Here is a 57671-nt window from a genome sequence, read left to right on the forward strand (position 1 = left end):
CGCGGACAAACGCTGGGCCGCTGTGCGGCCCAGCTGTTCCAGGTTCAGGTCGACGGTGGTCAGCGGCGGGCGGGCGTTCGCCGCCAGCACGTGCCAGTTGTCGAAGCCGATCACCGCGACCTGGGACGGGACGTCGATGCGTTTCTCGTGCAGGACGTCCAGCACGCCGCGGGCGATCTCGTCGGAGCCGGCGAAGATGGCGTCGACGTCGGGACAGCGGTCGAGCAGCATACGGGTGGCGCCTCGGCCCCACGCCTCGGACCACATGCCGAACCAGACCTCGCCGCCCGCCAGGGCGAGGCCCTCCTCGGCGAGGCGGTCCAGGGCGCCGCGGGCACGGCCCTGGGCGGCGCCGTACCCCGGGTCGCCGGTGATGTGCGCGATCGTGCGGCGGCCGCAGCGGATCAGGTGGTCGACGGCGAGCCGGCCGCCGCCGATGTTGTCGGTGACCAGGGAGAGGTCGGCCGGGTCGTCCGAGGGGGCGTACGCGTAGATCACCGGAACCGGCAGCTCGCCCACCGACGGCCGGGTGTCGGGGCGCGCGCCCACCACGATGAGGCCGTCGACGCGGCGGGACAGCAGGGCGCGCAGATGGTGCTTTTCGCGGATCGCGTCACCACGGGCGTCGCACAGGAAGACCGATGTCTGGCCGGAGCCGAACGCGTCCTCGGCGCCCATCAGGATCGGTATCGAGAAACGACCCTCCAGGTCGGACGTCAGCAGGCCGACCGTGCCGCTGCGCTGGGTGATCAGCCCCTGGGCCAGGGTGTTCGGTGAGAACGACAGCTGGTCGGCGGCCTTGACCACGCGCGCGCGTGTCTCCGCGCGGACCTGCGGCTGACCGTTCAGCGCCTTCGACGCCGTGGCGACCGAGACCCCGGCGAGCCGGGCGACGTCGCGCAGCGTGACGGCACGGTTGGCCGCCGCCCCCGTGGTCTCCAAGCCTCGCCTCCGATCCGGACGATTGTCAGCCGGTGCATCGCCCACTGTCGAACCTCTTGACAAGGAAAACTACCCAGGATTACGTTTTCGAAAACCTTTTCGGCGATTCAGCCAGACTGCCGCACGTCCGCTTCACCTGCTGATCTACCGCGTATAGCCGCGTTCAGCGTAGCCACTTGCCGCAGCGACTCCGAAACATATGTCCGAAACGCGGTTTCGAGGAGGAAACATAGTGAGGACACGCGGAGCACGCGGCTACCGCCGGGCGGTCGCCACCGTCGCGGCCCTGGGCCTGGTCGCCACGATGGCGGCCTGCGGATCGAGTGACGACGACACGAACAGCGCCTCGGCGGCGGTCACGGCCGAGGGCACCGACGACGGAGTGGGGCCACGAGCTCTACTGTTACGGCCATCTGATCCAGGCCGCTGTCGCCCGGGCTCGCACGGCCGGCCACGACCAGCTCGCCGACGTGGCGATCCGGGACGCCGCGGTGCTGCGCGGGCACGCGGTCCGGGCTGTCTACCTGGCCTCCGGCGCGGTCGATGTGGCGGTGGAGACCGGCGACGACGAGCTGCTCGACGCGGTGGCCCGGCAGTGGCGGAACACGGTGGCCCGGCGTACCTATCTGACCGGCGGCTTCGGTTCCCGCCACCAGGACGAGGCTTTCGGTGACGACTTCGTGCTGCCGCCGGATCGGGCGTACTCCGAGACGTGCGCGGGATCGGCTCGGTGATGCCGGCCTGGCGGCTCCTGCTCGCCCAGGGCGATCCGGCTCACGCCGATCTGATCGAGCGGACCCCTTCAACGTGATCGCGCCGTCGGACGACGGGACGCGCTTCTTCTACACGAACACACTGCACCAGCGGGTTCTCGGCACCGAACCGCCCGCCGATCAGATCGTGCCGCGGGCGGCGTCGACCCTGCGGACGCCCTGGTTCTCGGTGTCCTGCTGCCCGACGAACCTGGCCCGCACCTTCGCGGCTTTGTCAGCATATATCGCAACCAACAGCGATGAAGGATTGCAAATCCACCAGTCTGCCCGCTGCGTCGATTCGCACCGGTGGCATAACGCTCGATATCGACATCGACCATCCGTCAGTCGGCCGCGTCACGATCCAGATCGCCGATTCCCCCGCCGACCCGTAGACCCCTCACGCTGCGCATCCCGCACTGGGCCACCGAAGCGACACTGGACGGCGAACCGGTGCCTGCCGGCCTCGCGCATCCGCACCGGCGTTTCACGCCGGGCGACACCGTCACCCTCGATCTGGCGGTCCGCCCCCGGCTCACCGCGCCCGATGCCCGGATCGATGCCGTACGCGGATGCGCCGCCATCGAACGAGGCCCTGTCGTCTACTGCCTGGAGTCCGTCGAACTCCCCCCTGGGCTCGGCCCCGACACCTTGCGGCTGGACGCCGGGGCCGCCCCGGCTGACCGAGACGGCGGGGTGGGCATCACCTGCCGCGTCGTCCCGGCAGAGGACACGGCCTGGCCCTATGCGCCGAGGCCGGCCACCGATCCAGCGGGCGACCCGATCACGGTGACGCTGCGCCCGTACCATGACTGGGCCTCCCGAGGCCCATCCACGATGCGCGTCTGGATCCCCCTGGCCGACTGATCCCAGGAGGGCGTGCATCAAAGTTCCAAGCTCTCCTCCTTCTTTACTGGTGCCTGCTCAAGCTGGCATTTCGCCCAGCGAAAAGCGCCACCCGGCAGATGCCGGGTGGCGCTTCATTGTTAGTTCGTGGTGCGGGTTTCAGCCTCGGTGGTGCGGGTCCAGCCTCGGTGGTGCGGGTTTCAGCCTCGGTGGTGCGGGTTTCAGCCGATCTTGACGTTGAAGACCGGGCTGGCGGCCAGCTTCTTGAACGCGGCGAGGCTGGCCGGGGTGCTGTCGATGCTGATGTCGCGGTCGCCCTGGTCGTCCTTCTTCGTGTCGAAGTGGACGATCGCCTTGATGGCCGGACGCTTGGCGAGCTCGAGCAGGACGTCGTTGTAGACGGCGTTCTTGTCGGCGTACTTACCGACGCGGTGGTAACCGCCCCACTCGGCGACCATGAACGGCTTGCCCGGCGCCTTGGCGACGGCCCAGTCGTAGAAGCCCAGGCCACCGTTCTTCGGCTTGCGGTCCAGCAGGTCACCGAAGTCACCGAAGTGGTAGTAGCCCTTCTCGACCGAGACGTAGGAGTCCAGGCCCATCCAGTCCACGACGTCGTTGCCCGGGTAGAGGTCGGCCCACCAGGACTGCGCCATCCACTTCTCGTTACCCATGTACGCCATCACGTTGATCGAGTTGGTCACGCCCTTGGCGCGCAGACGCTCGATGGTGTGGCGGTACATCGCGGCGAAGTCCTTCGCCTCCCAGCCGGAGCCGGCCTTCGCGATGACGTCGTTCTCCGGCTCGTGGTTCAGCACGAGGAAGAACTTCTTGTTGAACGCCTTGGCGCGGGCGGCGAACGCGTCGATCCGCTTGTCCTGCTCACCCTTGGCGACCTTCGCCCAGTCCGAGCCGTACGCGATCTTCCAGTTGAGCAGCAGGACCCGCGGGTTGGCCGGGTCGTTCGTCATGGCGATCTCGGCCTTGGTCGGGAAGACCTCGTCACCCTTGTGGTACTGGTGGAAGATCGACGCGGTACGGCCGCTGAGCTTCTCCCAGTCCTTCAGCGCGATGTCACGCGGCGTGTTGGTGAAACCGCCGGCCGCGCCGCCCCAGAGCACGCCACAGGACGGGACGAGCTTGGCGTCGGTCTTGCAGTTGGTGCCGGTCTTTACGTCGGCCGGGCTGGCCGGGGTCACGACGGGGCTGGTCGCCACGGCAACCGTCGTCGTGAAGGTCAGCTCCGGGCCGCCCTTCGCGGCGTTCTCGGCCGACTGGAAACGGACCGTCTCGGTCGCGGACACGGCGAACGAGTAGGTACCCGCGCCGTAGACCTCGGAGCTCAGGTCGAAGCCGACCCGGGTGTCGGTGGACTTCGGGGACACGCTCGCGATGGCGAGACCCAGCTTCGGCGCGTTGCCGGAGGTCAGCTTGCCCTCGATCCACGAGTTGTCGAGGACGCGGTTGACGCTGATCTTGCCGGACGGCTTGCCCAGCGGGCTCAGGAACAGCTTCGCGGCGGTCACATCGGTGCCGGCCGGGATCGTGAACTTCAGGAACGACGTCTTCAGGTCGGTGCCGATCTTGCCGGCGACCAGCTTGTCCTCGACACCGAAGTTCGCCGACTTGCGGGTCGACGAGGTGTAGGCGTCGTCGCCGGCCTGGACCGACATCTCCTTGGTGCCCTTGGTGTTCGTCTTGACGACAACCGCCTGAGCGGCGGACATCGGCATCAACGCGGCGGTGGCGCCCGCGAAAACGGCGGTCAGAGCTGTCAGTGACTTAGGCAGCTTGGCACGTCGCATTCGAATCTCCCCCGTTTTGTCCGGCGGATGTCCGCCGGGCATGTAGAGAAGATTGCGGGTCGTGGGTTGCGGGTCGAGTACCCGCAAAGGTGCGGAGAGGTTGCGGAGATTCCGGCTCCGTATTTCCCGCGTTTTCTCATGTCGGGGCGCACGGAGCCGACCCTTCTGACCGCTGCCGCACGGTTTCCCCGGCCGGGCGGCGGCAGCGGTCCCGCCGGCTCTCCCCCGTGCCGGCGGGACCCTGGCTCTCCGTTGTTGCTCCCCGGCCCACCGTGTGCCGTTGTCCCGCCTAGCTGTCAGCCCACCGTGCGCTCCCATCCCGCCCAGCCGCACGCCCACCGTGCGCTCCCATCCCGCCCAGCTGTCAGCCCACCGTGTGCTCGCGTTGCGGGCACCCCTTGTTTGCGATCCTGGCAAGTTCCGCCCGGATTTCGACCGAAGCTTGCCGAGATCGCCAGTAGTCCGGTAGCCAGGAAGAATGACGCTGATCATCGACGGCCACAACGACCTGCCGATGCGGTTGCGCGGCTTGCACGGTTCGAGCGTGGCCGGGCTCGACCAGCCGCGCCCGCCGCTGCACACCGACCTGCCACGGCTGCGCGCCGGCGGGGTGGGTGGCCAGTTCTGGTCCGTCTACGTGCCGTCCGACCTCCCCGAGCCGGTCGCCCTCGCGGCCACGCTGGAGCAGATCGACCTGGTGCACCGGATGGTCGCCGCCTATCCGGACGAGCTGGAGATCGCGTACACCGCCGCCGACACGGAACGGATCATGGCGGCCGGCCGGATCGCCTCGCTGATCGGCGTGGAGGGCGGCCACTGCCTCGCCGGGTCGACGGCGGTGCTGCGTTCGCTCGCGCGATTGGGCGTACGGTATGTGACTTTGACCCATAACCACCACACCGCGTGGGCGGATTCCGCAGCGCAGGCGCCGGCGGTGGGCGGCCTGACGGCCGAAGGGCGAGCGATCGTACGCGAGATGCAGCGCATCGGCGTCCTCGTGGACCTGTCGCACGTGGCGCCGGTGACCATGCACGCCGCCCTGGACGTGGCCACCGCGCCGGTGATCTTCTCGCACTCGGGCGCCCGCGCGGTCACCGACCACGTCCGCAACGTCCCCGACGACGTGCTGACCCGGCTTTCCGCCAACGGCGGGGTGGTGCAGCTGACCTTCGTCTCGTACTTCGTCTCCTCCGCCGCCCGAGACTGGGCCGCCGAGGCCGACGCGGAGTGGGAACGCCTCGGCCTGCCCCCGATGGCCTCAGCCGAGGAGTGGCCCCGCTCGCCGCGCCCGGGCGAGGAAGCAGCGTCCGTCCCACCGACGCCCGCCTTCGATCCCTCCGCCGAACCCGCCTTCCGCACCTGGCTGGCCGCCCACCCGAAGCCGGTGGCAACGATCGCCCAGGTCGCCGACCACGTGGACCACGCCCGAGCGGTAGCCGGCGTAGAACACGTAGGCCTGGGCGGCGATTTCGACGGAACACCCGAGGTGCCAGAGGGTTTGTCGGATGTGTCGGGATATCCGAGGCTGCTGGACGAACTCCGGGGCCGAGGCTGGTCTGAAACCGATCTGGTGAAGCTCGGCTCGGCCAACGTGGTGCGGGTAATGCGCGAGGCCGAGCAATCAGCGACGGAGCCGCTCTGGCCCGACCCCCGCTGAGCGCAACGACACAGGCGGCCGGGGCCTCGCAAGCACAACGCGCAGGCAGGTGGGGCCTGTCCAAGCGCAACCGCGCAGGCAGGTGGGGCCTGTCCGATCGCAATCGCGCAGACAGCCGAGCGGCGCCAAGCGCAACCGCGCAGACAGCCGAGCGGCGCCAAGCGCAACCGCGCAGACAGCCGGGCCTCTACAAGCTGGCTCGCCGGCGGGCCGATGGCATCCGGGTTCGGAGGCCCGGCCCGCCGGCGAGTCGGCCGGCACTCACCGCTGCGCCTGTTGGGTCATGCGGAAACGCCGGTGCACCAGCGAATGTGGCCGCCAGCGGGAAAGATCGTAAGGTTTCTCGAAATCCGAGACCTGGCACTCCCGCAGACATCGATCATCTGTCCGTGGCTAGTCCTCCTGCCGCTCGGCGTCCGCAGCATCCGGGGCCTCCGGACGCCGCCCGCGCGGTGAACGCTGCCGCGGCGTCCCGGTGGACGTCCCCGTGGAATTCGGCCGAGGCGCTTCGGCCGCTGCCGCATCCTCCGCAGGTGTCCCGGGTGTCCCGGGTGTCCCGGGCGTCGGCTCTGCGGGCTGCTCAGCAACCGGGGTTCCTGCCTCGGTCGGCTCGACTAGGCTTCCCGCCCCGGCGGGCTCACCCGAGCCACCCGTGGTGGCGGGCTCACCCGGACCACCCGGTGCAGCAAGCTCGCCCGGACCACCCGGTGCAGCGGGCTCGGCCGGACCACCCGGTGCAGCGGGCTCGGCCGAAGCTCCCTCCAGGGATGCGGATCCCGAAGCGGCCGTTGATGACGTGGTCGCGGCGGTTCCCTCTTCCGGCGCGCGCCGCGCCCGCGGAACCCGCCGCTGGGGTGCGCTGCGCCCAGGAGCAGCCGAGGCGCCGTTCACCGAAGGTGTCTCCGCGGACTCAGCGAGCAGCCGCGAATCGTCCGTAGTTTCAGCAGGCCGCGCGGGGGTCCGGCTCGCTGCCGTCCGCTTACGAGGACTGGGCACCCGCGGAGCTGTGGGAGCCGGGTCACCAGCAGCCGCCGAGTTCACCACATCAGCAGGCGCCGTGGTGTCCGCCTGATCAACCGCGGGAGCTGTCGCAACGGTCGAGGCAGCATCCGGCTCAGCAGAAGAGGCAGTAGCCGAGCCAGCATCCGGTTCGGCAGTCGCGGCAGGATCTGGCGTGGCGCCCGAGGCCGGCACCCGACGGCTCGGCGCTGGCTCGGCCGGCGGCACCTGCCCTGGCGCGGTTTCGCTGGCTGACCCGATGGTCCCGCCTGCAGAGGGACCAGTGCTCGTACCGTCCTCCCGGTCATTGCCTCCGCGCCCGGCATCGAGCACGCCTTCCGAAGTCGTGAAGCTCTCCGAAGCCGTGGAGCCCTCCAAAGCCGTAGAGCCCTCCGTGGTCTCCGTGCTCTCCCACTGCTCCGCCTCGTCCGCGGGCGGGTCGGCCTCGGCCCCGCCCGCGACCGGCGCGGACGGCGGCTGTCCGGTGCCGATCACCGCGTACACCTCGGGGCGCTCGCGCCGCAGCTTCCTCCCCCAGCGCACGCCCCCGATGAAGAGCAGCAGGAACGCGAGCGGCGGCGACCACACCTTCAGCACATTGTCCGAATCGAGCAGAATGCCGAACGACACCACCGTGAGCAAGAGAATGATGCCGAGGAAGATCGCGGCCACCCACGGCGCGATGGAGCGGCGCCAGCGGGTCTCGCCATGATCACCGCGCCGGAAGTACCGGACCACGGCGATCGACGCGATCAACATCAGCACCAGGACGCCGAGGCCACCGGAGACCGTGCCGAAGAAGAACAGGTCGGTGGTCGGGTTCAAGGTCAAGAGCGCGAACAGCAACAGTACGGCGAGAGCCAGGCTGGACTGGGCGAACGAGGCGGTGACCGGCACATCGTTGCGGGTACGGGCCAGCGACGGCGGCAGGACACCCTCACGGGCGACGGTCAATGCGTACCGGGCGACGGTGTGGTGGAAGGCCAGCATCGCGGCGAACAGGCTGGTCGCGAAGAAGATCCGGCCCAGGTCGATGATCACGGCCGGCAGGTAGGGCTCGGGCAGGAAGAAGAACAGGTCGTCGAGGTGATCGGCGGCGACCGCGACGATCTGGTCGGGCCCGGCGACGACCGACATCACCCAGGCGGTGCCGCCGTAAAGGACCGCGGCGACCAGCAGGGTGAGTGCGATCGCCCGGGAAACGGTCCGGCGCGGGTCGCGGGCCTCCGCGGCGTACACCAGCGGGGCCTCGAAACCGACCATGCCGGCCACCGCGGCCACCAGCAGCGCCACTCCTCCGGCGCTGGCGATCAACGCGGGGTTGAGGGTGTCGAAAGAGACCGTGCCGCCCGCCGGATTGCGGAGCATGGCGGCATCGAAGATCAGCACGATCAGCACTTCAGCGCAGACCAGGACGGTCAGGATACGAGCATTCAAATCGATGTTCAACCGACCCAGAACGGCGACCAGCGCCCACCCTAGCAACGCCCAGATCACCCAGGTGATCTCGATTCCGAAGATCGCCATCGCGTTGTGCGCGGCCACACCGAAGGCGCCGTACAGGCCGATCTGCATGGCGTTGTAGGCGAGAAGCGCGACAAATGCCGTGCCCACACCGGCCGGCCGGGACAGCCCCGCCGCGGCGTACGCATAGAACGCACCCCTGTTCGGGACGTGCCGGGCCATCGCGGCAAGCCCGACCGCGAAGACGCCCAGCACCGCCGCGACCAGGATGTACGCGACCGGGATGCCTTTCTCCTCCACCTGCCCGTACCCGAGCGGCAGTGCCCCGGCGACGACGGTGAGTGGTGTCATGGCGGAGACCGCGATGACGAAGATCGGCCACGTGCCGAGACGGCGCTCGGCGACCGGCTGTGGCATGGCGCCTCCTAATCAACGGTATGACCGCCTCCCATCATCGCGTCCACAACGGATCAGCGATATAGAAAGTTCTCGATCATGAAGGGTCAAGTTTCGGCAATTCCACCGATGGGTAGGGTGCGGCCATGCCGATCGGACCGCAGCCCAAGGGACGTCGCGGCACCGTCGAGGAGCCGTACAGCCCGTTGAATCTGCGCCTGGCCCTGGCCGCGTTCGGCCTGGTCGTCTGCGCTGTTCTGTCGATCCTGTTGTTCCGCGCCGGCTGGACCCTCCCCGGTTGGCTGCTGGCCGCCTGGGCCGTGTTCGCCGTGATCGACATCGTGGTGGTGCAGATGCGCCGCCAAGCCCGCAAGCGCGCCGACGGCGACCGCGACCACTCGCTCTTCGAGTGACCCGCCTCGTGAGCGACCGACCATTCGAGTGACCCGCCCACTCGGGCGGGCTACGCCAGACCGGCGTCGTGCACCAGAAGCGCCACCTGCACCCGGTTGTTCAGATCGAGTTTCGTGAGCACCCGGGACACGTGTGCTTTCACCGTCGCGACCGACATGTGCAGCTCGACGGAGATCTCGGCATTCGATTTGCCCTGCGCCACCAGCAGGGCCACCTCTCTTTCCCGGGCGCTCAGGCGCCCGAGTCGCTCATCCGCCCCATTGCGGTCCGGCCGGGAATCGGCTGCCACATGGGCGATCAGCTGCCGGGTGACGCTCGGCGACAGCGTGGCCTCGCCCTGTGCCACCCGGAGAACGGCCGCCTTGATCTGACCCGGCGGCGTGTCCTTGAGCAGGAACCCGCTCGCCCCGGCCCGCAGCGCGCCCAGCACGAACTCGTCCGCGTCGAACGTGGTCAGCACCAGCACCTCAGGCGCCTCCGGCCTGCGTCGCAACAGCTCGGTCGCGGTCAACCCATCGACACCGGGCATCCGGATGTCCATGAGCACCACGTCGGGCCGATGCTCGGCGACCGCCGCCGGCACCTCGCCGCCGTCGGACGCCTGGCCGACGATCTGTACCTCGGCATCGCCCGACAGGATCATCGACAGACCTGCGCGCACCAGCGGGTCGTCGTCGACGATCAGAACGCGGACCGGGTTCACGGCGCCCACGGCAGCCACGCGGAGAGGACGAACTCGTTGCCGTGACGGCCGTGCGCCAGCCTGCCACCGGCGAGCGTGGCCCGCTCGGCGAGACCGATCAGGCCCATCCCGGTGCCAGGAACCGCACCGCCGGGCAACAACCCGCCGGCACCCGAACCGCCGGAGCCCGAACCACCACGTCCCCATTCGCCGAGGCTCGAACCGCCGGAGCCCGGTCTGCCCGGGCTTGAACCGCCGGAACCCGATCCGCCAGGGCTCGAAGCACCAGTGATGGCAGCGCCGGGATTGGCACTGCCAGGGATGGTGGCGCCGGGCAGGACCGTCGGCATCGGGTTGCGAACCTCGACGGTCAGACCTTCGGCCGCCGCTCCGCGGACGGCCACCGACACCGCAACCCCGGGGGCATGCTTGCGTGCGTTCGTCAGACCTTCTTGAATGATCCGGTACGCGGCTCGCCCTGTCGCCACCGGCACCGCATCGGGCTCGGCCGTCACGTTAAGCCGTACCTTGACTCCCGCCGACCGGGACTCGTCGGCAAGGGCGGGCAGGGCGCTCAGCGTGGGTTGCGGCCGTTCCGGGGCTTGATCGTCGGCGCTGTTCGTCGTCCGCAACACCCCGATCACCGCACGCAGGTCCTGCATCGCCTGGTTGGCGCTGGCCCGGACCACCGCGGCGGCTCCGGCGATCTCGTCGGGGGGCGCGTCCGGGCGGAACTCGAGCGCGCCGGCATGCAGGCTGAGCAGCGAGATCCGGTGAGCGAGGACGTCATGCATCTCGCGGGCGATCCGGGTGCGCTCCAGAACACGCGCTTGCGCCACCCGCAGCTGCTGCTCCGCCTCGGCGCGCTCGGCCCGCTCACGCCAGGAGACGATCAGCTGACGCCGGGACCGGACCAGCATGCCCCAGAGCGCCACGATCACCAGGCCGGCTGTGCCCCACCCGAACGTCTCCCAGAACCCGGCGCCGACCTCCGGCCGCAGCGTCGCGAAGATGGCGTTGGTGCCGATCGTCGCGGCGACATAGGTCGCCAGGATCACGAACCGCTGGTGCACCGCGACGGTGAACACGACGATCGACAGGCTGAACCCGCTCGCGAGCGAGAACGGCGAGATCGCCAGCGCGAAAAGGGCCAGCGGCAGGAGGAAACGGCGGCGCCACCAGAGCCCGATCGCGGCGACGGCGCTCAGCACGCCGTCGAGCACCACCACCCAGGACGGCACCGATGACCAGCCGGCCAACAAGGCCGGCTTGGACTGGAGCAGATCGCTGGTGACCAGCGCGGCGAAGCCGAAACCGATCACGAAACAGAGGGTGTCGACCACCCAGTCCCTGGTCGAGCGCCGGCCCACGACAGGGCCGGCCGGGTCCGCGGCCAGCGCGGACGGCCACAACCAGCGGTACTCGGTCAACGATGCCCCCACAGGATCGACTGTACGGGCGGGCGCCAGGCGCCGATACCGACCAAAGTTGTAACCAAAGTATCGACAAAGGTTCGCGACCATCGACCGTTGGCCGACGCGGCGGACCGGCCACGGACAGCACGCTGGTCGCATGATTACGGTCGAGAACCTCACCAGGACGTACGGTGCACATCGCGCCGTGGACGACGTGTCGTTCACCTGCGAGCCGGGCACCGTGACCGGATTCCTCGGTCCGAACGGCGCCGGCAAGTCCACCACGCTGCGGATGATCTGCGGCCTCACCCCGCCCACCAGCGGCCGGTCCACCGTCTGCGGCGTGCCGTACCGGCAACTCGGCAACCCCGGGCGGCGTGTGGGCGTGCTCCTCGACGCCTCCGCGCAGCACGCCGGCCGCACCGGCCGGGAGACCCTGGCCCTCGCGGCGATGACCATGGGGTTGGACACCAGCCGGGTGCCCGATCGGCTCGCCCACGTCGGGCTGGACAAGACCGCGGCCAAGCGGCGGGTCCGGGCGTATTCACTTGGCATGCGGCAGCGGCTGGGCCTGGCGTACGCGATGCTCGGCGACCCGGCCGTGCTGATCCTCGACGAGCCGGCGAACGGGCTCGACCCGGAGGGCATCTTCTGGATGCGTGGCCTGCTCCGCGAGTTCGCCGACCGGGGCGGCACCGTGCTGCTCTCCTCGCACCTGTTGCGGGAGGTGGAAGCGGTCGCCGACCAGCTCGTCGTGATCGGGCAGGGCCGGATTCTGGCCCAGGGCGACAAGGACGAACTGCTCAGCACCGCCGGCACCGTGGCACGCGCCACCGACCCGGCCGCGCTGGAGGCGCTGCTCGACCGGATGGGCGTGACATCGTCACGTTCCGCCGACGGCAGCTTCCTGGTGCCCACCGACGCGCAGACCCTCGCCCAGGCGGCAGCCGCTGCGGGCGTGGTGCTGCTGGAGCTGCGCCCGGCCGGCGCCGGTGGCCTCGAAGAGATGTTCCTGCGACTCACCGCCAACTCAGGCCTCGAGGAGATCAGCCGATGACCGCCGTCGCCACCCCCGTCCCGGCACGCACCGACACCCTGCCCATGCCCCGGCTCATCGCGGTCGAGCTGCGCAAGCTGGCCGACACCCGAGCCGGTCTCTGGCTGCTGATCGTCATCGGGCTGGTCACGGCGGGCACCTCCGCGATCCAGCTCGGCTGGGCGGACGACGAAAGCCAGACGTTCACCGCGTTCTACACCTTCGGGCTGTTGCCGTCGGCGGTGCTGCTGCCGGTGCTCGGCATCCTCTCGGTAACCAGCGAGTGGTCGCAGCGGACCGCGCTGTCCACCTTCACCCTGGTCCCGGCTCGGGGCCGGGTGCTGATGGCTAAACTCGCCGCCGGTACCCTGATCGCGATCGCCGCCACGGCCGCGACCGCCGTGCTTGCCGCCGTCGCCAATCTGATCGCCGGCCCGCTCGGCGGCGACGCGTCGTGGTCCCTGGACAGCAGCCTCATCTGGCAGAGCCTCCTTCTCCAGGTGATCTTCGTGCTGATGGGGATCGGGTTCGGCGCGCTTCTGCTGAGTACACCGCTGGCGATCGTCATCTACTTCGCCCTGCCGACGGTCTGGACGGTGCTCGGCGAGGCCATCAGCGGCCTGCGTACTGCCTCGGAGTGGCTCGACCTCAATGTGACCTCGCAGGCCATGACCGAGCCGGACATGACCGGTGGCGAATGGGCCCGGCTCGCGGTCTCGGCAGCGGTCTGGGTCGCGCTTCCCCTGCTCCTCGGGGCGATTCGTGTGCTCCGTCGGGAGGTTTCCTGATCCACAACGCCGGGTGTTGGCGTCACGATCTCGCGATCGCGGGTAGCGTCGCGAGACGTGACGCGTACCCTTTTTGCGAGCTTCGCGACTATTGCCGTTACTATCCCAATCTTTGCTGCTCCAGTCTTCCCGATCGAGGCGTCCGCCGCGCCACCACCGTCGCCCCTGTCCACCGCTCCCTTCGTGGACTCCCGGGAACTGACGCCGCCCACCCGGTTGACCTTGGACGGCGAGCCGCTGCCGCCGGCCACCTACCAGCCGGCGCCGTCGGCCCGGCGCGCCGCAGCCGACACACCGCCGGTCGGCACCGTGCGCAAGTGGGCAGGGCTGAACGAGGTCGAGGGCGACGTGTACCGCAAGGATTACGTGCTGCGAGCCACCGGCAAGAACATCGAGGTATGGGTGGCGAAGGATCTCGCCTTCCCCGCCGGCGACTGCCGTGGCGCGCAGGCCACCGAGATCACCGACGCCCAGGTCGCCGATCTGGTGCGCGAGTTCGACGACAACATCTATCCCAAGGAGACGGCCGCTTTCAGCACGCCGCCGGACCGCAGCGGGATGAACCCGGGCATCGACGGCGACTTCACCGGCGCCGGAAACCGCACCGTCACGCTGATCGACAATGTCCGCGACGACAACTACTTCAGTTACCCGGAACGGCCCACGTACATCTCGGGGTTCTTCTCCGAGCAGCTCAACGAGCTCTTCGACCGCAACGTGATGACCATCGACGCCTTCGACTGGGCGCACCGGACGGGCGCGAGCCCGGCGAACGAGCCGACCAGCGACCTGTGCAGCAGCCGCCCCGCACGACCCTGGATGTACGAGTCGACGTTCGCCCACGAGTGGCACCACCTGCTCAGCTATTACACCGACCCGGACGAGGAGACCTGGGTCGACGAGGGTCTCAGCGATTACGCGCAGACCCTGGCCGGTTACGTCGACTCCCGCCTCGGCGTGTACCACCGCGGCTTCGACAACCACCTTGCCTGTTACCAGGGATTCGGCGGGGTGAAGACCGCGTTCAACCCGAACCCGCGCGACTGTGACGGGCCGGCGAACTCGCTGAACCTGTGGGGCGAGGGCAGCGCCGACGCGATCCTCGCCGATTACGGCGTCACCTATCAGCTCATGCTGTACCTGCACGACCGGTTCGGCCCGGAGGTCCTCTCCGGACTGCACCGGGACTCGGCGCACCACGGCCTTGAGGCCCTTGCCGAGGTGCTGCCGAAGAAGACGCCGCTTTACGACGTCCTGCACGATTTCCAGACGATGACGCTGGTGGACAAGTCGGCCGACGAGCCGGGCAGCGTGATCAAGGGCGCGAGCAGGGAACGAGTCTCCGCGCGCAGCCTGCGTTCCACCGTCAACCTCAGCAGCCCAGGCTCTCACGGCAGCCCGGGAGCGCCGCCGAACGGTGCCGATTACGTCCGGTTGCCGACCGAGCTGCGATCGGTCAGTTTCCAGGGTGCCGCGTCGCTGCCGCCGATCCCGCTGACGTGGACGATCGACGACGCGAAGCTCTTCTCCGGCAACGCCCCCGACACCGATGCCGCCGCGGTGCGGCCGGTCGACGTCCCGGCAACGGACCCGGTGCTGCGTTTCACCACGTCGTACGAATTGGAGCAGGACTTCGACTACGGGTACGTGACCGTCTCCGCGGACGGCGGGCGCACGTACCAGATGGTCGCCGGCGATCAGACGGTCACCGGGCCGCTCGGCGCGGCGATCACTGGTCAGGCCACCGACGTCACCTTGAAGTTCGACCTCTCCGCGTACGCCGGCAAGCGTGTCTTCCTCGGTTTCCGATACGTCAGTGACAGCGCCGTCAATCTGGGCGGCTGGCACGTCGGCGACCTCTCGATCGGCGCGCAGAAGATCGACAACACGTCGCTGGGCAGCTGGAAGTCGCCCACCCAGGTCCGTCCGACGCCCGTGCACAACTGGCACGTGACGCTGGTCGGGCTGGGGCGGGCTCGCGCCAAGATCGTGCCCATCGAGGATTTCGACCGGCTCAACGATTACCCCAAGGTCGCCGCGATCGTCGCTTATGACGAACCGACCGGCACGGTCAAGCAATACGCCCCGTACACCCTCGTCGTGAACGGCCGGCCCCTGCCCGTGCCCGTGCAGGATTAGCCGTAGATCGGATCCGCCCGACCCTGCCCCGTCCGTCATTTCTGCCCGCTGCGGCGCACGTGAGTGCCCGCGGCGGGCACCTTTCTTACTGGCCCTGCTTTCCGCCTTCATCTCGCCACCACCGTTCCCCCGGTCCGGCCGCCCTTCTGCGCCTCAGATGTTGACAGTGTCATGGTGGCAGTGTCAAACTTTCTGGCATGTGGACGATGGAGCAGTTGGTCGAGCGGGCTCACGCGGCTCTCGCCGCGGAGTACCCCGGCGCACCCAACGGACGCGTCCGCGACCTGCCCGACCGCAGGTCGATCAGGTGGTATGCGACGATCGGCCTGGTCGACCGGCCACTCGGCACCCGCGGGCGCACGGCCCTCTACGGGCCGCGCCACCTCATGCAACTGGTCGCGATCAAGCGGCGCCAAGCGGCCGGGCAGACTCTTTCCGAGATCCAGGCGGAGCTGGCCGGCGCCTCCGACGAGACCCTGGCGGCCGCTTCTCGCGTACCCGATGGGCTCCTGACCACCGATGAGCCGTCGGCGGAGGACGCAGCCCGGCCACCGTTCTGGAAACACGCGCCGGCGGCGAGCGGCACGTCGGCCGCCGGCGAAGCCGGGGCGGACGCCGGATCGCCCGTGCTCCGCACGGCGCTGCCATCGATCGACTGGCAAAAAGCACCGCCGGGTTTCGCCAGTTACGACCGCGACATGACGCCTGGGGCGCATCAGGCCTCCGACGATCCCCTGATCACCGGTTTCCCGCTCGGCGGCGGCGTGATTCTGCTGGTCCCCGATCCACCAGCAGGGCTCAGCCGTGACGAGATCGCGGCGGCCGCCCGTCCTCTGCTTGACCTGCTCGCGTCCCGTGGGCTGACCAATGGGAGAAACGAATGACCATTTCCGTCAATCCGATGGGTCCGGCAGAGCTGGAGCGGCTCCGGGAGCAGCCCGGCGCTGGCCTCGGCAGTCTCCACACCGATCGCGGCAACCTGCCGCTGGACGTTCTCGACGTGCAGGCGTCGATCAGCGGCCTGCACGTGCGCACCGAGCTGACCACCGAGTTCGTCAACACGCACGCCATCGCGCTCGAGGCGACCTATGTCTTCCCTCTGCCGGACCGCGCGGCCGTCACCGGCATGACGATGACCGCCGCCGACCGGACCGTCGTGGCTGAGCTGCACGAGCGCGGCGAGGCGCGCGAGGAATACGACCGAGCGATCGCCGCAGGTCAGCGCGCATCCATCGCCGAGGAGGAACGGCCCGACGTCTTCACCATGCGGGTCGGCAACATCCTGCCGGGCGAGCGCGTGGCGGTCCGCCTGCGGCTGGTCGGCCCACTTCCGTACGAGGACGGCGCGGCCACCTTCCGGTTCCCGCTGGTGGTGGCGCCGCGTTACGTACCGGGCAGCCCGGTACCAGGGCCATCCGCGGGCGACGGCCAGCAGCAGGACACCGACGCCGTCCCCGATGCGTCGCGCATTTCCCCGCCGGTGCTGCTGCCGGGCTTCCCCAACCCGTTGAAATTGTCGATCGGCGTCGACCTCGACCCGGCCGGGCTGGATCTCGGCGAGGTCCGATCCAGTCTGCACACCGTCACCGAGCAGGACGGCACCCTGCGCATCGCACCGGGCGAGCGGGCGGACCGTGACTTCGTGCTCCGGCTGGCCTACGCGCCCAGCAGCGAGTCCGCCGTCGCCGTTCCCGACAGTGACAGCAACGCTGACAGTGACATCACCAGCGACGCTGAGCGCCCAGGCGACAGTGAAAGCGAAGGTAAGAGGAGCCCGGGTGAAGCCGGCACCTACCAGCTCGTCGTCCTTCCGCCCGAAACCACGACGCCACCCCGGCCGAAAGACGTGGTGCTCCTGCTCGACCGTTCCGGCAGCATGGGTGGCTGGAAGATGGTGGCCGCCCGGCGAGCCGCCGCGCGGGTCATCGACACGCTGACCAGCGCCGACAGGTTCGCCGTTCTCACCTTCGATCATCACGTCGAGCGCCCGGCCGGGCTTGACGACGGGTTGTCCGAGGCCTCCGATCGCAACCGCTACCGTGCGGTCGAGCATCTGGCCCGCGCCGACGCCCGCGGCGGCACCGAGCTGCTGTCGCCGTTGAGCACCGGGCTGGCCCTGCTGTCCGACAGCGCCGGGCGTGACCGCGTGCTGGTGCTGGTCACCGACGGCCAGGTGGGCAACGAGGACCAGATCGTGCGGGAGGTTCGGCCGCTCATCGGCTCCACACGCGTGCACACCGTCGGCATCGACCGGGCGGTCAACGCCGGGTTCCTGGGCCGGCTCGCTGCACTCGGCGCGGGGCGATCCGAGCTGGTCGAGAGCGAGGACCGTCTCGACGACGCGATGGAACACATTCACCGCCGGATCGGCGCGCCTGTCGTGACCGGACTGACGATCACCGGTGACGGCATCACCATGTCCGAGGGGAGCCGCAGTCCCGCACGGCTGCCCGGCCTCTACCCGGGTGTCCCGCTGGTGGTGACCGGGCGTTACTCCGGCGCGCCTGGCGGCACTCTCACGATCACCGGGCGCACCCGCGACGACCAGGACTTCCGGACCGATGTCGCGGTCCAGCAACGCTCCGAGCCCGCGGTCACCTCCGTCTGGGCGCGGGCCCGGCTCCGGGACCTCGAGGATGCGTACGCGGCCGGCGACCACGATCTCGAGCAGGAGATCGTGCGGACTTCGCTGCGGTTCGGCGTGCTGTGCCGCTTCACCGCTTACGTGGCAGTGGACCAGCGGGTGGTGAACGAGGGCGGCCAGGGCAAACGGGTGACTCAGCCGGTCGAGTTGCCTTCCGGCTGGGATGTTCCGGCTCCCGCGCCCGCGGTGCCGAGGTTCCTCGGCGTGTCGGCATCCCCGTTCGGAGCGCCTGACGCCATGTCGTCGATGCCTCTCGCCGCTTCCCCGGCGCCTCCTGCTCCGGCACCGAGCCGGCCAGGGTTCAGCCCGGTGCACGCGAAAAGCGGCGGCGTCCAGGGCCGCAGGGGCGGAGCCCAGGGCGGCGGTTTGCTCGGCGTACCCGCCGGGGCTCCTCCGCGCGGCTTCCTTGCTCCTGCCGCCGCACGGGCCCAGCGAAACGGCGCGTTGCCGATCGACAACGTCGAAACGACCATCGCCGAGATCCGGGAACTCGCCGCAGTGGAGGCCGATCGTCTTCGTGACGGCGCCGACCTGCCAGTAGCGGATCGCCGCGACCGGCTCGACGACCTCGCCAGCCGTTTGGAGGTACTGATCAGTTCCGTCGTCAGCAGCGAATTGGAGCAGCTTCGGACCCTCATCACGCTCCTACGCGGTGACACCCCGCTCGACGAGAAGTGGTCGGCGGCCCTGCGAGTCCTCAGCGACTTCGGCTCTGCCAAACCAGACGGCTCTGCCAAACCAGACGGCTCCGCTATACCAGACGGCTCCGCTATACCAGGCGGCTCCAGCAGCGAAACCACCGAGCCGACAGCGACCCCGAAGCCAAGCCCGAAGCAGAACAAGCCGTTCTGGAAACGCTGACCCGCCTGGCTACGGACAAATCGATCCGAAGCATCACCGCGGACGGGGATCGACCGAACGGTCCCCCACGCCTACTTGCCAGGCCCGGTAAGTTGGTTCATCGATGTGCCTGACCGGGGGGTGGCGTAGGTAGTGGGTTCAACAGGCGAGGACGGCAACGACGCCAGGGAACCACTCCTGGTTCGTCCGTTCGTGCTCCAGGACGACGACCCGCAGGAGACCTCCACAGAGACCTGGCCGGCCGATCCGACGCGGGAAATTCCGACCCAGCTGATTCCGACGGTGCCCAGCCCTGCGCCGGGTGGCCCCAAGCCACCCGGCCGCCGCCGGCGCCGCCCATTGCTGCTGGTCGGAGCGGGCGCGGCGGCGGTTCTCGCCATCGCCGGTTACGCCGTGCTGCGCCCGGTCAACCAGCCCGCGGTGCCGACGTCCCTGCCCGGCCAGGGCCTGCCGGTGGTGACCGGTCCGGCGCCGTCCACCGAGGCAGCCACGGATTCCAACGCCGGCGGCATCGGCGACGGCACAGCGGCCGGGAACGGCACGGCGGGAAACGGAACAGCAAGAAACGGCACGGCGGGAAACGGCCAGGGCGACGGCGATCAAACCGACCAGAGCGGCGCCACCGGCACGACCGGCCCCGGCGGAACCCGGACCACCTCACCGCTCTCCACCACTCAACCGGCCGCACCCACCGCCACCACTACGGCGACGACCACCGCACCGGCCGCGACGATCACCACGGTCCCGCCGGCCGACCTGGTCCCGCCGGATCCGCTGCTGACCGCGCAGGGCGCGCTGACCAGCCGCAACGGGCTTTGCCTCGACCTGCGCGGCGGCGACGCGGCGGAGGGCCGCGAAGTGCACGTCGACGACTGCAACGGCACCAGCCCGCAACGCTGGCAACTGAGGGCGGACAAGACCCTCGAAGTGCTGGACATGTGCGCCTACCTGGTCGGCGACGGCACCGTCGAGCTGACCGGCTGTGACACCCGGACCACAGCCCAGTGGACGCTCGACGAAAACGGCCGGCTCACCAACGCGGCGAACGGACAGTGCCTCACCGACCCGTACTTCGGCGCCCGCCCCGGCAATCAGGTCATCGTCACCAGATGCACCGGCGCCAACAATCAGCAATGGTCCTTCCGCTGACCGAGATCCGCGCGGCAGGCGAAACGACCTCGAACACCGGAAAACCACCCGAACACCAGAAAACACGAACAGCGCCGACCAGCGAAAGCCGGTCGGCGCTGCCCTGAACCTACAGCGAACCAAACGCTACAAACAAACCAAACGCTACAAAAGAACCACTCGCTCCAGCGAACATCCAGCGCACCTCCAGCAAGCCCGCAACGAACCCCACACCACGGAGGAACTACTTCGCGCGGCGCTTGTTCATGATGTCGAAGGCCACCGCCGCGATCAGCACCAGGCCCTTGAGCGACTGCTGCCAGGCCGCGTCCACGGCCATGATCGAGAGGCCAATGTTCAGCACGCCCATGATGAGCGCACCGATGATCGCGCCGGTCACCTTGCCGACGCCGCCGTTGACGGCGGTGCCGCCGATGAAGGCGGCCGCGATCGCGTCCAGCTCGAAGTTGGTGCCGGCCGCCGCGACGGCGGAACCGGCCCGCGAGGTGGTGATGACCGCGGCGACACCGGCGAGCATGCCCATGTTCACGAAGAGCATGAAGTTGACCCGCTGAGTCTTCACACCGCTGAGCATCGCGGCGGGCAGGTTGCCGCCCATCGCGTAGATGTGCCGGCCGAAGACCGTGTTGTTCATGACGAACGTGTAGATCAGGACCAGCGCGCCCACGATGATCAGGACGATCGGCGTGCCGCCGGCGCTCGACGCCAGCAGGTAGGTGATGTAGCCGATCGCCAGGGCGTAGACCACCATCTTGCCGATGAACGCGGCGAACGGTTCGACGCGCAACTCGTTCTTGACCAGCTCGCGGCGGGCCCGGAGCTGGGTGACCGCGATACCGGCGAAGGCGAAGACACCGATCAGCACGGTGAGGCCGTCGAGGTTGCCGAGGTAGCCGAGGGCCGCCGGCAGCGAGCCGCCGCTGATGTCGTTGAACCCCTGCGGCAGACCGGCGACAGTGGTGCCGACCAGGACGATCGCCAGACCGCGGAAGATCAGCATGCCGCCGAGCGTCACGATGAACGCGGGGATGCCGACGTACGCGACCCAGAAGCCCTGCCACGCGCCGACGACACCGCCGAGCACGACCGCGAGGACCACCGCGAGCAGCCACGGAATGTCATGATCTGTGATCATGAGAGCGGTGACGCCGCCGACGAAGGCGACCACCGAACCGACCGACAGATCGATGTGGCCGGCCACGATGATCATCACCATGCCGATGGTGAGGATGAATACGTAGGCGTTCTGCTGGATCAGCGAGGCGACGTTGTTCGGCAGCAGCATCTTGCCGTCGGTGAGGACCTGGAACATCACCACGATGACGATCAGGGCGCCGAACATGCTGTACTGCCGCAGGTTCTGACCGAGGTAGCTCTTCAAGGAGCCGCTGTCGTTCTTCTTGCTGGGTTCCGGCGCTGCCGACGGCTGCGCCAGAGTGGTGGAAGCGCTCACCGCGTTGCTCCGCTCTTCTCCTGGGTCATGTAGCGCATGAGGCTCTCCTGGCTGGCCTCAGCGCGATCGATCTGGCCGGTGACTCGCCCCTGGCTCATCGCGTAGATCCGGTCGCAGATGCCGAGCAGCTCGGGCAGCTCGGAAGAGATCACGATGACCGCTTTGCCGGAATCGGCAAGCTTGTTGATGATCTCGTAGATCTCGTACTTGGCGCCGACGTCGATACCTCGCGTCGGCTCGTCGAGGATCAGCACCTCGGGCTCGGTGAAGAGCCACTTGCTGAGGACGACCTTCTGCTGATTGCCGCCGGACAGCTTGCCGACGACGGCGTCGACGCTGTTCGCCTTGGTCTTCATGTCCTTGCGGAACCGCTCGGCCCAGGTGACCTCCTGCGCGCCGCTGACGACGCCCAGCTTGGAGATCCGCTTGAGGTTGGCCGAGGTGGTGTTGCGCTTGATGTCCTCGATCAGGTTCAAGCCGAAGTGCTTGCGGTCCTCGGTCGCGTACGCGAGACCGTGCTTGATGGCCGCGTCGACAGTCTTGAGCGAGACTTCCTTGCCGTGCAGGAAGACCTTGCCGGAGATGTTCGTGCCGTAGCTGCGACCGAAGACGCTCATCGCGAGCTCGGTCCGGCCGGCGCCCATCAGTCCGGCGATGCCGACGATCTCGCCGCCGCGCACGTTGATGCTGGCGTGGTCGACGACGACCCGGGACGGGTCGTTCGGGTGGTGCACGGTCCAGTCCTCGATCCGCAGCACCTCCTCACCGATCTTCGGAGTGTGGTCCGGGTACCGGTGGGCCAGGTCGCGGCCGACCATGCCCCGGATGATGCGGTCCTCGGTGATCGGCTCCGCGCCGTGCATGTCGAGGGTCTCGATGCTCTGACCGTCACGAATGATCGTGGTGTTGTCGGAGATCGCCGCGATCTCGTTCAGCTTGTGCGAGATGATGATGGACGTGATGCCCTGATCCCGCAGGTGCCGCAGCAGGTCCAGCAGGTGCGCGCTGTCCTCGTCGTTGAGAGCCGCGGTGGGCTCGTCGAGGATGAGCAGCTTGACCTTCTTGGAGAGCGCCTTGGCGATCTCCACGAGCTGCTGCTTGCCGACACCGATGTCCATGATCTTGGTGTCCGGGGCCTCGCTGAGGCCGACCCGGGCGAGCAGCTCGGACGCCTGCCGGTTGGTCTGCGCCCAGTTGATGACGCCACCCTTGGCCCGCTCGTTGCCGAGGAAGATGTTCTCGGCGATCGAGAGGTACGGGCTGAGCGCCAGCTCCTGGTGGATGATGACGATGCCGAGCTCCTCGGAGTCACGCACCGTCTTGAAACGGCTGACCTCACCCTCGAAGACGATGTCGCCGTCGTAGGTGCCGTACGGGTAGACGCCGCTGAGCACCTTCATCAGGGTCGACTTACCCGCGCCGTTCTCGCCACAAATGGCGTGGACCTCCCCGCGGCGCACGCTCAGCGTGACGTCCGAGAGCGCCTTGACGCCCGGGAAGGTCTTGGTGATACCCCGCATTTCCAAAATCGGGGTGTTGTCGTTGGCCATCACAACTCGCTTGCTGTAGGGGGTCGGACCGGGGCCTTGGCCGGCCGGATTTTCCAAGATCAAAGCCGAGAACAGCCACGATCGAAGAAAACCCAGCCGGCCGGTCCCAGCAAGAGCTGAGGGGCGTTACAGACCGAGCTTGTCGGCGGTGTAGAAGCCGGAGTCGACGAGCTTCGTCTTCACGTCGTCCTTGGTGACGACGACCGGCGGGAGGAGGTACGACGGGACGACCTTGACACCGTTGTTGTAGGTGCTGGTGTCGTTCGTCTCGACGGTCTCGCCCTTGATGATCTGGTCGACCATCTTGGAGACCTGCTCACCCAGGGTGCGGGTGTCCTTCCAGACCGTCATCGACTGCTTGTCGGCCAGGATGTTCTTGACGTTCGCCAGGTCGGCGTCCTGACCGGTGATGATCGGCCAGTCGGTGCCCGGCTTGTAGCCCTGCGACTCGAGCGACTGCTCGATGCCCAGCGCCAGCGAGTCGTTCGGGGAGAGAACGACGTCGACCTTCTTGCCGCCGGTGTAGAACGAGTTCAGGCGGTTGTCCATCTCGGACTGGGCCTTCTGCGAGGTCCAGCCGTCGATCGCGACGTTCTTCCAGTCGTCGTTCGACGCCAGCTTCTTGCCGGACGGGATGACCAGCTTGCCGCTGTCCACGTACGGCTTGAGGACGTCCCACGCGCCGGAGAAGAAGAACTTGGCGTTGTTGTCGTCCGACGAGCCGGCGAAGGGCTCGAGGTTGAACGGGCCCTTGCCGTCCGCCAGGCCGAGCTTCTCGACGATGAACTCGCCCTGAAGCTTGCCGACCTGGTAGTTGTCGAAGGTCGCGTAGTAGTCGACGTTCGCGGTCGAGTTGATCAGGCGGTCGTACGCGATGACCTTGATCTTCTGCGCCGCGGCCTTCTCGAGGACCGGGCCGAGCGCGGTGCCGTCGATGGAGGCGACAACCAGAACCTTCGGGTTCAGGTTGATCATGTTCTGCAGCTGGGTGATCTGCTGGTCGACCTTGTTGTCGGCGTACTGGAGCGAGGTCTCGTAGCCGGCCTTCTTCAGCAGCGCGTCAAGGTTGGCGCCGTCGTTGTTCCAGCGCTCGAGGCTCTTGGTGGGCATCGCGATGCCGACCAGGTTGGAGCTGCTCGAGCTGGAACTGTCGTCGCTATCGCGGCTGCTGCTGCAACCCGACGCCGCGGCCAGAGTCGCGGCCAGGGTGACCGCCGCGAGAACCCGGAAGTTCTTGGACACCTCGACGTCTCCTTTCCCTATCGGGCCCGCAGCTCTGCGGGCCGACTTCAAGACCGGCAACCGATCGCTGCCGGAGTCTATTTGTTGGTGGACACAACATACGCCTCTGCGAGTGTTGCGCACGCGATGATCCGTAACGGCTCCGTAACACTGCCTGTGAGCGGATCACCAACTCTAGATCCGTGATCAAGGTACTGAACTGCCTGAATAATCACTCCGGCAGCACGGTGACGAACACGGCCCGTGACGTGGTGCGGGCCATAGTATTTGTTGCCTACTCCGACTAATGCGCCGAGGGGTGGCCACGCACCGACCGCTATCGTGGCGACACGAAGCGCGAGAGGAGCTGCGATGCCACCCGTAGCCACCAGAGCGGCCAAACCGGAGAAGCGCGGTGTCAATCCGCGAGCCGCCCACCTCGCCCTGGCCCTGCGTAACGTCGCCGAGAACGACGGCGAGATCTCCCGGGCCGGCATCTCCACCGCCACCGGCCTGAACCGTTCGACCGCCTGCTCGCTCATCGAGGAACTGATGGCCGGCGGCCTCGTCCGGGAAGTCAAGGAAGCCCGGAGGAACACCAGGGCCGGCCGCCCCGGAACCGCCCTCGGCCTGCGCTCCGACGGCCCGGCCGGTCTCGGCATCGACGTCAACGTCGACTACACCGCGGTCTGCGTCGTCGACCTCACCGGCGCGGTCCGCTACAAGCACGTCGTCGCCGAGGACCAGCGCGGGCAGAACTCCCGCGAGGTTCTCGACCGGATCGCCCGGCTCGCCCGCGGCGCGCAGAACGCCGCCGAGTCCTTCGGGCTCACCCTCTGCGGCAGCGCGGTCGCGGTCCCCGGCATCGTCGATCGCCGCGGCGCGACCGTCACCCTCGCGCCGAACCTCGGCTGGCACGACCTCGACGTGGCCGAGGTCCTCCCGGCCGACGTGCACGGGGAGCGCGCCACGCTCGACAACGAGGCGAACTTCGCGGCGCTCTCCGAGGAAGACCTGCTCCGCTCGGGCGCCAGCTATCTGTACGTCAGCGGCCAGATCGGCGTCGGCGCCGGCATCGTGCTCGACGGCACGCTGTACCGCGGGTCGCACGGCTGGAGCGGCGAGATCGGCCATCTCACGATCGATCGCGACGGTCCGGAATGTCCCTGCGGCCGGCGCGGCTGCCTCGAACGTTACGCCGGGCACGAGGCGATCCTCCGAGCCACCACCATCATGACCAGCGCCGGCACCACGCCGGGCGCCGGAACAACTCTGGGCGTCAGCCCGACCGCCGACCTCATCGCCGATCGCGCCCGCTCCGGCGACGCACCCACCCTCGCCGCGCTCGCGACCGCCGGGCGCACGCTCGGTTTCGCGCTCGCCGGCTGCCTCAACCTGCTCGACGTCGGCACGATCGTCCTCGGCGGCATCTACCGCGACCTCGCCCCGTGGATCGGGCCCGAGGTCGAGCGCGAGATTCAGGCTCAATTCGTCGGCGCAGGCTGGGCGCGCCCCGAGGTCCGCCCCGCGGCCTACGGCGCCGAGGCGCCCGCTCTCGGAGCAGCACGCTCGGTCGTCCGCGACGTCATCAACGACCCGATCCGCTGGCTTGTCCGATAGTGATCCCAGCCCACAGTGATGTCCCGGCCCACCTGGGGGCCGGGACAACCACGAAGCCGAGACAACCGTCACAGATGGCTTATCGGCACCTAACCGGCAAATCAGAGGTTTTACACCCGGCGCTTCGCTGCCGGCTCCCTGCCCGGTCCTTCTCGATTGCGTGGGTACGCCGAGAGCACCCGGCTATCGGTGCATAGTCGCCCCTTTGAGCACCTTGTCGACGGCCACCCGCGGCCCGTGAATCGCCAAGCCCACCAGATCCAGGTCCCCGGTCGGCACCGCTCGCACGGCGGCCCGGTTGTCCGCGTCGTTCCCGGTCGCGAAGAGATCGGCCGTGAAGATCGACAGCTGCACGTCCCGGCCGAGCGCCCGCCCGTGCGCGGCGGTCAGCGTCTCCTTGCCGCCCTCGAACACCAGCACCGGCTGGCGGAACATCGGCAGGTAACTCACGTCGCCGCCGTCCACGTACGGCTCACCGATCACCTCGGGCACGGCCGAACCGAGCCCGCTGACCAGGAACGCGGTCACGTTGAGCCGTTGCCAGACCGCCAGGTCGTCGCGGAGCAGCACAGCAATCTTGGTAGCGAAACGCAGCGGAGTGTTCATGCCCGCCATCGTCGTCCGGCCGTACCCACCAGGTCTTGTACGATTTTGACGTGCCCGCTGCTTCGCTGATTCCCGGGCCGCAGATCGACGCGTGGCGGCCGCCGCTGGACGGTGTCGTCGAGGTGCTGCACGCCCGTTTCGGCGAGCACGGTTATCCGATGCACGCCCACGACGCCTGGACGGTGCTGCTCGTCGACGACGGCGCGGTCCGTTACGACCTGGACCGGCACGAGCGCGGCGCGTACGGCGGCCTGGTCACCCTGCTGCCTCCGAAGGTCCCGCACAACGGCACCGCGGCCGGGCCGCGCGGTTTCCGCAAACGGGTCCTCTACCTGGAGCCGCACCTGCTCCCCCAGCGCCTGATCGGCGCTTCGGTGGACACTCCGGCGATCACCGACCGGACGCTGCATCGGCTGGTCTCGTCGGTGCACCGCGTTCTGCGTACCCAAGAAGAAGCCGCAGCCGAAGCGCTCATGATCATGGCGCTGGAGAGGCTGCGCACGCACCTGGGCGACGCCGCGGCACCGAGCGCGCCCACCCGCCACGCCGCGCATGGCCTGCGTGACCTGCTCGAAGAGCACATCGTCGAGGGTCTGCCGCTGAGCGCGGCCGCAGCTCAGCTGCACTTCGACCCGGCCCACCTGGTCCGCTCGTTCCGGCGCGAGTTCGGCATGAGCCCACACCAGTACCTGATCTCCCGCCGCGTCGACCTGGCCCGCCGCATGATCGTCACCGGCCGGCCACTGCGGGTGGCGGCGGCGGACGCCGGCTTCTACGACCAGCCCCACCTGACCCGCCACTTCAAACGAATCCTGGGCGTCCCCCCAAGCCACTTCACCCACCCCACCCGGGCATAGCCACCCACCCGGCAGCGCAGATCCACCGCCCCCAAGACCGCGCAGGCCCCCGCCACACCGCCGCTGGGGTCGCCATGCAGCCCGGCCTCGCGGGTCCCCCGAGGTCGCCCCTGCCGCCCCGAGTTGAGATCTTGTGCGTTTCGGCCGTCCGATCGACCGCACACTCACAAGTTCCGGAAGGCCGCCGTCCTGGCGTGTCGGTTTCGGGTCAGTCGCGCGCACATGTTCAGCTCTGCGGACGACGTTCGAGTCATCGCCGCTTGCTGATGCCTACCAAGGGTCTCACCTGCCGATCTTGCTGAACTGCGTCACGCCGGCACCCCGGAACTCACCAAGATCGACGGCGGACGGGTGTGCGGCACCGCGCCGAGAGCGGGCGGGCACCGCACCGAAAGCGGGCGGCATCGCGCCGACCGTCGAGCGCCGCTCCTGCCGGGTCAGTGGTGGCTGACTTTCCTCGATCATGGAGAGTTCCCCGGACACGGTGCCGCTCAAGTCACCTAGATCGACGAGGACCTCCCGATCTTGTTGACTTCGCCGCAAACGGTTCGGAGAAGTCCACAAGATCTGTGAGTGGGAGGGAAAGCGAGGACCCGCGAAGACGTGCGGCTGGCGGCTGGCGGCTGGCGGCTGGCGGCTGGCGGCTGGCGGCTGGCGGCTGGCGGCTGGCGGCTGGCGGCTGGCGGCTGGACCACGATCGCTCAGATCTGGTGAATCCGCCAGTGGCGGCAAACTCACCAGATCTGTGCGACACGACGAGAGGCAGCCGATCTTGTGATCTTTCGGCCGGCGTCGCGGCACAAACTCACAAGATCGGCGGGCGGCGCGGGGCGCACAAGATCGGCAGAGCGGAGCCGCGAAGACGGCAGCCGCTGAGCGGCGGGGCGGGCGAGCGGGCGAACGAACGGACGGGCGAACGAACTAGCGGGCGAACGAACGGACGAACGGACGGACGGACGGACGAACGGGCGGACGAACGGACGGGCTGTCTGTTGGGGGCCGGGCGGTCAGTGGGTTACTGCTCGGCCTCGGCCTTGGTTCTTGGCGTGGTAGAGGTTGCGGTCTGCTCCGGCGAGCAGGCCCGGCAGCTCCGCGCCGCCGCCGTGGTGGACGCCGATGCTGACCGATACTGACAGCCCGGCAGCCAGGTCGCGCCACGGGAAGGCGCGGACCGCGTCGACGATCTGCTGGGCGCGCTGGATCGGGATGCCGTCCGGCATGTCGGCGAGGATCACTACGAACTCGTCGCCGCCGAGGCGGGCCGCCAGGTCGCCCGGGCGGACGTGGTCGCCGAGGATTGCCGCGATCCGGGCCAGCACCAGGTCGCCGACGTCGTGGCCGAAGCCGTCGTTCACGCCCTTGAAGTGATCGACGTCGACCATCAGCACCGCGTAGCCGCCCGCGTCCCGGGCGTGGTCGTCGACGTACGCGTGGTAGCCCCGTCTGTTCGCCAGCCCGGTCAGTTCGTCGGTGAGCAGATCCAGCCGTAGCTGGTCATGTTCGCGCCGGCGCCGTTCCACCGCGATCGCCGAGCGGACGTTCGCCACCCGGTGCAGGCGGTCGTTCCAGCGCAGCGTCGCCTGTTCGTCGGCGTACCGCAGGGCGATCTCCGGAGCGCCGGCGCGCTCCGCGGCCAGGCGCATGGCGAGCATGCGGGCATGCGGCGGCACACCTGTCACTTTCTCGGGTACGAGTGACTCAGGGTCGTCGACCCGCACCGTCCCCCGGATCACCGCAGCCAGCAGGAGGGTGAACTCCCCGATCCGGCCGGTCACGGCCGGCGCCTCGATCCCGGCGAGGGCAGCGAGGAGGTGAAGGTGCCCGCGATACTGCTCGGCCCAGCTCGGCGGCCACTCGTCGGTGCGCAGCTCGGCGCCCTCCCCAGACGCCGGCCCCGCGACAGCAGGGGAGCCCGGTTCCACGACAGCAAGGGCGCCCGGCCCCACGACAGCAAGGGAGCCCGGCCCCACGACGGCAAGGGCGCCCGGCTCCGCGACAGCAACGGCGCCAGGCCCCGCGCTGGCGGGGAATGCGGTCACTGCCCGGGCGGCTGCGGCGTCCCAGTCGCCGATCATCGCGTGGGCGCAGGCCCAGTCCGCCACCAGCTCGATCCGGTTGATCGCCAGCACGATGCGCTGGCGCTGCGACGTCCGGTCCGGACGGCCCCGCAATGCCGGCGGGGGCGGTTCCGCCAGGGCCTGGTCGGCCTGGTCGTAATACTCGATCGCCAGTTCCCACAGGCCGAGCGTGTGCGAGACGCAGCCGAGCTCGATGAACGCCGACGCACGGTGGGCTTTCGGCCCGCCCGCGTGGTCCAGCAGGCCAACCGCCCGGACCAGCGGGCTCGCCGCGGACCCGGCCAGGTCCAGGGGGTGTTTCGAGGCGGCCAGGCGGCCGGCGCTCGCGGCCAGGGCCAGGGCGGTCAGCGCCGGCTCGTCCAGTTCGGCGGCCTGCTCGATCATGGCGCGGATGTGGTCGCTGTCGTCGCCGCCGGCCTCCATCACGGCCAGCGAGCGGGCGAAGCTCAGCAGCAACCGGACGTCGCCCCAGGCCGGCCGGGCCAGCCGGACCGCCGCCGCGTCGATCTCGGCCAGGCCGATCTCGCCCTGGGCCGCCTCGATCAGCGCGTAGGCCTCCTCGATCGCGGCCGCGTGCACCTCGTCCTCCACGCCTGTCCATCGGCAGCCCGCACGCACAGCTCAGCGAACCATCAAGCTCAAACGCGATCAAGAGCAAACGCGCTCACGGAACCATCCAGCCGAGCACCGGCGTGCCCTGCAGAGTCACCAGGACACACATGAACAGCAGCAGCACCAGGCTCCAGCCGACCACCCGGCGGAAGAGGTCGCCCTCCTTGCCGGCCATGCCCACCGCCGAGGCGGCGATCGCCAGGTTCTGCGGGCTGATCATCTTGCCGAGCACCCCACCGGACGAGTTGGCGGCGGCCAGCAGCAGCGGATCCAGGCCGGCTTTCGCGGCGGTCTGCACCTGCAGCGCGCCGAACAGGGCGTTCGACGAGGTGTCCGAGCCGGTCACGGCCACGCCGATCCAGCCGAGGATCGACGAGAGGAAGAGGAACACCCCACCGGCCGCCGCGAACAGCTCACCCAGGGTGTTGGTCTGGCCGGACTGGTTCAGGACGTACGCCAGCGCCAGGACCGCCATCACCGTCACGATGGCGTGCCTGAGTTCGGCGTACGTTCGGGCGTACGCTCGAAGGGCCGCAAGCGGGCCGATGCGAAGGACCACCGCGGTGAGGATCCCGGCGAGGATCATCAGAGTGCCGGCGGCGGGAAGCCAGCCGAAGGTGAAGTTGGTCGAGGCCAGAGGCTTGCCGTCGGCACCGATGATGTCGAGGCCGGGCCATCCGAAGACGACCGTCCAGGGTTCGGTGGCCAGGGCTTCCTTGATCGGGCCGAGGTTCGCGATCGAGAAGATGGCGATGATGATCAGGTAGGGAGCGTAGGCGCGGGCGACCTCAGCGGGTGCGTCACGACGCACGGCCTGCTTGGTGGTCCCCGGAGAAGCCGGCGACGACGGATCGGGGCCGATGACGGCCGGCTGGGATTCTGAAGGCGAGGCGTGCAGGTCCGGGGACTCGGCGGGGTGCCAGATGCGCAGGAGCAGGACCACCGCCGCGGCCGACACCAGCGACGCGACGATGTCGGTGAGCGGAACCGAGATGTAGTTCGACGCGACGAACTGGGCAAGCCCGAAGACCAGACCGGCGACGACCGCGGCCGGCCAGGTCTGGCGGACGCCACGGCGGCCGTCAACGACCGCCACCAGGACCAGCGGGACGATCACGGCGAGGATCGGGGTCTGCCGGCCGACCATCGCGCCGAGCGTGTCGGTGGTGAGGCGCGGGTCGGCGAGCGCTCCGGAGGTGACCGTGCCGAGGGTGACGATCGGGGTGGCCAGCGCGCCGAACGCGACCGGGGCGGTGTTGGCGATCAGCGCGACCGCGGCGGCGTGCAGCGGCCGGAAGCCGAGCGCCATCAGCATGACCACAGTGACGGCCACCGGCGTGCCGAACCCGGCCAGGGCTTCGAGCAGCGCGCCGAAACAGAACGCCACGATGATCGCCTGGATCCGCATGTCCGGGCTGACGCGTTCCATCGACCGGCGCAGCACGTCGAAGTGGCCGCTCACCACGGTCAGGTTGTAGACCCAGATGGCGTTCAGGACGATCCACAGGATCGGGAAGAACCCGAACGCGGCGCCCTCGCTCGCCGAGAGCAGCGCCTGGCCGACCGGCATCGAGTACACGACGATCGCCACCACCAGGGCGACGGCGAGCGAGATCAGACCGGCCAGCCAGGCCCGCATCCGCAGGACGCCGAGCAGCAGGAAGAGCGTGAGCAGCGACAACGAGGCGAAGATCGCGGACAGGCCGACCGAACCGGCTACCGGGTCGGTCACGATCCTGAACTGTTCGAACATGAGAACCATCCAGATCTATCGATCCCCCTGCCCGCAATCTAGCCCTTCCGGTGTGAAGCGCAACATGGAGCGGCTAGCCCGCCGCGTCGACGACCGCGGTGAGCAGGCGTTGCGGGTCCTCGGCCAGGCGGTTGCAGACGTAGAGCCACCACTCGGTGCCGAACACCACGTACTCGCGGGTGGGGTGGCCGCGGCCGGCCATCGCGGTGAGGCGGTCCGGGCCGAGGCCCAGCAGGGTTTCGAATTCCCAGGGCGCGTCCGCGTGGCCGGCGCCCAGCAGGGCGTCGATGCGGTGAATCAGGTCCCAGTCGTGGGTGGCGAACGAGCACGAGTGCCCGGTGTTCGCGAGCGTCTCGGCGTACCGCAGGTAGGCGGCTGTCAGCGCCGGGTCCTCGCGGGCCCACGCGTGCGTCTCCGGCTCCAGGAATGCGCCCTTCACCAGGCGGATCCGGCCCGGCAGGCCGAGCACCGCGGGCAGGTCGGCGGCGGTGCGGTGCAGCCGTGCCTGGAGGGTGATCCCGACGTGACCGAAACGCTCGGACAGCCGGCGGTGCACCGCCAGGATCGCGTCGGTGCGCTCGGACCCCTCCGCCGAGATGATCATCTCCCGCCCGGTCGCCGCGGTGGCCTCGGCGATCCGGGTGGCGTTGCCGAAGGCGAGTTCCTCGTCGATGGCGAGGCCGATGTGTGACAGGTCGAGGGACACCGAACATCCCGGTGCGAGCTGGTGGGCCGCGTCGACGAACACGTCCGTCTCGGTGGTGGCCCGCCGCGGGTCGCGGCAGCTCTCCCCCATGTACTCGGCATTGGCGCGATGCCCGGCCGCGAGGATCCTGGCGACCCGGGGCAGCGCCTCCTTGAGGCTGTCACCGGCTACGAAGCGACGGGCCACCCGCCGTGCGATCGGGCCGAGCACCGGGTCGGCGGGCACCCGCCACTTGAGTTCCTCGTCGAGAGCGAGAGCACGCAGGGTCTGAGCAGCGGTGATCGTCATGGGACCAGCCTCACCGGAACACGGCCGTCCGCACAGTGGCAGGAATGCCGACTATCCTGCAATTCCTGCCACTGCCCGACGGGAGGTCCCGTGCTCCGCGATGTCGCCGTTCTCGCGCTGCCCGGCGCGCACGCGTTCGAACTCGGTGTCTTCTGCGAGTTCTTCGGGATCGACCGCACCGACGAGGGTCTGCCCGGTTACGACTTCGCGCTGGTCTCCGCCACCGGTGCCAGCGTGCCGACCCGGCATGGGTTCGCGGTCCAGGCGAGGCACGGACTGCAGCGGCTGGAGTCGGCCGACCTGATCGGTGTGCCGGCGACCGACCCCGGCGTACGGCAGCCGGAGGAGCTGTACGAGGCGTTGCGGGCCGCGGTCGGCCGGGGCGCCCGGGTGCTGAGCATCTGCTCCGGCGCCTTCGTGCTCGGCGAGGCCGGGCTGCTGGACGGCCGCCGCTGCACCACCCACTGGCGTTACGCCGCGGAGCTGGCCCGCCGGTACCCGCGCAGCAGCGTCGAGGTGGACACCCTCTACGTCGACGAGGACCCGGTGATCACCGGCGCCGGGACCGCCGCGGGCATCGACACCTGCCTGCACCTGGTCCGCAAGCTGCAGGGCAGCGCGGTCGCGAACGACATCGCCCGGCGGATGGTGACACCCCCGCACCGCGACGGCAGCCAGACCCAGTACGTCAAACGGCCGAGCCCGAAGGACCGGACCGGCCGGTTGGCACCGACGCTGGCCTGGATGGAGTCCCACCTGGAGCAGCAGCTGACCGTGGACGGCATCGCCCGCCGGGCGCACATGTCACCGCGTACCTTCGCCCGGCGCTTCCTGCAGGAGACCGGGTCCACTCCCCTGCAGTGGCTCACCGGCCAGCGCGTCCTGCTGGCGCAGCAGCACCTGGAGAACACCGACGAGCCCGTCACCGCGATCGCCGCGCGTACCGGGTTCGGTTCGGCGGACACGCTGCGCCACCACTTCGTCCGGCGCGTGGGCACGACCCCGCACGATTACCGCCGGACGTTCCGCGGCCGCCCGAACCAGGACCGCTAACCCTGCATCGCCTGCCAGATCTTGTCGGCGGTGAAGGGCAGATCCGTCATGCGTACGCCGATCGCGTCCCGGATCGCGTTGGCCAGGGCCGGTGCGACCGGGTTGAACGGGCTCTCGCTCATCGACTTCGCGCCGAGCGGGCCGATCGCGTCGACGGTGTCGGCGAAGTGCACCTCGGTACGCGGGATGTCGGCGAACGCCGGCAGGTGGTACTGCCGGAACACGGTCGTGGTGACCTCCCCGCCGGCCGAGATGTCGACGTGCTCGCTGAGGGTGGCGCCGATCGCCTGGGCCACGCCGCCCTCGATCTGGCCGCGCAGCTGCGCCGGGTTCATCACGGTTCCGGCGTCGGCGCTGTGCACGCTGCGCAGGATCCGCAGGTCACCGGTGTCCGGGTCGACCGCGACCCGGAACCACTGCGCGTTGAACGCCACCGACCGGGGTGTGCCGTCGAAGTGCCCGGTGCCCACCGGGGCGCCGGCACGCAGGGCCCGCGCGGCCCGCAGCACCGCCCGCCCGGCCACCACCACGCCGGTGGAGGCGAAGGCTCCGGTGTCGTGGCCGACCACGTCGGTGTCGGACTGCCGGATCACCACCTTGTCCGGGGTGGTCGACAACTCGTCGGCGACGATCTGGGTGAAGACCGTGGTGCTGCCGTTGCCGAACTCGGCGGTGCCGACGGAGAGCTCGTAACGCCCGTCACCGAGCGGCTTGATCGTGGCGTCGGCGAAGTGCCCGCCGGGCGGCCCGGCCGCGATCATCGCGATCGCCATGCCCTCACCGACGAGCCACCCCTCCGGAGCGGCCTCACCGGCGCCGGAGGAACCTGCGCCGGAAGAACCAGCATCCGAGGAAGAAACCGATCGGATGTGGTCCAGGCACTGGTCCAGGCCGTAACTCGCGATACCCAGGTCCTCCACGTGGTCACCGGGCGCGGTCAGGTCGTCCCCGTCACGGACCACGTTGAGCTCGCGGAACGTGACCGGGTCCATGCCGATCCGCCGGGCCACCTCGTCGAGGACCTGCTCGACCGCGAACGTGACCTGCCCGAGCCCGTACCCGCGGAAGGCTCCGGCCGGCACGGTGTTCGTGTAGACCGTGACCGCGTCGGTGCGGATGTTCGAGCACTGGTAGACCGCGACCGTCTCGTGACAGCCGTGGAACATCACCGACGGGCCGTGGTTGCCGTACGCGCCGGTGTTGTTCAGGACGTTCAGCTTCAGGGCGGTCAGGGTGCCGTCGGCGGTGGCGCCGGCTTTCACGGTCACCACGAACGGGTGCCGGGTGGTCGCGCCGTAGAACTGCTCGGACCGGGTGAACTCCCACTTCACCGGCCGGCCGGTGCGTAACACGGCCAGGGCGACGAGGTCCTCGACGAGCATCTCCTGCTTGCCGCCGAAGCCGCCGCCGACGCGGCCGGCGATCACGCGTACCCGATCGGCAGGAAGGTCGTAGAGCCGGGCGAGAGCCCGGCGGGTGAGGAACGGGGTCTGCGTGCTGGAGCGCAGTACCAGACGGCCGTCGTCGTCGAGCCAGCCGACCGCGCCGTGCGTCTCCAAGCTGGCGTGCTGCACCCGGGCCGTCCGGAACGTCTCCTCGTAGACGACGTCGGCGGCGGCGAACCCGGCCTCGACGTCGCCGATGCCGGCGTGCAGCTCGCCGATCACGTTGTTCCCGGCCCGGCAGATGCCCTCCTCGACGCCCTTGTCGGGGTGGATCACCGGGGCGCCGGGAGCCGAGGCAAGCTCCGGGTCGATCACGGCGGGCAGCACCTCGTAGGTGACCCGCAGCTGCCGGCAGCCCTCCTCGGCCGCGGCTTCGGAGGTGGCCACGACCGCGGCCACCCGCTGCCCGATGAACCGGACCACCTCGTCGAGGACCCGGGTGTCGTACGGGTCCTCGGCCTCCCGCTCGTGCTGGCCGGTGGAGAAGAGCCGGTCCGGCGAGTCCTTGTGGGTGAGCACGGCTTCGACGCCGGGGACCGCGAGTGCGGCCGAGGTGTCGACCGAGACGATCCGGGCGTGCGCGTGCGGCGACCGCAGCGCCTTCAGATGCAGCACGCCGGGAACGTCCAGGTCGAACGTGTAGCGCGCGGTGCCGGTCACCACCTGCGGACCGGCCGGGGCGCCGAGGCTGGACCCGACGGCCTTGGTGGAGCCCGCGCACGACTCGATCGATCGGCCGCAGATCGCGTCCTCGATCGACCGATATCCCGTACACCGGCAGAGGTTTCCCTTGAGCGCGCGTGGCAGATCCTCGCGCTGTTCCGCGGAGAGCGCGGCAGCGGTCATGATCATGCCCGCGGTGCAGAAGCCGCACTGGAAACCCTGCGCGTCCAGGAAGCTCTGCTGCATCGGATGCAACGCATCCGGCGTGCCGAGACCCTCGATCGTCGTGACGCTGCGGCCCTCGGCGCGGAACGCCGGGTAGACACAGGAGTGCACCGGTTTGCCGTCGACGTGGACCGTGCAGGCGCCGCAGTCGCCGGCGTCGCAGCCCTTCTTGACCCCGAAGCAGCCTTCGTCGCGCAGGTAGGTGCGCAGGCACTGGCCGGGACGCGGCGCGCGGTCATGTGACGTTCCGTTAATTTCGATCATGAGAGCTCCGCAAGGATCTGCGCTGCGTAATGGCGCGTCAGGTGCTGCCGCCAGACCGGCCGGCCGTGCACGTCATCCACGTATTCGCCGGCCGGAATGGCGGCGACGAGATCTTCCGACCCCGGCGGGAATCGAAGAACATAGGGCCGGCGGGTCGAGGCGGTCACGGTGAGTGCGATGCCTTCGGCATCAACCCTGCCGATCAGCAGCGCCGCCGAACGCCCATGTCGGTGCAAGGACCCACGACGGTACGCGGTACGCGCGGTCAACGCCGCCGCCGGCAGGTGGATGGACCGGAGCAGCTCGCCGTCGCGGAGCACCGTGGTCCCCTCGCCCGTCACGAACTCCGCGGCCGGCACCCGGCGCTCGGTCCCGTCCGGGCCGATCAGCAGCAGGGTGCCGCCGAGCGCGACGCTCAGCGAGATCATCGGGCCGGCCGGCAGCGCGGCGCAGAGGTTCCCGCCGACGGTCGCCACGTTCCAGATCTTGAACGAGGCCAGGAAGGCGTGGCAGCACTGCCGGACGATGGCGTGCTTGCCGAGGCGCTCGTTCAGCTCGGCGACCGTGCAGGTGGCGGCGATCTCGATGTCGCCGCCGCCGTGTTCGATGTCGCCGTGGAAGGTGATCGCCGGCCAGCCGGCGGCGGTCAGATCGAGCAGGCGCCGCACGTCCGGTCGTGGCTCGCCGAACAACGCGGTGCCGCCGCCCAGCCAGGCGTCGCCGGGACGCCAGGCGCCGGGACCGGCCGGACTGATCACTTCGGTGACGGTGTTCAGATCCACGTTCGTACGCTACAAGCTGTGTGTTTCCGATCTTGACCATCCGCGAGCCTGCTCCAGTTAACCCAACCGAAACATTGTCAGCCGACCGGGACGAACTCCGGGACCGGGGCCGGAACCACCGGCAGCATCAATGTGAAGGTGCTGCCCCGGCCCACCACCGACTGCACCGTGATCGTGCCGCCGTGGTCGCTGACGATGTCGCGGACGATCGCCAGGCCCAGACCCGGCCCCTGCACCGCCTGGTCGACAGCGTTCCCGGCCCGGTGGAACGGCGTGAACAAGCCCGGCACGTCCTCGGCCGGGATCCCGATTCCCGTGTCGGTCACCGCCACCGACACGCTGCGCTCGTCGGCGCTCAGCTCGCAGCGCACGCTGCCACCGGACGGCGTGAACTTGATGGCGTTCTCCATCAGTTTGCGCAGCGCTCGCTGCAACTGGATCCGGTCGCCGAGCACCCAGCACTCGTCCGCGTCGAACGTCACGGAGAGTTCCTTCGCGCGGGCCGCATTCTCCAGTTCGGTACGCACGTTCGTCGCCAGCTCGCCGAGATCCAGCGGCTCGGTGGAGACCTCGCTGCCCGCCTCGGGACGATCCAGAAGGACCAGGTCGGCAATCGTCTCGTGCAGCCGGTGGGCGTTGCGCATGATCGCGCTGAGCGACCGCTTCTGCATCGGCGACAGCTCGCCGGACTCCTCGGTGAGCATCTCGGTGTACCCGAGAATGCTGGTCAGCGGCGTGCGCAACTCGTGCGTGACGGTCTGGATGAAAACGTCCTTGCGGTGGTCCAGCATCCGCAGCTCGGTGATCAGCCGCGCCTGCCGGTACTGCAGCGTGAGCTGCCGCAACGCCCGCTCGATCGCACCGCAGACCCCAGCGAGCAACCTCCGCTCAGCGTCGGTCCAGGCCTGCCCTTCGGTACGCCGGACGCGCAGGAATCCTGGCTCACAGTCCGCGTCGCCACCGATCGTCACCCCGAGAGCCCCGTCGTCGAAGATCACGAGTTTTCCAGGCCCGCCGGCCAGCAGGGTGTGTATCAGGTCGTCGGGCAGTTCCTCGGTTCCGGCGGGCCAGTTGACCTCGACCGAGCCGGTACCGGGGATGGCGAGCTCGCAGTGCACCGTGCCGGTGCCCGCCCCGAACGAGCCGGCTCTGATGCCGACCGCCGTGCCGATCAGCTCGGCGATGCGGTGCACCGCCGCGTCCGGCGCCCGCAGATCCTGGAGTTCGGCGGCGACCGCCTGGCGCAGACCGGCACGCGCGGCCCGGGCCTTCTCCGCGGCGAGGAGGTCCTCGGTCTGCGCGGCCAGGTCGTTGAGGGCGTCCACGACGCTGCGCAACTCCTCGGCTCCGGCCGCCTGTGCCCGCGCCGACCGGTCACCCTGCGCGAGCCGGCGGATCGTGCCGCCGAGCAGGCCGAGCGGCACGAGCAGCTGACGCCGCCCGGTGCGCGCCACCGCGTACGCCACGGCCAGGAACGCCAGGAGCAGCAGCGCTGTGCCGATCTCGACGGCTCGCAGCGCGCTCGACCGGTGGTGGTCCTCAGCGCGCAGCTCGGCGTCGATGGCCTGCCCCGCGGCTTCGTTGACCAGGCGCAACTCGTCGAACATCTGCTTGCCCCGGGCGAGGTCGCCGGCCGCGCCCGCAGCGCCGGCTCCGCCGAGATCGGCCCCGTCAGCGCCGGCTCCGTCACGATCGGATCCGTCAGCGCCGGTGACGATCGGGGCGGCGTACTCCTCCAGCCACGCGTGGACCACGGCGCTCTCCCGGCCGAGGATCTGGCGTACCTCGAGGTCGCGGGTGCCCTCGGCCACCTCGTCGAGCGCGGCGATCGCGGCGCCGCGGCCCGTTTCGTACGGTTCCAGGAAGGAACGATCGCCGGTGAGCTGGAACCCGCGCACGCCGGTCTCGGCGTTAGTCATCTGCTGCAGCACCCGGTCGTTGGCGAAGCGGGCCGCGACGATCCGGGCGGCAGCCTCGTCATGGTCGGACCGAACCCGGCCGCCGACCACGAGCTGGACCACGAGAAACGCCGCGAAGAGCAGAAACAGGGCGGCAAAGCCCAGGTTGAGGCGTCGCTGCACGCTCATTGGCGGCGCTCCGCGCGGGCTTCCATGTCCATCAGATCGGCAGGAGGGTGCCCCGACCTAAGTCGAGCGGCACGTCGAACACGCTCAGCAAGCGTACAGCTTCGTTATGGACTCGTGATAATCGAGACCTTGCGTACCCGGGGTAACGGGTAACTTGGCACACCCGGATGTTTTGTCGGAAATATCGGACAGGGCGGTGGCGGGCATCACCGAGTGTCATGTTGATCAAAGGGATCTGGGTTACTGACTGGTAGCCCGGGCCCTTGTAGTCGGCGAGCCGCAGCGGCAACATTTCCGGCACATTACGGCCCCGGCATCGACAGCATTCGCTGTGAATCGTTGTCCCTCACGAGGCCGCAGCCGTCACAAGGAGGTTCCGTGAAGGATGCGCAAAGCGCACCGGCGTACGGGCGTACCAACTGGCGCCGGTTCGCCGTCGCGGTGGGTGTGCCGACGGTCGTCGCCGGTGGCCTGGTCCTCGCCCTCGCCGAGGGCGCTCTCGCCGCGAACTTCACCATCGCCGGCGAACAGTTCAAACTGTCCGCCAGCAAGCTGGTGGGTACCGGTTTCACCCAGTACAGCGGTGAGCTCGAGACCAAGGACGGGAAGATCCCGGCCGCGATGTCGGGCATCGAGCGCGCCACGCTGAACGATCTCTGCCAATCCGTGGCCGTCGGCCCGATCACCCTGCGGATCGAGGCCGGCACCGACCCCGATCACCCGGTCAAGGCGAACGATCTGCTCATCGGCATGTCGTCGCTGGGTGGCGACGCCACGTTCACCGAGATGCAGATCGGCCTGGACGCCGGAACTCTGGACCGGGCACAGGACGAGGCGAAGGGCGCACCCGGCGGTTTCGGCCAGCAGGCCAAGACCGTCACCATCGTCAACCTGCGCCAGCAGGCGTACTACACGTCGGCCTCGACCTTCACGCTCAACGGCATGAGCCTCAAGCTCCACGTCGGTGGCGAGCACGAGTGCTACTACGAGGATTGATCTTCTTCAGTTCCGGGCTCGCGGAGCACGCTCCGCGAGCCCTCCCCCTGTGCCGTTGGCTAGAGCTCGGAGGAACGTGTGGCGGCGGAGAGCTTCTGGATCCGGTTTCGTGAGTGGCGGCGCGGCCGGCCGTTCTGGGGTGGGCTGTTCCTGATCCTGTCGGGGCTGGAGATGTTCCTGAGCGCGAACATGGCGCTCGACAACATCGAGATCCATATCGGCCCGCAAGGTTTCCTGTCCTACCTCATTCCCGTGCTGATGCTGGTCAGTGGCGTGCTGGTCTGGTTCAGCCCGGCGCAGCGGCTGTTCTACGGCGTGATCGGCACGCTGACCGCGCTCTACTCGTTCATCGGGCTGAACCTCGGCGGCTGGTTCGCCGGGATGATCCTCGGCATCGTCGGCGGCGCGCTCGTGATCGCGTGGAGCCCGCCCCCGGTGCCCGCACCCGCGGAGACCGCCGTTGACTCGGGCGATGACTCCGGCGATGACTCGGGCGATGACTCCGGCACACCGAGCGCCGGCGTCCCGGTGCCGGACAGCGGGCCGCCGACCGCCGAGATCCCGGTGGTCAGCGGCCCGTCGATCGTGCCGGGCATCGAGGAGCGCGACCCGGGACACCGGCCGATGCACCGCAAGCTGACGATCGTGATCGCGCCGCTGCTGCTCGCCACCTCGGTCGTGGCCGCGGTGGCCGCCGGTGGCACCCGGCCGGCCGGCGCGGCTCCGCAGTGCCCCGAGGGCATGCCGTCCCGGACCGCCACCCCGTCCCCGTCACGCACCCTGGCCACGGCGAAACCGTCGAATAGCCCGGGCGCCGGCACGGCGCCCACCTCCAAGCCGGCGCCTTCGGCCGGCGCGAGCGAAACGGCCGGGAAAGAGGAGGCCGGACAGGACGAGGACACCGGGATCCCGATCCTGGACGGGATCGGCGACGTCATCGAGGACATCAACGACGGCCTGAACGACATCTTCAACCCGGACGCCGCGCCCTCTCCGGAGCCGAGCGCATCGCCGGAGCCGAGCAGGCCGGAGCCGAGCAGGCCGGAGCCGAGCAGGCCGGAGCCGAGCAGGCCGGCCGCGGCGACGACAACGCCCGCACCGCCGGCCCGCACGAAACCGCCCGTCACCACGGAAGCGAGCAAGCCGAGCACGAAACCCGAGGAGATCGCCTGCCTGGGCGCCCGGCAGGAGGGCCTGGTCGCCGACTCCGGCGGGATCCCGCGCGCCGGGATCAAGCCCGGCATTCTCAAGACCAAGTCGCTGACCATGTACAACTCGACCTATCAGGGCGTCGTCGACGTCCCGACCGCGAACGGGCCGATCAACTCGCTGTTCTTCAGCATGGACAAGGCGGTGAACAAGCCGTTCAGCCTGGAGATCGCCGAGCCGAACGGCGCCACCACGCTGATCAAGAGCGGTGAGCTGACCACCGACGGGAACGTGGAGTTCTACTCCCCCAGGTTCACCGGGAAGCTGTTCGGGCTGATCCCGGTGACGTTCACCCCGGAGCAGCCGCCCCCGCTGACCCTGCCGGTCCTCTGGTTCACCGACGTGACGATCGACCTCGCGTACGTGCAGTGTGACGTTCTGACCGCCAAGCCGATCAGCATCACCGAGGTATAGGCGCCGGCCACTCGCCGTTCTCGTGGCGGCGGACGGTGCCCTTGCCGGCGGCCTTCGCGGCGTACATCGCGGAGTCGGCGTTGCGCAGCAGCGCGCTGATGCCGACGCGCTCGCCACGCCGGGTCACCGCCACGCCGACGCTGCCGCCGACTTTCACGTGGTGGCCCTGGACCATCATCGGCTGGGCGATCCGGCGCAGCAGCCGGTCGGCGAGCACGGCGGCGCGGGGACCGGCGTCGATCAGCAGGATCGCGAACTCGTCGCCGCCGGCCCGGCAGATCAGGTCGGCGCCGCGCAGCTCGGCCTTGAGCCGGTTGGCGACGGAGACCAGCACGTCGTCGCCGGCCGCGTGCCCGAGCGTGTCGTTGACCGGCTTGAAGCCGTCCAGGTCGATGACGATGGCACAGGCTTCCAGATATCCCGCGGTGAGCCGGGCGGCGGCGCGGGTGTCGAAGGCCGACCGGTTCAGCAGACCGGTGAGCGGATCGTGATGGGCCTGGTACGCGAGCGCCTCCCGCTGGCGTTCCAGGGCGACGGTGAGCCGGCCGACCGTGACCAGGGTCAGGAACTGGCGCAGCAGGACCAGGGAGAAGCTGCTCAGCAGCAGCCAGACCAGGGTCGGGCTGAGTTCACCGTCGGTCAGCTGGCGGCCGGCGGCGACTCCGACCGCGGTGGCGACCGGGATGTACGGCAGCAGCGCCCACGGACTGAAGATCAGCTGTTCCACCCCGTCGGTGCCGGGCCGGGAGACCGCGAGTTTGCTGGAGGACGCCATCACCAGAGCAGCGAGCACGTAACCGAAGCCCACGCCGTTGGCCCACCACGGTTCCCCGGCGACGGTGTTGCGTGTCGAGGCCAGCAGGGTGATCGCCTGGACCAGCGCGGCGAACGCGAGCAGCTGCTGGGCGCTGACCTGCCTGCCGGGTTCCGAGGCGGCAAGGGTCACCAGCGCGACGGCCGCGCCGAATCCGAGCACCACGACGATCGTCAGGGCGTACCCGGAGAAGGCGTCCTCGGCCCCGGCGACCTGCTGCGCCTCGCCCACCGGCATGAACTCACGGACCAGCGCGAAGAAGGCGCCGGAGACCGCGGCCACGTCGATCAGCTGCCGGGCGGCGGCGATGCCGCGCAGACGCGGCCCGGCAAGGACCATGGCGATGGGTACGAGCATCGCGGCGAGCGTGGAGAGCACCACCGCCGGAGCACCGGCCCAGCCGGCGCCGAGGACGTTGACGAGGAACAGCGTGTTCGAGGTGGACCAGGCGGCGCAGGCCGCGGCGCCGAACCCGAAGGCGAGCTGGATGCGCGGCGGGTTGCTGGTGTCCCGTGCCCGGTCCCGGTAGTTGACCGCGGCGTAGCCACTGGCCAGCGCGATGATCACATCAGAGACAGCGAATCCCGCCGTATCGGGCAGGATCGGGTGCAGAAGCTGCATGATGGTCGCGAGCGCGAGGCTCGCCAGCAACGCAATGCGCAATCGCATGCCCACCCCGTGTTGCGGAGATCCGAAGTGGGCTGAGTATTACATGGACAGCGGTTACTGATCAGCCCACGAACCACGCACCGAGACGAAAGGCCTACCACGTGTGCCGGAGCATCCACCAGCTGCACAACTTCGAGCCGCCCGCGACGCCTGACGAGATCCACGCGGCGGCGCTGCAATATGTCCGGAAGATCGCCGGATCCACCAAGCCGTCGCAGGCCAACCAGGAGGTGTTCGACGCCGCGGTGGCAGCCGTCATGGCCGCCACCGCCGATCTCCTTGCCGGCCTGGTCACCAGCGCGCCGCCGAAGGACCGCGAGATCGAGGCCGCGAAGGCACGGGAGCGCGCGGAGAAGCGTTACGCGTCCTGATTCTCCGGGTTCTGCGCGGGCCGGCGGGGGCGAATGTTGCCCCTGCGCTGGGCCACCCGCAGCAGGTACCAGGTCGTGACCAGGCAGGCCAGCACCGCGAACACGCTCGCCTCCGGCCCGAAGCCGCCGCCGGTCAGCAGGGCCGGTCCGTCGAACACGCCCCGTAGCAGCCCCGTCGCGGCATTGTCCGAACCGGACACCTCGACTCCGAAGATGCCGCCCTCGGCGAAGTTCCACCCGAGGTGCAGGCCGATCGGCAGCCACAGGGCGCGGGTCGCGACGTACGCCGCTGCCGTCATCGAGCCGGCCGCGATGATCGCGAGGGCGCCGCCGATCGCCGACGGGTCGTTGACCAGGTGCAGCAGACCGAACAGCGTGGCCGACACGGCGAGGGCGATCCAGGTGCCGGTGCGCTGTTCGACGAGGCGGAACAGGATGCCCCGGAACAGCACCTCCTCGACCGTCGCTACCGCCATCATCAGACCGAAAATGGTCAGCATTCCGCCGAACGAGCCCCACCCGGCGATCCGGAACCCGCCGAACACCGCGATGGGCAGCACGGTCGCGACGAACAGCCCGACGCCGGCGAGCGTTCCCCGAGCGGTGGCCCGGAACCACCCCGCGCGGGGCACATCGGTGGGTTCACGTTTCTCGATGCGGCGCGCTGTCCACGCGTACAGAAGGATGGTGAGGATCGCGGCAGCGGCACCCAGCGTGAGCGAGAGGATCGCGCTGCCGGAGGCGGCGCTGACGACGGTGACCACCACCGCATCGACAGCGACAAAGATCAAAAGAAGAAACAACGACGACTTCATGGGTACGACGGTAGGGCGATCCGCATCGAAGATCATCGCCCTGTGGAGGGCGAACCGGGTAGCTCGCAAGAGGGATGGTCGGAAGATCGCGCCTGTTCAGGCCACTGTTCCTGTTTGGTAGGCGAGGATCACCGCCTGGACCCGGTCGCGCAGGGCGAGCTTGGTGAGGATGCGGGAGACGTAGGTCTTGACCGTCTCGTGGCTGATCACCAGCCTGGTCGCGATCTCCGCATTGGACAGGCCCTCGGCGATCAGGCGGAAGACTTCGAGTTCACGCGGAGTGAGTTCGGCGAGGCGCTCGTCGCGGGCCGGTGGCTTCACCCGGTCACCGAATCGTCCGACCAGTCCGCGGGTCACGGCCGGTGCCAGCAGTGCCTCGCCGCGGGAGACCGTCCGGATTCCCTCGATCAGCTCGGCCGGCTGGGCGTCCTTGAGCAGGAAGCCGCTGGCGCCGGCCCGGAGCGCCTGATAGACGTATCCGTCCAGGTTGAACGTGGTCACCACCAGGACTTTGACCGGCTCGGCGGCGTCCGGGCCGGCCAGCAGGCGAGTGGCCTCGATGCCGTCGAGCAGGGGCATCCGGATGTCCATCACGACGACGTCCGGTCGCAGCCGTCGCGCCTCGCGGACCGCCGCCTCACCGTCGGAGGCCTCGCCGACCACGTCGATGTCGGGCTGGAGTCCGAAAACGGTCACGAAGCCGGCTCGGATGAGGGCCTGGTCGTCGCAGACCAGCACGCGGATCATGCGGTGTCCTTGAGGGTCTCGTCGTGCGGCAACGACGCGCGTACCCGGAAGTCTCCGGATGGCGTGCCGCCCGCCTGGAGCGTTCCGCCGAAGATCTTGACACGCTCCCCCAGGCCGGTGAGGCCGCGGCCGGGCCGGTGCTCGCCGTTCAGCGACCCCTCGGTGACCACCTCGATCTCGGTGGCGTCTTCGGTGTGCCGGACGAACACCCTGGTCGGGCGGCCGCGCGCGTGTTTCACCGCGTTGGTGAGGCTCTCCTGGACGACGCGGTGGATCGCGAGGCCGAGGCCGCCGGCCGGGGCGTTCTCCGGGGAGTCCTCGGTGAAGTCGATGGGCTGGCCGGCCCGGCGCATCCTCTCCACCAGGCTGATGAGGGTGTCCTGCTCCTTCTGCGGGAGGTCGCTCCCTTCCAGGACGCCGAGCAGCCGCCGCAGTTCGGTGAGCGCCTCGCGGCCGGACCTGCTGACCGCGGCGACCGACTCGCCGGCGCGCTCCGGTTGCGGGCCGATCAGCAGGCCGGCCGTGTCGGACTGGACCACCATCGCGGTCACGTGGTGGGTGACGACATCGTGCAGCTCGCGGGCGATGCGGCCGCGTTCGGCGGTGATCGCGGCGCCGACGCTCGCCCGGCGTTTCCGGGCCTCCTCGGCCTGCCGGGCGCGCACCCAGGATCCGGCGCCCCAGCAGGCCGCGAGCACGGCGAAGAAGGTGAGGTAGTCGATCAGCCGCTCGGTGGAGCCGTTCGCGTGCAGGGTCAGCGCGAGCGCGGCGTAGGCGAGGGTCGCGACGATCGCCACGGTGCGCCGGTGGCTCTGCTGGTGCGTACCCACGCTGTAGAGCGCGACAAGCACCGCGAGCCCGGCCACCGTCGGCGGGTAACCGCCGATCTGGTAGGCGATGAACGTGGCGCCGGTGATCGCCAGGCAGAGAGCCGGCCATCTGCGGCGCAGGACCAGGGCCGCGGCCTGGATCAGCAGCAGGGCGAGGCTGAACCGATCGGCGCCGCGAAGGTTCAGCTCACCGACCGCGAGACCGAGCTCGGCGATGCCCGGGACGAACGCGGCAGCGATCAGCAGGGCCGCGGCCGCGACATCGTTCCGCCAATCTTTCTTGATCGTTCGGCCCCTTCTTGATCGTGGACCGGCCCTGATCAACTTATCGACGTTGATCGACGCTCTATGAAAGGTACTTCTCGTCGTGCGCGCGTTGTTCGTCCTTGCCGTCGCCGCCCTGATCGGCTTTCTGCTCAGCCCGCTGTTGCGCGCCGACGCGTCCTGTGTGCCGGCGCCCGCGGCATCTGCGGTGTCCCTGGAGAAGTGGTCCGACGATCAGGTCGCGAACGCCCGGGTCATCGTCACCATCGGCAACCAGCGCGGGGTTCCGGAGCAGGGCATCGTGATCGCGGTCGCCACCGCTCTGCAGGAGTCCCGGCTGCGCAACCTGCGCGGCGGCGACCGGGACTCCATCGGACTGTTCCAGCAGCGGCCGAGCCAGGGCTGGGGTACGCCGGGACAGCTTCGCGATCCGGCGTACCAGACCCAGAAGTTCTACGACAAACTGCTCACCGTCGACGGGTGGCCGGACATGAGGCTCACCGAGGCCGCCCAGGCCGTGCAGGTGTCGGCGTTCCCGGAGGCGTACACGAAGCACACCTCCTCGGCGACGCGGCTGGTGTCGGCGCTGAAGGCGCCGGCCTCGGCCTCGGCCTGCACGGTCTAGGCGTCGCGTTTTCAGGCGTCCCGGCCGTATTTGTCGAAGGAGACCGTCCAGTCGCCGAGGCCGTTCCAGATCGGCAGCTCGCGCGGGGTGTTCTTGACGTCGACGATGTCACCGACCCGGAAGTTGTTGTAGACCCACTTGGCGTCGGCGGTGCTGAGGTTGATGCACCCGTGCGACAGGTTCGCCCGGCCCAGCGAGCCGTTCCACGGAGCGGCGTGCAGGTACTCGCCGGAGTAGCTGATCCGGGTGCAGAACTCGATGTTCTCGGAGACGTAGTAGTTCGGGTCGTCCTTGTCGGTGACGCCGTAACTCGCCGAGCTCATCGTGTGCTTGCGCTTCTTGCCGAGCACGACGTGCGGGCCGCCTGCCGTCCAGTAGCTGATCTTCTGGCCGTTCGCGCCGGTGGTGCCGCCGCCCTTGCCGAGGCTGCTCTTCATCGTGCGGACCAGCTTGCCGTCGATGTAGACCTTCGTCAGGTGCGTCCGGTTGTCGCTGATCGCGATCAGCTGCCGGCCGATCTTGAAGCTGGTCGACGTGTTCTTCGCGCCGTACGTCGTCTTGCCGAGCTTCACGCCGAACGCGTTGACGCTGACCTTGATCGTCGAACCGGCGGCCCAGTATTTCGCCGGGCGCCAGTGCACGGTCTGGTCGTCTTTCCAGTAGAACTTGCCCTCGACCTTCGGCGACGTGGTGATCTCGATGGCCTTCTCGGCGGCCTTCTTGTTGACGGCCTTGCTGAACGCCACGATCACCGGCTGCCCGGCGCCGTACGTGCTGCCGTCCTTGAGAGCCAGCATCCCGTTGGCCTGGAAGGTCACCTTCGCGACGGCGGCCGGCTTCAGCGTGCTGAAGGTGGCGTCCTCGGTGCTCGTCGTTCCGGCGCTGTCCGCGGCCGTGGCGGTCACCTTGTACTTCTTGCCGTACGCGAGCTCACCCGTCGACTTCCAGGTGCCGTCGGACTGGATCTCGCCCTCGATCTTCGTCTTGCCCGAGGTGACGGTGACCGTCTGCAACGTGCCGTTCGCGGCGGTGACGACGATCGGCGTCAGCGGGGACACGTCCTTGTCCCCGGTCGCCGGCGTCACGCTGAACGCCACGGGCACGACCGGTGGCTCGATGTTCGCCACCGGCTCGACCCAGGTGGTGCCGCCGGCACCACTGGCCTTGCCGGACGAGGAACAGCCTGCCGCGGTGGCCGCAGCGGCCACGCCAACCGCGCCGATGATCACTTTACGTCGCCGAATCATTGCTCTCACAATCGAGGGGTCCCGGTCCGCGCCATCCGTGGCCATACATGAGACAAGACGCGAACAAGGCTCGAAAACGTTGCCTGCCGAGTCAATCAAGTTTTGGCGGAGGGTCATCCTTGCAGAATTTGATCATCTGCGGTAGACCGGCCGGTCAGGGCAAACGACTGCAGAACAGGGCATCTGGGATGTGCGTACACAGAAAATCTTTCGGTGTACGCGATCCCGGCCACACAGTGAAGACCATCGACGTCTTGCGGTACAGCCGCTTATGCCTTGGCGGCGACCGCCACGGTCAGCGCCTCCGCCGCGTGCTGGTTCATGTCCAGCTCGCTGTGGATCACGTCGAGGATCTTCTGGTCGGTGCCGATCACGAACGTCATCCGCTTGGTGCTCAGCGGGCCGAGGGCCAGCTTGCGCTTGACGCCGTACGCCGTGATGGTCGCCGAGTCCGGGTCGGACAGCAGCGGGTAGTCGAAGGTGTAGGCCTCGGCGAACTGCTTCTGCTTCTCGACCGGGTCCTTGCTGATGCCGACCCGCTGCACGCCGGCCGCGCGGTACTCCGCGCCCAGGTCGCGGAAGTGGCAGGCCTCCGCGGTGCAGCCCTTGGTCATCGCTCCGGGATAGAAGAAGAGCACGACGGGACCGTCCGCGAGGAGCTCGGTCAGCCGCCGCGGCGTACCGTCCTGGTCGGGAAGTGCGAAGTCAGGCGCGATGTCACCTTTACCGATACTCACCCGATCAGGGTACGTCGCTCCGGAAATTCTCAGGTCACGGCCGGACCGCCGATGTTATGCCGTGTGGCCGACAAGCAGTTGATGAAACCCGGTGACCGGGACGCCGTACTCGCCGCCCTGGTGGCGAAGTATCCGGACGCCTTCATCGCGGCGATCGCGTCGAACGGGATGTTCGCCCCGATGCCCCGGGAAGTCACCGACACCGGTCTGCGCCCGATCGAGGGTGCGTCCTCCATGCTCGGCCTGATCATCGAGGACGATCAGCGGCTGGTCATCGACGCCTGGTACCGGGTCGTCGCCGAAGGTGTGGCGAGCTGCCTGGTCCATCTGAAGGCCGCACCGGACTGCCGGGTGCGGATGCATTTCGTCGACGCCACGCACCGCTTCGGCGTTCACGTCGCCATCATCAACGGATCGGGCCTGTCGGCGGATCTGACGCTGCTCCCGGAGGTCGTCCGGCCCCGCCTGGTCACGATGATCAAGAACCAGGTCTCGGTGGTCACCGAGGTCGGTGCCGAGATCGGCCCGCTGCTCGGCTGGGCCCCGGCCGAGCTGATCGGGCAGCGCACCCTCGAACTCGTGCACCCCGGCGATCAGCAACGGGCCATCGCCAGCTGGATGGACATGCTGAGCACCCCGCACGGCTCGGCGCGGCGGGTACGGCTGCGCCACCTGCACCGGGACGGCCACACCGTGTGGTTCGAGGTGACCAACCACAACTACCTCGCCGACCCCGACGATCCGCGCGTGGTCGCCGAGATGCTGGACATCTCCGACGAGATGGCCGCACAGGAGGCCGTTCGCGCCGCCGAGCAGCTCATGCGGCGGCTCACCGAGACCATTCCGCTGTCCATCCTGCAGGTCACCCACGACGGCCGGATCACGTTCCTCAACGAACGCGCCGCGCGGCAGGTGAAAGCCCAGGTCGGCGACCTGCTCTCGCAAGCCGCGCTGGAATCGACCGAACCGGTGGACCGCCCGCTCGTCGCGCGGGCGCTGGCCGGAGTGCTGACCGGCCAGGACACCGATCTCGAGTACGGCCACCGGGAACCGGGCGCGGGGAACCGCCGGATCCGGGCGAACCTGCGGGCGCTGGCCGACGACTCGGGAGCCGTCACCGGAGCGATCGTCTGCCTGGCCGACGTCACCGAGGAGGCGTCACTGCGCGAGACGCTGTGGCGGCAGGCCACCTTCGACGCGCTGACCGGCTGCCACAACCGGGCCGCGACGGTGACCGCTCTCCAGGACGCGCTGACCACCACGGACCGGCACGCCGGCACCGCCGTGATCTTCCTCGACCTCAACTCCTTCAAACCCATAAACGATCGGTACGGGCACGCCGCGGGTGATCTGCTGCTCAGCCAGGTGGCGACCAGCCTGCGTGGCTCGGTGCCGCCCGGCGCCGTCGTGGGCCGCATCGGCGGCGACGAGTTCGTGGCCGTCTGCCGGGACGTCGGTGGCCGGGAGTCCGCCGAGCGGATCGGGGCCGATCTGCTCGCGGCGCTGAGCGCGGCCCGGGTCCAGGTCGACGGCGGCACTCTGGTGCCGCACGCCAGCCTGGGCGTCGCCTGGTCCGCGTACGGCGGCGGCAACCCGGACGAGCTCCTGGCGCAGGCCGACGCCGCCATGTACGCGATGAAGAGGAGCCGCAGCGACTCGCGGGCGCTCGACCTGACCCCGGTCACCGGGTGAGCGGGGCGCTTCAGGCGAACCGGCGGCGCCGTGGTCTCCAGCAGGGTTCGCGCCCGGTCGAGGCGACGGGAAAGCAGCCAGTGCGCCGGGGTCGTGCCGGTTCATGACCAACGACGGTGTGCTCGCCTCGGCCGCCGAGGGCTGAGCTGGCACCCGTGACCCGCGCGTCGGCCATCGCGGTCACGCCGTAAGGACTTTCGTATGGTGGCCTCATGGATCACGTAGAGGCCGGTGTACTGTCCGTCGCCTATGTCCAGGACGGCCCCTCGGACGGCTGGCCGGTCATTCTGTCGCACGGTTTTCCGTACGATGTGCAGGCTTTTGATCGGGTTGTTCCTGTGCTGACGGCGCAGGGTGCGCGGGTGATCCGGCCTTACCTGCGGGGTTTCGGGCCCACACGGTTCCGCGCTGCCGGCACGATTCGCAGCGGGCAGCAGGCCGCTCTCGGGTCCGATCTGATCGCGCTGGCCGGCGCGTTGCGGATCGAGCGGCCGATCGTGGCCGGGTACGACTGGGGTGGGCTGGCGTCCTGCGTCGCGGCCGCGTTGTGGCCGGAGCGGGTGAGCGGGCTGGTGTCGCTGGGCGGTTACGACATCATCGACATCGAGCGGCAACGGCACGCGTTCGATCCGGGCGTCGAGCACGCCGTGTGGTACCAGCACCTGTTCCAGAGCGAGCGCGGGCGCGAGGTTCTGGCCGCTCACCGCGCCGAGCTGTGCCGGATGCTGTGGCGGCAGTGGTCGCCGCGATGGGACTTCGGCGAGGAGACCTTCGCCCGGACCGCGCCGGCCTTCGACAATCCCGACTTCGTCGACGTCGTCGTCCACGCCTATCGGCACGCGCTCGGTGCGGCCGCGGGCGATCCGGCCTACGACGGCCTGGAGGCTCGCCTCGCCGGGCGGCCGGCGATCACCGTGCCGGCGGTGACGGTGGACGGCGCCACCGACACGCTGAAGCCGGGCGGCACGGCCGATCATGCGCCGATGTTCGCCGGCCGGCACGAGCACCGGCTGATCGATGCCGGTCACAACATCGCGCAGGAAGCGCCCGAGGCGTTCGCCGCCGCGGTGCTGACCGTGCGGGCCTGGACAGCCGGTCGGTGATGGCGCCACCCTCGCTGGAGAGCGCTCTCTCAGGTACGGTCACGTTTCGCATCCGGACGAGTTGAGGCGCCGATGGAGAGCATCACCAAGAACCGGCAGTCGCTGGACACGCTGCGCGCGATGATCAGTCGGGCTTACGGCCCTGCGCAGGTTCCTTCCGGTGACGACTGGGTGTCGGAGCTGGGGCACGGCTGGTTCAACGTGGCCTATCGGATCCGGCTGCGGGACGGAACCGAGGTGGTGCTCAAGATCGCGCCACCGCCGCACGTCGAGGTGATGACCTACGAACGTGGCGCGATGGCGATCGAGCTGGCGTCGTTGCGGCTCATCACCGAACGGACGAGTGTGCCGGTGCCGCGGGTCGATTACGCCGATCGCAGCCACGAGCTGTGTGACGCGGACTGGTTCGTCATGCCGTACATCGACGCGGACAACTTCGGCATCGTGAAGGGCAGCCTGACGGAGGCCGAGCTCGACGCGTACAACGAGGCGCTCGGCGCCGCCAACCGTGAACTCAACAGCATCCGAGGCAGCGCGTTCGGCCCGCTCGCCGGGCCCGGCGACCCCACCTGGCGGGCCTGCTTCACCCGCATGATCGGCGACGTCCTCACCGACGGTGAGCGTCGCGCCGTCGACCTCGGCTACGACTACGCCCTGGTCCGGGCCCTGATCGCCGCCAACCTGGACAGCCTGGACGAGGTGACCGAGCCTCGTTTCGTCGAGTGGGATCTCTGGAACGGCAACGTCATGATCCGCGACGGGAAGATCGTCGCGATCATCGACCATGAGCGCGCTTTCTACGGCGACCCCCTCATCGAGGCCGGTTTCACCGGCATCGACCTGCTCACGTTCGGAGACCCCACCGCATTTGTACGGGGATACGGCCAGCCCGAGTTGACCGAAACCGAGCGGCGGCAACGGCGGCTCTACACGCTCTACCTGGTCCTCATCATGATCATCGAGACGGACTACCGCGGGCACACCGGCACCGAGCAGTACGACTGGGCCCGCGAACGCCTGCAGGAGGTCGTGGCGCTGTTCGGCGCCGCGTGAGCGTCGCCATGCTCGGCAGCCGCCCGATCGGGCGGCTGCTCTGGCACACCTGTTCCCAGACCACCCTGTCGGTCGGCGTCTACGGCGTCTATGCCCTCACCAACGCCTGGTTCGTCGCCCGCGGGGTCGGGGCCGGCGCCATGGCCGCGGTCAACCTGGCCGCCCCGGTCCTGCTCGTCCTCGGCGCGATCTCCACCACCGTCGGGGCCGGCGGCGCGTCCCTGGTCTCGCGTCGGCTCGGCGCCGGCGACCCGGCCGGCGCCGCCCGCGCCGCAGGCAACGCCTTCGCCGTCTTCTGGCTGGTCGCCGCGCTGATCACCGTCGTCGGGCTGCTGTCGATCGAGCCCCTGCTCACCGCACTCGGCGCTGAGGAAGGCACCCGTGGTCTCACTCGTGACTACACCGTCGTGCTGCTCTGCGGGGCGCTCGTCTCGACCGGCTTCTCCAGCCTGGTCCGTGCCGAAGGACGGCTGCGGTTCTCCACGATGCTCTGGGTGGTGCCGGTTCTCGTACAGATAGCGCTCGATCCGCTCTTGATCTTCGGTTTTGGCTGGGGCGTCCGCGGCGCGGCCCTGGGCACCGTCGGCGGGCAGGCCGTCTCCGCGGCGATGAGCATCTGGTTCTTCTTCCTGCAGCGCGACCGGCCGTACCGGATCGCCCGGGCCGACCTGCGCCCGCACGGCCCGACGGCGCGGGCACTGGTCGGTGTCGGCGCGCCGTCGTTCCTGGCGGGTTTCGGCACCACGCTGCTAGCTGTGCTGATCAACAACACCCTGTCGCACGCCGGCGGCGCCGCGGCCCTGGCGGCCTATGCGGTCTGCGCCCGGATCCAGACGTTCGTGATGATGCCGCAGCTGGGCATCAGCCAGGGCCTGCAGCCGATCGTGGGATACAACGCGGGGCGTGGGCTGCACGGACGGGTGCTGCGAGCCAGGACGCTGGCCTTACGCGCCACCGTCCTCTATGGCGTGCTGGCGGCGATCACGGTTGCGGCGCTCGCCGGGCCGCTCGTGGCGATCTTCCTGCCCGGCGGCGGCACCGCGACGACGGCGGTTCAAGCCTTGCGCACCCTCGCGATCGGCTTCGTGGCTGCCGGGGTCACGCCGCTGATATCGACATACAGCCAGGCGCTGGGCCGGCCCGGGCTGTCCTACGCCCTTTCGGTGGGCTCACTGCTCATCGTCAAAGGGCCGCTTGTCATCGCCCTCGCCCACATCGGCGAGACCGGCGTGTGGGTGGCACTGGCGCTGAGCGACGTCGTCTCGGCGGTGGCCGCCCTGATCCTCCTGCGCCGCCTTCGTCTCGGATCCCCTGACGCGGCGCCGACAGGGTTGCCCTGACTCCGCCCGAGCCTGCGCTGCGGGTCCCGGGCCAGCCGTTGATGCGATCGAGGCCTCCCGGCTCTGACTTCCAGGACAACGGAGATTCGGTTGCCTGGAACACGCAAGCACGTCTTCACCGGGGAGCGACACGTCCCAATCTTCATGATCAACTGGCGGGCAGGCGGCGCCGGCCATCGGATGGCCGGAGGCGGACGCGGCGAACTAGCGTCTCCCGCCGTGGTAGATCGTTTCGGCCCGGCCGGTCCGGTAGACATGCGGCATCTGACCGAGGTGCATCGGGAAAGCTTCGCCATAGCGCGGCCGCGGATCGCCGTCGCAGCGGCAATGCCGGACAGGCGAGCGGTGTTACGGCACTACGAGCAGCACGCTCTGCGCGGTGTCAGCATGTTCGACCGGGCCGGACGTGCGCGGGCGCGGCAGACGGCGGCTCAGTACGCCGCATACTGGCTCGCCTCGCAGTGGGCGGAGAACGAGTCGCATCGGGCCGCGCAGCAGGCCGGCTTCGACGATCAGTGGCGGCGGCTGGCCGGCAACGACACCGACACCGTCCTGGGTGTCCTCACGGCTCGATTCGAAGCGGTGCCGGGGTACGCGCCGGTCGGGGTCGTGAACGTCGACGGCAATCGAGTCGGGCTGGCACTGACAGCTGCCGCGGACAGCGTGCTGCCGACCCGCCTGACCGGTGGACAGCGCGCTCGGGTTTACGAGGCGATGCTGAAGAGCCACGCATTGTCGGCGGTGAGGCAAGCATTCGCGTCGGCGCCAGGTCTGATGTCGGCGCAGGTGGTAGTGGTCCGGCACGACGCACGGCGGCCGTGCGTGCTCGCGTTCGAGGTAAGCCGTCCGGCGCTGGAGAGCGTTCGGTGGGACGTCGCGAATGCTGACGAGATCGTTGCGTCGGCAGGCTCTCAGGTTCTGACCAGACCAGAGGGCCCGTTCGGTGATCTCGGCCCGGTGGACGACCTGCTCGATGAGCTGTCCGTCGAACTGGCCGCTGGAGCGCGCAACGCCATCGCGGAAATGGCCGGCCGGCGAGGGGTGGAAGAATTAGCTGCCGGCGTCACCGGTTTCGCGATCGTCGACGTCGAGACGAGTGGACTGTCGCCGGAGTACGACCGGGTCGTCGAGATCGCAGTCGTCAGAACCGACAGCAACGGCACCATCGTCGACGAGTGGACCACGCTGGTGAATCCGGACGGGCCTGTCGGCAAGACCAGCATTCACCGGATCCGGGATGCCGACGTGGCCGACGCACCCCGGTTCGCGGACATCGTCGGGGAGCTCACCCGGCGCATGGCCGGACGCGTGATCGTCGGCCACAACGTGCAGTTCGATCTGCGTTTCCTGCATGCCGAATATGCCCGTGCCCGCCTGCGACTGCCTCGGGTCGTCTCGCTGTGCACCTATCAGGAAAGTCACGGTTACCTGCCGGATCTGGACCGGCGGCGGCTCGCCGACTGTTGCCATGCCGCGGGTGTGGCGCTCACTGACGCGCACGCCGCGCTGGAGGATGCCCGGGCCACCGCTGGGCTGTTGAGAACGTACCTGGGATCTGGGAGCAGGCTTGCCGGTGTCCACCAGCAACTGCCGGATCAGGCGGCCCGGATCGGGTGGCCGCGCGTTCCGGTGACCAGCGCGCGGGTCAAGGCCCGTCCGCCGGTCGCCCCTCCGCCGGTCCCGGCGCCGGCCGGCGCGCTGGCGGCGCTTCTCGAAGACTTGCCTGTCTCGGACACACTCACGGATGGAGCACCGCCGGCCGCGGCCGGATATGTGGAGCTTCTCGCTGAGGCGCTGGAGGACGGTGTACTCACTCAGGAGGAGGTGACAGCGCTGGCGGACCATGCCCGGTTCGCGGGGCTGTCGCGCGCCGATGTGGACAGCGCTCATCATGGATTCATGCTGGCGCTGGCGCACAAGGCGGTTGCCGACGGCCGGGTGACGAACGAGGAGCGGCGGGAGCTGAGCGACGCCGCGGAAATCCTGGGTCTGCCCAGCGGCATCGTGAAGCGGCTGCTGGCGGAGGCGGACTCGGAATGGGTCACGCAGTTGAGCCGTGACTGCCGCCCGTTGCCGGACGGATGGGCGCACGGTGAACCGTTGCTGGTCGGACAGAAGGTCGCCTTCACCGGTGGGGAACCGAACCGGCGTGAACGGCTGGAGATCGCCGCGCGGGCGGCAGGGCTGCGGGTGATGAACAACGTGTCCGGAGTGACGGTTGTCCTCGTGACACCGGACGCCCGGCCGGAATCGCGGAAGGGTGAGGCGGCCGGCAAGCACGGGACGCGCATCGTGCGGCCCGGCGTTTTCGAGCAGCTGATTGCGTACGTGCAACCGGCTCCACCGGTGCTCATCGTGCACCAGCCCTCAGCCGATGGAACGGCCGTCACCGCGAAGGCAGCGGTGGCCCGCGGCGGCCCGGCACTGGGCGTGCCGGTACCGCCGGCGGTCGTCCGGGCCTGGGCCCGTGAGAACGGATATGTGGTCGGACCCAGGGGTCGGTTGCCGCAGGAGGTGCAGGAGGCATTCCTTGCCGCCACCGCCACGCCAATCTGAGGCGACCTGAGCGGACGACGGCCCAGGCGCCTAGCGGCCGGCGCTGCTCTCCCGGTCAGCGCCGGCCGCTATGCCGTGCTCTGTGCCGGCGCGGGGCTGCGGCACCTCGAGGCTTGCGTCCGCCGGGGCGGCAGTCAGGGCACCCGGCAGGCGGGGGTCGAGCAGGCGCAGGATCGTGCCGATCACCACTGCGATCACCACGACCGCGCCCAGGTTCACCAGCACGGTCGGATAGCCGAGCTCGACAACGTCGGCGAAGGGGTACGGGTACCAGTCGGTGACGGCGCCGTGGGCCAGGGTGTAGCTGATCCAGAACGCCGGCCACACCGCGGCCCAGGCCAGGGTGCGCCCGTCGATGCGGGGGCGGGGGCCGAAGAGGAGCCAGCCGAGCAGGGCGGACCACGGGGCGACGTAGTGGAAGCCGAAGTCGGCGAGCCAGGCGGCGCCGTGCAGCTCCACCTGGCCGGCCAGGATGGTGGCGTAGACGATGCCGGTGATCACGATGCCCAGCAGGGCGTCCAGGCGGATGACCCGCCAGAGCCGGCCGTCGCGGCCGGGGTTCAGCGCCAACGCTGTCGTCGCGATCAGCAGGAGCAGGTTGCTCTGGATCGTGAAGAAGCTGAACAGGCGGACGAAGCGGGTGAGTGCCGGCTCCGGGTCCGCCGGTACGGCGTGCGGCGCGGTGTCGGTCGCGGTCAGCACGATCTGGATGATCAGCGAGACGAGAACGATGCCGGCCAGGGTGCCGTGCCAGATCCGTGACTTCATGCCGCTCTCCCGCGTACCCCGATGATCTCCGATGCGCGGCAGCTTAACCCAGCTTCAGGAGAGAGCCTCAGGAGACGGCCGGCAGGCGTACGGTGACCCGCAATCCCGGGTGAGCGTCGCCCAGGGTGACCGAGCCGCCGTGCCGGCGCACCAGTTCGCGGACGATGGCGAG

46 protein-coding genes (2 of these 46 only partly in view) are annotated in these 57671 nt (G+C 69.3%); 22 read left to right on the top strand and 24 right to left on the bottom strand.

The genetic code is table 11. The annotated features are described in order from the left end of the window. Window positions 1–942: the 5' portion of a LacI family DNA-binding transcriptional regulator gene (locus tag ACQP2E_RS22830; RefSeq protein ID WP_433824971.1), read on the bottom strand. The gene continues 84 nt to the left of window position 1, outside the view; the window shows 942 of its 1026 coding nt (coding positions 1–942); the start codon lies at window positions 940–942; the stop codon falls past the left edge of the window. A 323-nt stretch (window positions 943–1265) separates the two neighbouring features. On the opposite strand from ACQP2E_RS22830, the gene ACQP2E_RS22835 reads away from it, so the two are divergent. Both ACQP2E_RS22835 and ACQP2E_RS22840 read left to right on the top strand, forming a co-directional pair. Next, entirely contained in the window at window positions 1266–1676 is a 411-nt protein-coding gene (locus tag ACQP2E_RS22835; protein WP_433824972.1) for a beta-L-arabinofuranosidase domain-containing protein, read from the top strand. Between the two features lie 471 nt (window positions 1677–2147). Then, on the top strand, window positions 2148–2561 hold the full coding sequence (locus ACQP2E_RS22840; protein ID WP_433824973.1) for a hypothetical protein: 414 nt from the start codon (window positions 2148–2150) through the stop codon (window positions 2559–2561). Between the two features lie 200 nt (window positions 2562–2761). On the opposite strand, the gene ACQP2E_RS22845 is transcribed toward ACQP2E_RS22840, so the two are convergent. After that, entirely contained in the window at window positions 2762–4342 is a 1581-nt protein-coding gene (locus tag ACQP2E_RS22845; protein ID WP_433824974.1) for a CBM96 family carbohydrate-binding protein, read from the bottom strand. Window positions 4343–4820: 478 nt separating this feature from the next. Here ACQP2E_RS22845 and ACQP2E_RS22850 point away from each other — a divergent pair, with 478 nt between their 5' ends. Beyond that, window positions 4821–5999 (top strand): dipeptidase, encoded by a 1179-nt coding sequence (locus ACQP2E_RS22850; RefSeq protein ID WP_433824975.1) that lies wholly within the window; start codon window positions 4821–4823, stop codon window positions 5997–5999. Between the two features lie 393 nt (window positions 6000–6392). On the opposite strand, the gene ACQP2E_RS22855 is transcribed toward ACQP2E_RS22850, so the two are convergent. Further along, window positions 6393–8879: an amino acid permease gene (locus tag ACQP2E_RS22855; protein ID WP_433824976.1), complete on the bottom strand. Its 2487-nt coding sequence runs from the start codon at window positions 8877–8879 to the stop codon at window positions 6393–6395. Between the two features lie 125 nt (window positions 8880–9004). On the opposite strand from ACQP2E_RS22855, the gene ACQP2E_RS22860 reads away from it, so the two are divergent. Continuing rightward, entirely contained in the window at window positions 9005–9271 is a 267-nt protein-coding gene (locus ACQP2E_RS22860) for a hypothetical protein (protein WP_433824977.1), read from the top strand. A 50-nt stretch (window positions 9272–9321) separates the two neighbouring features. On the opposite strand, the gene ACQP2E_RS22865 is transcribed toward ACQP2E_RS22860, so the two are convergent. Together ACQP2E_RS22865 and ACQP2E_RS22870 are read right to left on the bottom strand one after the other, a co-directional pair. After that, window positions 9322–9915, bottom strand: coding sequence for a response regulator (locus tag ACQP2E_RS22865; protein ID WP_433834016.1), 594 nt, complete (start codon window positions 9913–9915; stop codon window positions 9322–9324). A 56-nt stretch (window positions 9916–9971) separates the two neighbouring features. Further along, window positions 9972–11396 (bottom strand): sensor histidine kinase, encoded by a 1425-nt coding sequence (locus tag ACQP2E_RS22870; RefSeq protein ID WP_433824978.1) that lies wholly within the window; start codon window positions 11394–11396, stop codon window positions 9972–9974. 130 nt (window positions 11397–11526) lie between these two features. Between ACQP2E_RS22870 and ACQP2E_RS22875 the strand changes: the two genes are divergently transcribed. The 6 genes from ACQP2E_RS22875 (at window position 11527) to ACQP2E_RS22900 (ending at window position 19986) form a co-directional block, all read left to right on the top strand. After that, on the top strand, window positions 11527–12426 hold the full coding sequence (locus ACQP2E_RS22875) for an ABC transporter ATP-binding protein (RefSeq protein WP_433824979.1): 900 nt from the start codon (window positions 11527–11529) through the stop codon (window positions 12424–12426). Then, window positions 12423–13193, top strand: coding sequence for an ABC transporter permease (locus ACQP2E_RS22880; RefSeq protein WP_433824980.1), 771 nt, complete (start codon window positions 12423–12425; stop codon window positions 13191–13193). Before ACQP2E_RS22875 ends, ACQP2E_RS22880 begins: the two co-directional genes overlap by 4 nt. A gap of 183 nt (window positions 13194–13376) precedes the next feature. Further along, window positions 13377–15332, top strand: coding sequence for a peptidase M6 immune inhibitor A (locus tag ACQP2E_RS22885; protein ID WP_433824981.1), 1956 nt, complete (start codon window positions 13377–13379; stop codon window positions 15330–15332). 197 nt (window positions 15333–15529) lie between these two features. Continuing rightward, window positions 15530–16216, top strand: coding sequence for a MerR family transcriptional regulator (locus ACQP2E_RS22890; protein ID WP_433824982.1), 687 nt, complete (start codon window positions 15530–15532; stop codon window positions 16214–16216). Further along, the gene (locus tag ACQP2E_RS22895) at window positions 16213–18837 is read left to right on the top strand and encodes a VIT domain-containing protein (RefSeq protein WP_433824983.1); all 2625 of its coding nucleotides are present in this window, start codon (window positions 16213–16215) and stop codon (window positions 18835–18837) included. The genes ACQP2E_RS22890 and ACQP2E_RS22895 overlap by 4 nt, the downstream gene beginning before the upstream one ends. Window positions 18838–18969: 132 nt before the next feature. Continuing rightward, window positions 18970–19986, top strand: a complete 1017-nt coding sequence (locus tag ACQP2E_RS22900) for a ricin-type beta-trefoil lectin domain protein (RefSeq protein ID WP_433824984.1) — start codon at window positions 18970–18972, stop codon at window positions 19984–19986. 223 nt (window positions 19987–20209) lie between these two features. On the opposite strand, the gene mmsB is transcribed toward ACQP2E_RS22900, so the two are convergent. From mmsB to chvE, 3 genes are all read right to left on the bottom strand, one after another. Next, entirely contained in the window at window positions 20210–21439 is a 1230-nt protein-coding gene (gene mmsB / locus ACQP2E_RS22905) for a multiple monosaccharide ABC transporter permease (RefSeq protein ID WP_433824985.1), read from the bottom strand. Continuing rightward, entirely contained in the window at window positions 21436–22989 is a 1554-nt protein-coding gene (mmsA, locus tag ACQP2E_RS22910; protein WP_433824986.1) for a multiple monosaccharide ABC transporter ATP-binding protein, read from the bottom strand. The genes mmsB and mmsA overlap by 4 nt, the downstream gene beginning before the upstream one ends. 126 nt (window positions 22990–23115) lie before the next feature. Continuing rightward, complete coding sequence (gene chvE / locus ACQP2E_RS22915) at window positions 23116–24231, bottom strand: multiple monosaccharide ABC transporter substrate-binding protein (RefSeq protein WP_433824987.1); 1116 nt, start codon at window positions 24229–24231, stop codon at window positions 23116–23118. 351 nt (window positions 24232–24582) lie between these two features. On the opposite strand from chvE, the gene ACQP2E_RS22920 reads away from it, so the two are divergent. Continuing rightward, on the top strand, window positions 24583–25830 hold the full coding sequence (locus ACQP2E_RS22920; protein WP_433824988.1) for an ROK family protein: 1248 nt from the start codon (window positions 24583–24585) through the stop codon (window positions 25828–25830). Between the two features lie 183 nt (window positions 25831–26013). Here the strand turns inward: ACQP2E_RS22920 and ACQP2E_RS22925 are convergent, their stop codons facing one another. Next, window positions 26014–26445 (bottom strand): DUF2000 family protein, encoded by a 432-nt coding sequence (locus ACQP2E_RS22925; RefSeq protein ID WP_433824989.1) that lies wholly within the window; start codon window positions 26443–26445, stop codon window positions 26014–26016. Window positions 26446–26486: 41 nt separating this feature from the next. On the opposite strand from ACQP2E_RS22925, the gene ACQP2E_RS22930 reads away from it, so the two are divergent. Further along, complete coding sequence (locus ACQP2E_RS22930; protein WP_433824990.1) at window positions 26487–27293, top strand: AraC family transcriptional regulator; 807 nt, start codon at window positions 26487–26489, stop codon at window positions 27291–27293. 282 nt (window positions 27294–27575) lie between these two features. Here ACQP2E_RS22930 and ACQP2E_RS22935 read toward each other — a convergent pair whose 3' ends face one another. From ACQP2E_RS22935 to ACQP2E_RS22950, 4 genes are all read right to left on the bottom strand, one after another. Further along, complete coding sequence (locus ACQP2E_RS22935) at window positions 27576–27758, bottom strand: hypothetical protein (protein WP_433824991.1); 183 nt, start codon at window positions 27756–27758, stop codon at window positions 27576–27578. A gap of 542 nt (window positions 27759–28300) precedes the next feature. After that, window positions 28301–29962: a diguanylate cyclase gene (locus ACQP2E_RS22940; protein WP_433824992.1), complete on the bottom strand. Its 1662-nt coding sequence runs from the start codon at window positions 29960–29962 to the stop codon at window positions 28301–28303. 73 nt (window positions 29963–30035) lie between these two features. After that, window positions 30036–31745 carry an L-lactate permease gene (locus ACQP2E_RS22945; RefSeq protein ID WP_433824993.1) on the bottom strand — a complete coding sequence of 570 codons (1710 nt, stop codon included), beginning with the start codon at window positions 31743–31745 and terminating at the stop codon, window positions 30036–30038. Window positions 31746–31809: 64 nt separating this feature from the next. Continuing rightward, window positions 31810–32730, bottom strand: a complete 921-nt coding sequence (locus tag ACQP2E_RS22950) for a proline dehydrogenase family protein (RefSeq protein WP_433824994.1) — start codon at window positions 32728–32730, stop codon at window positions 31810–31812. Between the two features lie 90 nt (window positions 32731–32820). On the opposite strand from ACQP2E_RS22950, the gene ACQP2E_RS22955 reads away from it, so the two are divergent. Next, on the top strand, window positions 32821–33783 hold the full coding sequence (locus tag ACQP2E_RS22955; protein ID WP_433824995.1) for a GlxA family transcriptional regulator: 963 nt from the start codon (window positions 32821–32823) through the stop codon (window positions 33781–33783). Here the strand turns inward: ACQP2E_RS22955 and ACQP2E_RS22960 are convergent. From ACQP2E_RS22960 to ACQP2E_RS22970, 3 genes are all read right to left on the bottom strand, one after another. Further along, complete coding sequence (locus ACQP2E_RS22960; protein ID WP_433824996.1) at window positions 33780–36380, bottom strand: molybdopterin-dependent oxidoreductase; 2601 nt, start codon at window positions 36378–36380, stop codon at window positions 33780–33782. The two genes, ACQP2E_RS22955 and ACQP2E_RS22960, sit on opposite strands and share 4 nt — an antisense overlap. Next, complete coding sequence (locus ACQP2E_RS22965; protein ID WP_433824997.1) at window positions 36377–37162, bottom strand: FAD binding domain-containing protein; 786 nt, start codon at window positions 37160–37162, stop codon at window positions 36377–36379. The genes ACQP2E_RS22960 and ACQP2E_RS22965 overlap by 4 nt, the downstream gene beginning before the upstream one ends. A gap of 77 nt (window positions 37163–37239) precedes the next feature. Next, window positions 37240–39249: an ATP-binding protein gene (locus tag ACQP2E_RS22970; RefSeq protein ID WP_433824998.1), complete on the bottom strand. Its 2010-nt coding sequence runs from the start codon at window positions 39247–39249 to the stop codon at window positions 37240–37242. Between the two features lie 378 nt (window positions 39250–39627). Between ACQP2E_RS22970 and ACQP2E_RS22975 the strand changes: the two genes are divergently transcribed. Together ACQP2E_RS22975 and ACQP2E_RS22980 are read left to right on the top strand one after the other, a co-directional pair. Continuing rightward, a complete protein-coding gene (locus ACQP2E_RS22975; RefSeq protein WP_433824999.1) occupies window positions 39628–40245 on the top strand; it encodes a DUF6230 family protein in 618 nt (205 codons plus the stop codon). Window positions 40246–40323: 78 nt separating this feature from the next. Further along, window positions 40324–41868, top strand: coding sequence for a DUF6114 domain-containing protein (locus ACQP2E_RS22980; RefSeq protein ID WP_433825000.1), 1545 nt, complete (start codon window positions 40324–40326; stop codon window positions 41866–41868). On the opposite strand, the gene ACQP2E_RS22985 is transcribed toward ACQP2E_RS22980, so the two are convergent. After that, window positions 41855–43351 (bottom strand): diguanylate cyclase, encoded by a 1497-nt coding sequence (locus tag ACQP2E_RS22985; RefSeq protein WP_433825001.1) that lies wholly within the window; start codon window positions 43349–43351, stop codon window positions 41855–41857. The two genes, ACQP2E_RS22980 and ACQP2E_RS22985, sit on opposite strands and share 14 nt — an antisense overlap. A gap of 101 nt (window positions 43352–43452) precedes the next feature. Here ACQP2E_RS22985 and ACQP2E_RS22990 point away from each other — a divergent pair, with 101 nt between their 5' ends. Then, window positions 43453–43722 carry a DUF2277 domain-containing protein gene (locus tag ACQP2E_RS22990; protein WP_433825002.1) on the top strand — a complete coding sequence of 90 codons (270 nt, stop codon included), beginning with the start codon at window positions 43453–43455 and terminating at the stop codon, window positions 43720–43722. Here the strand turns inward: ACQP2E_RS22990 and ACQP2E_RS22995 are convergent. From ACQP2E_RS22995 to ACQP2E_RS23005, 3 genes are all read right to left on the bottom strand, one after another. Continuing rightward, complete coding sequence (locus ACQP2E_RS22995) at window positions 43710–44537, bottom strand: lysostaphin resistance A-like protein (protein WP_433825003.1); 828 nt, start codon at window positions 44535–44537, stop codon at window positions 43710–43712. The two genes, ACQP2E_RS22990 and ACQP2E_RS22995, sit on opposite strands and share 13 nt — an antisense overlap. Window positions 44538–44633: 96 nt before the next feature. Continuing rightward, window positions 44634–45284 (bottom strand): response regulator, encoded by a 651-nt coding sequence (locus ACQP2E_RS23000; RefSeq protein ID WP_433825004.1) that lies wholly within the window; start codon window positions 45282–45284, stop codon window positions 44634–44636. Then, window positions 45281–46438 (bottom strand): sensor histidine kinase, encoded by a 1158-nt coding sequence (locus tag ACQP2E_RS23005; RefSeq protein ID WP_433825005.1) that lies wholly within the window; start codon window positions 46436–46438, stop codon window positions 45281–45283. Before ACQP2E_RS23005 ends, ACQP2E_RS23000 begins: the two co-directional genes overlap by 4 nt. Window positions 46439–46481: 43 nt before the next feature. Between ACQP2E_RS23005 and ACQP2E_RS23010 the strand changes: the two genes are divergently transcribed. Then, a complete protein-coding gene (locus tag ACQP2E_RS23010; protein ID WP_433825006.1) occupies window positions 46482–47003 on the top strand; it encodes a peptidase M23 in 522 nt (173 codons plus the stop codon). Between the two features lie 11 nt (window positions 47004–47014). Here the strand turns inward: ACQP2E_RS23010 and ACQP2E_RS23015 are convergent, their stop codons facing one another. Both ACQP2E_RS23015 and ACQP2E_RS23020 read right to left on the bottom strand, forming a co-directional pair. Then, complete coding sequence (locus ACQP2E_RS23015; protein WP_433825007.1) at window positions 47015–48250, bottom strand: Ig-like domain-containing protein; 1236 nt, start codon at window positions 48248–48250, stop codon at window positions 47015–47017. Window positions 48251–48519: 269 nt separating this feature from the next. Then, entirely contained in the window at window positions 48520–48987 is a 468-nt protein-coding gene (locus ACQP2E_RS23020; protein ID WP_433825008.1) for a peroxiredoxin, read from the bottom strand. A gap of 63 nt (window positions 48988–49050) precedes the next feature. On the opposite strand from ACQP2E_RS23020, the gene ACQP2E_RS23025 reads away from it, so the two are divergent. From ACQP2E_RS23025 to ACQP2E_RS23045, 5 genes are all read left to right on the top strand, one after another. Beyond that, window positions 49051–50679 (top strand): diguanylate cyclase domain-containing protein, encoded by a 1629-nt coding sequence (locus ACQP2E_RS23025; RefSeq protein WP_433825009.1) that lies wholly within the window; start codon window positions 49051–49053, stop codon window positions 50677–50679. Between the two features lie 212 nt (window positions 50680–50891). Then, entirely contained in the window at window positions 50892–51782 is an 891-nt protein-coding gene (locus tag ACQP2E_RS23030; protein WP_433825010.1) for an alpha/beta fold hydrolase, read from the top strand. A 72-nt stretch (window positions 51783–51854) separates the two neighbouring features. Continuing rightward, window positions 51855–52835: a phosphotransferase family protein gene (locus tag ACQP2E_RS23035; protein ID WP_433825011.1), complete on the top strand. Its 981-nt coding sequence runs from the start codon at window positions 51855–51857 to the stop codon at window positions 52833–52835. Further along, window positions 52832–54175 carry an MATE family efflux transporter gene (locus tag ACQP2E_RS23040; protein WP_433825012.1) on the top strand — a complete coding sequence of 448 codons (1344 nt, stop codon included), beginning with the start codon at window positions 52832–52834 and terminating at the stop codon, window positions 54173–54175. Before ACQP2E_RS23035 ends, ACQP2E_RS23040 begins: the two co-directional genes overlap by 4 nt. A gap of 219 nt (window positions 54176–54394) precedes the next feature. After that, window positions 54395–56731, top strand: coding sequence for an exonuclease domain-containing protein (locus tag ACQP2E_RS23045; protein WP_433825013.1), 2337 nt, complete (start codon window positions 54395–54397; stop codon window positions 56729–56731). Window positions 56732–56761: 30 nt separating this feature from the next. Here the strand turns inward: ACQP2E_RS23045 and ACQP2E_RS23050 are convergent, their stop codons facing one another. Together ACQP2E_RS23050 and ACQP2E_RS23055 are read right to left on the bottom strand one after the other, a co-directional pair. Next, complete coding sequence (locus tag ACQP2E_RS23050) at window positions 56762–57499, bottom strand: Pr6Pr family membrane protein (protein WP_433825014.1); 738 nt, start codon at window positions 57497–57499, stop codon at window positions 56762–56764. A 67-nt stretch (window positions 57500–57566) separates the two neighbouring features. Further along, window positions 57567–57671, bottom strand: partial view of a sensor histidine kinase gene (locus ACQP2E_RS23055; RefSeq protein ID WP_433825015.1) — the 3' end only. The gene runs 1248 nt beyond the window's last position; the window shows 105 of its 1353 coding nt (coding positions 1249–1353); its start codon lies beyond the right edge, outside the window — the gene reads right to left on this strand; it ends in the stop codon at window positions 57567–57569.

Source organism: Actinoplanes sp. CA-015351, assembly GCF_050955685.1.
Lineage (GTDB): Bacteria > Actinomycetota > Actinomycetes > Mycobacteriales > Micromonosporaceae > Actinoplanes.

Coding starts and splice junctions, on each gene's coding strand:
- ACQP2E_RS22845 (WP_433824974.1), bottom strand. CDS start 4,342: ATGCGACGTGCCAAGCTGCCTAAGTCACTGACAGCTCTGACCGCCGTT.
- ACQP2E_RS22850 (WP_433824975.1), top strand. CDS start 4,821: ATGACGCTGATCATCGACGGCCACAACGACCTGCCGATGCGGTTGCGC.
- ACQP2E_RS22855 (WP_433824976.1), bottom strand. CDS start 8,879: ATGCCACAGCCGGTCGCCGAGCGCCGTCTCGGCACGTGGCCGATCTTC.
- ACQP2E_RS22860 (WP_433824977.1), top strand. CDS start 9,005: ATGCCGATCGGACCGCAGCCCAAGGGACGTCGCGGCACCGTCGAGGAG.
- ACQP2E_RS22865 (WP_433834016.1), bottom strand. CDS start 9,915: ATGATCCTGTCGGGCGATGCCGAGGTACAGATCGTCGGCCAGGCGTCC.
- ACQP2E_RS22875 (WP_433824979.1), top strand. CDS start 11,527: ATGATTACGGTCGAGAACCTCACCAGGACGTACGGTGCACATCGCGCC.
- ACQP2E_RS22880 (WP_433824980.1), top strand. CDS start 12,423: ATGACCGCCGTCGCCACCCCCGTCCCGGCACGCACCGACACCCTGCCC.
- ACQP2E_RS22890 (WP_433824982.1), top strand. CDS start 15,530: ATGTGGACGATGGAGCAGTTGGTCGAGCGGGCTCACGCGGCTCTCGCC.
- ACQP2E_RS22895 (WP_433824983.1), top strand. CDS start 16,213: ATGACCATTTCCGTCAATCCGATGGGTCCGGCAGAGCTGGAGCGGCTC.
- mmsA (WP_433824986.1), bottom strand. CDS start 22,989: ATGGCCAACGACAACACCCCGATTTTGGAAATGCGGGGTATCACCAAG.
- ACQP2E_RS22920 (WP_433824988.1), top strand. CDS start 24,583: ATGCCACCCGTAGCCACCAGAGCGGCCAAACCGGAGAAGCGCGGTGTC.
- ACQP2E_RS22925 (WP_433824989.1), bottom strand. CDS start 26,445: ATGGCGGGCATGAACACTCCGCTGCGTTTCGCTACCAAGATTGCTGTG.
- ACQP2E_RS22935 (WP_433824991.1), bottom strand. CDS start 27,758: ATGATCGAGGAAAGTCAGCCACCACTGACCCGGCAGGAGCGGCGCTCG.
- ACQP2E_RS22945 (WP_433824993.1), bottom strand. CDS start 31,745: ATGGTTCTCATGTTCGAACAGTTCAGGATCGTGACCGACCCGGTAGCC.
- ACQP2E_RS22950 (WP_433824994.1), bottom strand. CDS start 32,730: ATGACGATCACCGCTGCTCAGACCCTGCGTGCTCTCGCTCTCGACGAG.
- ACQP2E_RS22960 (WP_433824996.1), bottom strand. CDS start 36,380: ATGATCGAAATTAACGGAACGTCACATGACCGCGCGCCGCGTCCCGGC.
- ACQP2E_RS22970 (WP_433824998.1), bottom strand. CDS start 39,249: ATGAGCGTGCAGCGACGCCTCAACCTGGGCTTTGCCGCCCTGTTTCTG.
- ACQP2E_RS22985 (WP_433825001.1), bottom strand. CDS start 43,351: ATGCGATTGCGCATTGCGTTGCTGGCGAGCCTCGCGCTCGCGACCATC.
- ACQP2E_RS22995 (WP_433825003.1), bottom strand. CDS start 44,537: ATGAAGTCGTCGTTGTTTCTTCTTTTGATCTTTGTCGCTGTCGATGCG.
- ACQP2E_RS23000 (WP_433825004.1), bottom strand. CDS start 45,284: ATGATCCGCGTGCTGGTCTGCGACGACCAGGCCCTCATCCGAGCCGGC.
- ACQP2E_RS23015 (WP_433825007.1), bottom strand. CDS start 48,250: ATGATTCGGCGACGTAAAGTGATCATCGGCGCGGTTGGCGTGGCCGCT.
- ACQP2E_RS23030 (WP_433825010.1), top strand. CDS start 50,892: ATGGATCACGTAGAGGCCGGTGTACTGTCCGTCGCCTATGTCCAGGAC.
- ACQP2E_RS23035 (WP_433825011.1), top strand. CDS start 51,855: ATGGAGAGCATCACCAAGAACCGGCAGTCGCTGGACACGCTGCGCGCG.
- ACQP2E_RS23050 (WP_433825014.1), bottom strand. CDS start 57,499: ATGAAGTCACGGATCTGGCACGGCACCCTGGCCGGCATCGTTCTCGTC.